Raw genomic sequence first — 55,073 nt, 5'->3', positions numbered from 1 at the left:
TATAAAGTCAGCTACCCGGACGGCAAGAAGACCATCACCCCGGCCATCGAGTACCCGTATGGCGAAGCGCCAATCGCGGTGAACGAAGCCGGCGGTGCGCTGGAGCACGTCAGCCTCAACGCCAACGATTCGACCCTGATGCTGGTGGGTTCCACCGGTTCGCAACTCAATGTTCTGTCGCTGACCAGCGAAGAGAACATGATGACCGGCGAAGTCACCAACGAGCAGAAGCGCATCGAACTGCCGCAAATGACCGAGCCGGTGAAGAATATTTTCGTCGACCCGCGTCAGCAGTGGCTGTACGTGATCAACGGGCGTGCCCAGGCCGACGTGTTCAGCCTTCGCGACAAAAGTCTCAACGGTCGCTACAAACTGGCGGAAAACGGCGAAACCGAAGTCACCGCCAGCACCCAGTTGGTGGGCGGTATCTCGCTGATCATCGGTGACTCCAAAGGTGGTCTGGCCCAGTGGTTCATGGCGCGCGACCCCGATGGCGAGCAACGCCTGAAGCAGATCCGCACCTTCCAGATGGGCACCACGCCTATCGTTGAAATCACTGCCGAAGAGCGCCGCAAGGGCTTCGTTGCCCTCGACGCTTCCGGCAAGCTCGGCGTGTTCCACAGTACCGCCCACCGTACCTTGCTGGTGGAGTCGGTCGCTGAAGGCCAGGGCATCTTCGGTCTGTCGCCGCGTGCCAACCGCTTGATCGTGGAAGCCGGCGGCAAGTTGCATCCGCTGCTGCTCGACAACCCGCACCCGGAAGTCTCGTGGAGCGCACTGTGGAGCAAGGTCTGGTACGAGAACTACGACGAGCCTAAATACGTCTGGCAATCGACCGCCGCCAACACTGACTTCGAACCCAAGCTGAGCCTGTCGCCGCTGACCTTCGGTACCCTGAAAGCCGCGTTCTACGCCATGCTGCTGGCCGCTCCACTGGCCGTTGCCGCGGCGATCTACACCGCGTACTTCATGGCTCCGGGCATGCGCCGCAAGGTCAAGCCGGTGATCGAGTTGATGGAAGCGATGCCGACGGTGATTCTTGGTTTCTTCGCCGGTCTGTTCCTCGCGCCATATGTGGAAGGGCATTTGCCGGGCATCTTCAGCCTGCTGATGTTGCTGCCGATCGGCATCCTGGTCGCCGGATTCACCTTCAGCCGCCTGCCTGAGTCGATTCGCCTGAAAGTCCCGGATGGCTGGGAAAGTGCGCTGCTGATTCCGGTGATCCTGTTTGTGGGTTGGCTGTCGTTGTACATGAGCCCGTTCATGGAAAACTGGTTCTTCGGCGGCGACATGCGCATGTGGATCTCCCACGACCTGGGCATCACCTACGACCAGCGCAACGCCCTGGTGGTCGGCCTGGCCATGGGCTTCGCGGTCATCCCGAACATCTACTCCATCGCCGAAGACGCCGTGTTCAGCGTGCCTCGCGGCCTGACCCTGGGCTCCCTGGCCCTCGGTGCCACGCCGTGGCAGACCATGACCCGCGTGGTGATCCTCACCGCGAGCCCGGGTATCTTCTCGGCGCTGATGATCGGCATGGGCCGTGCGGTCGGCGAAACCATGATCGTGTTGATGGCCACCGGTAACACCCCTGTCATGGAAATGAACCTGTTCGAAGGCCTGCGCACCCTGGCGGCCAACGTCGCGGTGGAAATGCCCGAATCGGAAGTCGGCGGCAGCCACTACCGCGTGCTGTTCCTCTCGGCGCTGGTGCTGCTGTTGTTCACCTTCGTCATGAACACCCTCGCGGAACTGATTCGTCAGCGTCTGCGCAAGAAATACTCGTCGCTTTAAGCAAAGGTAGAAGTCTGTGAAACAGAACTCCCTGAAAGGATGGTTCAAGAGCGGCGCCCCCGGCGTCTGGATCAGCGGTGGCGCGGTGTCCATCGCGGTCATCATGACCATTGGCCTGCTGGCAGTGATTGCCGTGCGTGGTCTTGGTCACTTCTGGCCGGCTGACCTGGTGCATGCCAGTTACGACGTACCGGGCCAGGCCAATCACTTGGTGATCGGCGAAATCGTACAGAAGGAAGAAGTGCCACGTGCCCGCCTGAAGAGCGCCGGCCTGCCGGTGCCTGACGAAGGCCCGGAGTTCATGACCCGCGAGCTGATCAAGGTCGGCAACCGTGACCTGAACGGCAACGACTTCACCTGGATCGTCGGCGAGTGGCTGACCAGGCAGGCGACGCCGCCGGAGCTGATGGCCATCGAGCGTCGCGAGTGGGGCAACTTCTACGGTTACCTGGTCAACGTCAAACAGGATGGCAAGGTTGTCGCTGAAGGCGAAGCCGCATGGCCTGAGTTGCAGGCCCGTGTTGACCGGGTCAACAAGCTGGCTGCACAACTCAAGAACCTGGAAAAAACCGACATCGGCGCGATCAACGCCGGTCTCGAACGCATCCGCCTGCACGGTCGCAAGCTTGAGCTGGATGGCAAACTCGACGCCACCGCACAAGCGGACATGGAATCCGAGCGCGCCGAACTCAACGCCCGCTATCAGGATGTTGAAGCGCGCCTGAGCGATCTGCATGCGCAGTTCAACCGCGACAGCCTGACCGCCCGCGATGCGAACGGTAAGGAAATCGAAATCGGCATCGGCAAAGTGGTTCACGCCTACCAGCCGAACGCCATGAGCACGACCACCAAGATCGGTTTCTACTTCAGCAAGGTCTGGGAGTTCCTGAGCGACGACCCGCGTGAAGCGAACACCGAAGGCGGGATCTTCCCGGCCATCTTCGGCACCGTGATGATGACCCTGATCATGGCAATGATCGTGACCCCGTTCGGCGTACTGGCGGCGGTGTACCTGCGTGAATACGCCAAGCAGAACGCACTGACCCGGATTATCCGCATCGCAGTGAACAACCTGGCGGGCGTTCCGGCCATCGTTTACGGCGTGTTCGGCCTGGGCTTCTTCGTCTACGTGCTGGGCGGCTCGCTCGACCGTCTGTTCTTCCCGGAAGCACTGCCGGCACCGACCTTCGGTACACCGGGTCTGCTCTGGGCTTCGCTCACCTTGGCTCTGCTGGCGGTGCCGGTGGTGATCGTGGCCACCGAAGAAGGTCTGGCGCGGATTCCTCGCACCGTGCGTGAAGGCTCGTTGGCCCTCGGCGCAACCAAGGCTGAAACCCTGTGGAAGATCGTGCTGCCGATGGCCAGCCCGGCGATGATGACCGGCATGATCCTCGCGGTGGCCCGCGCCGCGGGTGAAGTGGCGCCGCTGATGCTGGTGGGTGTGGTCAAACTGGCGCCGTCGCTGCCGGTGGACGGTAACTACCCGTACCTGCACCTGGACCAGAAGATCATGCACTTGGGCTTCCACATCTATGACGTCGGCTTCCAGAGCCCGAACGTCGAAGCCGCGCGACCGCTGGTGTACGCCACGGCGCTGCTGCTGGTGCTGGTGATCGCGACATTGAACCTGTCGGCGGTGTACATCCGTAACCACCTGCGCGAGAAGTACAAGGCGCTGGATAGCTGATTTCCAATGTGGGAGCGGGCTTGCTCGCGAAAGCGGTGGGTCAGGCAACATTGATGTTGAATGTGCCGGCCTCTTCGCGAGCAAGCCCGCTCCCACACTGGACCGCGTCCACCGGAATATTGATGGGAACTGCAATAAGCAGCGTTCCGAACCGAATTTGTTAGCACAGGGAGCCTCCCATGCAGCACGAAGCACATACCCACGGCATCAACATGTCGGCGCTGGGTCGCGACAAACAGAGCCTGAACCTCGAGCAGGAAACCGTAGCTATCGAAGTACCGGGCCTGAGCCTGTTCTACGGCGAAAAACAAGCGCTGTACGACGTCAGCATGAACATCCCGAAACAGCGCGTGACCGCTTTCATCGGTCCGTCCGGCTGTGGCAAGTCCACGCTGCTGCGTACCTTCAACCGGATGAACGACCTGGTTGACGGCTGCCGCGTTGAAGGCGAGATCAACCTGTACGGCAACAACATCTACCGCAAGGGCGAGGACGTGGCCGAGCTGCGTCGTCGCGTCGGCATGGTGTTCCAGAAGCCCAACCCGTTCCCGAAAACCATCTACGAAAACGTGGTCTACGGCCTGCGCATCCAGGGCATTAACAAGAAGCGCGTGCTCGACGAAGCCGTTGAGTGGGCGTTGAAAGGCGCGGCGCTGTGGGACGAGGTCAAGGACCGTCTGCACGAGTCGGCACTGGGCCTGTCCGGTGGTCAGCAGCAGCGTCTGGTGATCGCTCGCACCATCGCCGTTGAGCCGGAAGTGCTGCTGCTCGACGAACCGTGCTCGGCACTCGACCCGATCTCCACGCTGAAAGTCGAAGAGCTGATCTACGAACTGAAATCCAAGTTCACCATCGTCATCGTGACCCACAACATGCAACAGGCGGCGCGGGTGTCCGACTACACCGCGTTCATGTACATGGGCAAGCTGGTCGAGTTTGGCGACACCGATACCCTGTTCACCAATCCGGCGAAGAAGCAGACCGAAGACTACATCACCGGTCGCTACGGCTAGCAGCAGCCACGAGCCGCGAGCTTCAAGCGGCAAGTCAGGGCGGTTCGGGTACAACACATCAGCTTGCAGCTTGTAGCTTGCAGCTCACAGCTTTTGCGGAGCAGACAACATGATTTCTAAGGAAGGCCTTACACACCACATCTCCCAGCAGTTCAACGCCGAACTGGAGGAAGTGCGCAGCCACCTCCTGGCCATGGGCGGGCTGGTCGAGAAGCAGGTCAACGACGCGGTGACCGCGCTGATCGAGGCCGACTCCGGCCTGGCCCAGCAAGTGCGCGAGATCGATGACCAGATCAACCAGATGGAACGCAACATCGACGAGGAATGCCTGCGCATTCTGGCCCGTCGCCAGCCGGCGGCTTCCGACCTGCGCCTGATCATCAGCATTTCCAAGTCGGTGATCGACCTGGAGCGCATCGGTGACGAAGCGACCAAGATCGCCCGCCGCGCCATCCAGCTGTGCGAAGAAGGCGAAGCGCCGCGCGGATACGTGGAAGTGCGCCACATCGGTGACCAGGTGCGCAACATGGTGCGCGACGCACTGGACGCCTTTGCCCGTTTCGACGCCGAGTTGGCCTTGTCGGTGGCGCAGTACGACAAGATCATCGACCGCGAATACAAGACCGCCCTGCGTGAGCTGGCAACCTACATGATGGAAGATCCGCGTTCCATTTCGCGGGTTCTGAGCATTATCTGGGTGCTGCGTTCGCTGGAACGTATCGGCGACCACGCGCGCAATATCTCCGAGCTGGTGATCTACCTGGTACGCGGCACCGACGTGCGGCACCTGGGTCTCAAGCGCATGAAGGAAGAAGTCGAAGGAACCAGCGGCGAAACAGCTAATGTTCCGGGCAAAACTGACGATAAGTAAGGTTGCCCAAGTAAAGCGCCCGGCCTTTTGGCCGGGCGTTTTTGTTTGCGGCTTACGAATTCGAAAAGCAGCACCCGCGAACGAAAAGTCCGGCGTGACTGAAGATTTTTTGGCAATGTGCCATCAGCAAGGCGGTATGCTGGCCGGGATTTTTTAAAGGGGTTTTGGATGAGTAAGGTCAGTGTGTTGGTCGTGGACGACGCGTCGTTCATTCGTGATCTGGTGAAAAAGTGCCTGCGCAATTATTTCCCGGGCATGCGGATCGAAGATGCGATCAACGGCAGAAAGGCCCAGGCCATGCTGGCCAAGGAAGCCTTCGACCTGGTCCTGTGCGACTGGGAAATGCCGGAAATGTCCGGCCTGGAACTGCTGACCTGGTGCCGCGAGCAAGACAACCTCAGAGCCATGCCTTTCGTGATGGTGACCAGCCGTGGCGACAAAGAGAACGTTGTCCAGGCGATTCAGGCCGGGGTATCCGGCTACGTCAGCAAACCGTTCACCAACGAGCAACTGATCACCAAGGTCAAGCAGGCGCTGCACAAGGTCGGCAAACTCGACGCCTTGATCAACGTCGCCGCGACCAAAACCAGCCCTGCCTTCGCTAACGACTCCCTCGCTGCCCTGACCGGTGGCAAGGCCCCCGTCGCCACGCCAACGGCCGCACCCGCACCGTCCAAAGGCTTGCTCAACAGCCCGCCGATCAAGGCGCCAGCAGCCTCTTCGGCACCCGCCAGTGGCCGTGGCCAGGGTCAACTGCGGTTGCCCAACGGTATCCAGCAATGCGTGATCAAGGCCCTGAGCCTCAAGGAAGCGCTGCTGGTGGTGAAGCGCTCCGAGATCCTGCCGCAGATCCTCGACAGCGCCGTGCTGGACCTGGAGCAGGGCGACAATGCCGAAATCGCCCGCCTCAACGGCTATCTGCACGCCGTCGTGGCCCACGAACCGAAGCCCGACAGTGACTGGCTGCAACTGACCTTCCGCTTTGTCGACCAGGATGCGCAGAAGCTCGATTACATCTCGCGCCTGATTGCGCGGGGTACGGCGCAGAAGCACTTCATTCCTGGTGCTTGATCCAGCGTCGTCTGCGAGTTCGAAGGGTCCATTGGCCTTGCCGAAAATCTTCTGAACGGCCCATTTTGAAACATCTGCCGACTACCCGGGTCCATTGCAGCTGCTAGGCTCAATCCCAGATCTCACTCGACAGAATTCTTGCTCATGTTCTCGCGCCTGCTGCTTATATGTGGCCTGTTCATGGTCGCCAACTCGGCCATGGCCATGACCATCTACAAATCCAAAGATGCCTATGGTGTGGTTTCCTACAGCGACCGCCCTAGCAAAGGCGCCCATGTGTTCGTTTTTCGCGATGGCATGGTCGAGCACCTTGAGCGCCAGGTGCGCCTTATCATCATGAAGAAGAATGGCGTGCACAGCGTGTACGTGCGCAATGACCTGTATGCGCCGGTCGAAGTCGAATTGAGCTTTGCAGGGGTGAAGAACGCCAGCGGTGTGCCGGGCGGGACGATTCGGCGGGTGATCCCGCTACGCAGCAGCGTTCGCCTGGCGCAGCTCACGGCGACTAAAGGTGGGAAGCCCATCGCGTACGTCCCGAAGTTCAACTACTCCCTGGGCGACCCCTCAGGGCCCATGGTTGGCTATCGGTACCCGTTGCCCTGGCGTGGCGGACCGTTCCGGATAAGCCAGGGCGCCAATGGCCCCTACAGCCACTTCGGGCCCAAGAGCCGATACGCCATGGATATCGCGATGCCTGAGGGCACGCCGATCATTGCCGCGCGAGGCGGTGTGGTAGTGAAAACCGAGAACAGACAGAGTGGGCGCGGCACCGACGCATCCGGCAATTTCGTGCGGGTGCTGCACGATGACGGGACCATGGGCGTTTATCTGCACCTGAAGAAAGGCTCGGTCTGCGTTCGGGAAGGTCAGCGGGTAACGGTAGGGAGTGCGCTGGCGTTGTCCGGCAACACCGGCAACAGCACCGGGCCGCATTTGCACTTCGTGGTGCAGCGCAATACCGGGCTGGGGCTGGTCTCGATTCCGTATCAGTTCAGCCAGCCGGTGGGTGCGCTGCCCAACTTTGCGTTGGGCAAGCAGTAAAGCCTTGGGATCAATGCGGTTTAACGAATCGCATCAATCCAGCATCAACACCTTGGCCAGAACGATCTTCGGCCCTTTCATCTTCTTGATGATGATCCGCAGGCCTTCGACTTCCAGCACTTCTTCCTCTTCGGGTACGCGCTTGAGGCTCTCGTAGACCAGTCCGGCAAGGGTTTCGGCTTCGACGTGGTCGAGGTCGATACCCAGCAGTCGTTCAACCTTGAACAGCGGCGTATCGCCCCGCACCAACAGCTTGCCCGGCTGATACGCGAGGATCCCGCGTTCGGCCTTGCGGTGTTCGTCCTGGATGTCGCCCACCAGCACTTCCAGCACATCTTCCATGGTCAGGTAGCCGATGATGTTGCCGTCGGCCTCTTCGACCACGGCGAAGTGCGAGCCGCCCTTGCGGAACTGTTCCAGCAACTGCGACAGCGGCATGTGCCGCGACACCCGCTCCAGTGGGCGGGTCAGTTCGGCCAGGTTGAACGACTCGGGAATGTGGTCCAGTGCCGCCAGTTCCAGCAGCAGATCCTTGATGTGCAGCAGGCCGACGAACTCCTGGCGCTCGCTGTCGTACACCGGGTAACGGCTGAACTTGTGGCGACGGAACATCGCCAGGATCTGCTTGAGCGGCGCGTTGAACTCCAGGGTCACCAGGTCTTCGCGGGAATTGGCCCAGTCGACCACTTCCAGTTCACCCATTTCCACCGCCGAGGCCAGGACGCGCATGCCTTGGTCGCTCGGGTCCTGGCCACGGCTGGAGTGCAGGATCAGTTTCAGTTCTTCACGGCTGTAGTGATGCTCGTGATGCGGGCCGGGCTCACCTTGCCCCGCAATGCGCAGGATGGTGTTGGCGCTGGCGTTGAGCAGGTAGATGGCCGGGTACATGGCCCAATAGAACAGGTACAGCGGCACGGCGGTCCACAGCGACAGCAACTCGGGTTTGCGGATGGCCCAGGATTTGGGGGCCAGTTCGCCGACCACGATGTGCAGGTACGAAATGATGAAGAAGGCGGTGAAGAACGAGATGCCTTTGACCACTTCGGCCGACTCGACGCCGACTGCGCTCAACACCGGCTCAAGAATGTGGGCAAACGCGGGTTCACCGACCCAACCCAGGCCCAGGGAGGCGAGGGTGATACCCAATTGGCAAGCCGACAGGTAAGCATCGAGTTGACTGTGCACGGTGCGCAGGATGTGCCCGCGCCAGCCGTTTTTGTCAGCGATGGCCTCGACCCGGGTCGAGCGCAATTTGACCATGGCAAATTCCGCCGCAACGAAAAATCCGTTGAGCAAAACCAGGATCAGAGCAAAAAGAATCATGCCGAAGTCGGCGAAAATGGTAGCGAGGGTCAAGCCAGGGGAAGGGTCCATGATGGAGTTTTGCGGGTTCCGTATATTCGAGAGGGAAGTAAAAAACCGCGCCTGAAAGGCAGGCACAAGTCAGCCAATGTAGCGGCTGACCGGCCAGTTGCCTAGTGGCGCGTGCTGGCCGGTATCAGTCAGTGGTGCTGATAACCCGTGATTTGGTGACTTGAGCCGGGGCAAAGTGGCAGGTAAAGGTACTGCCGTGGCCCGGTACGCTGCTGATTTCCATCCGTGCCCGATGTCGTAACAAGACGTGTTTGACGATCGCCAGTCCCAGGCCGGTGCCCCCGGTGTTGGAGTTGCGGCTGGAGTCGACGCGATAGAAGCGTTCGGTCAGGCGCGGCAGGTGTTTGGCATCGATGCCGATCCCGGAATCCTGCACGCTCAGGTGCGCCCCCTGGTCATCGCCCCACCAGCGAATGCGGATATTGCCTTCGGCCGGGGTGTATTTCACCGCGTTGAACACCAGGTTGGAAAACGCGCTGCGCAACTCCGCTTCGCTGCCCTTGAGCAGAATCGTCGGGTCGGCTTCCAGGGTGATTTTCTGGTTTTTCTGGCCGGACAACTGCTGCGCATCGCTCTTGATCGATTGCAGCAAGCCGTCGATCGGCACCGGCTGGTTGTCCGACGGATAATCGGTGGCTTCCAGCTTGGCCAGCAACAACAGGTCGTTGAGCAAGGTCTGCATGCGTCCGCCTTGTTGCTGCATCTGCTGCAAGGCGCGGCCCCAGCGCGGGTTCACCTCGTCGACGTTGTCGAGCAAGGTTTCCAGGTAACCGCAGATCACCGTCAACGGTGTACGCAGTTCATGGGAAACGTTGGCGATGAAGTCTTTGCGCATTTGCTCAAGCTGATGGATGCGCGTGACATCGCGCACCAGCATCAAGTGTTCGTTATTGCCGTAGCGGGTGATGTACAGCTGAATGCGCACGCGGTCGTTGGTCGGCGAGGGGATTTCCAGTGGCTCGGCATAACTGTCTTGCTCGAAGTATTCCTTGAAGCGCGGATGGCGCACCAGGTTGGTCACCGGTTGGCCACTGTCCTGTGGCGTCTTGAGGCCCAGCAGGGTTTCGGCGGCGCGGTTCCACCATTCCAGGTTGCCGTCGGTATCGAGCATGATCACCGCATCCTTGAGCGCGGCGGTGGATTCCTGAACCCGGTCGATCACCGCTTGCAGGCGTCCGCGTACCCGTTGGTCGCGGCGTTGCAGGTGGTAGATGCTGTCGAACACCTCGCCCCACAGGCCGTAGCCGTCGGGTGGCGCTTCATCGGGTTTGTGCAGGCGCAGCCACTCGTGCAGACGCAGTAATTGCTTGAGGGTCCAGGCCAGGTAAAGACCCAGGCCTGCAGCGAGGCTCCAGCCGTAATAGCCGGTGATCAGGCCGATCACCAGGCAGGCGGTGACCAGCAGCAGCATGTGGCGAATCAGGGTGCCATGCCAGTTTTGGTTCACGAAAAAAATACGTCCTTGAAAGTGGAACCGCTGCGATCATCAGGCCTTGGTTGAGAACCGGTAGCCAGTGCCGCGCACGGTTTGTACCAGATTTTCGTAAGCATCGCCGAGGGCTTTGCGCAGGCGTCGAATGTGCACGTCGACCGTACGCTCTTCGACGTAGACGTTGCCGCCCCAGACCTGATCCAGCAACTGGCCACGCGTGTAGGCGCGCTCCTGGTGGGTCATGAAGAATTGCAGCAGGCGGTATTCAGTCGGTCCCATCTCGGCAGGACGGCCGTCGATGGTCACGCGGTGGCTGATCGGGTCCAGCAGCAGGCCGCCGACTTCGATTGGCGCCTCGCCATCAGTCGGACCGGCACGGCGCAGCACGGCCTTCAGGCGCGCTACCAGCTCACGGGGGGAAAACGGCTTGGTGATGTAGTCGTCGGCGCCGACTTCCAGGCCCTGGATCTTGTTGTCCTCTTCACCCTTGGCGGTGAGCATGATGATCGGGATGTCCCCGGTCAGTTCATCACGCTTGAGGCGACGGGCCAGTTCGATGCCGGACGTGCCGGGCAGCATCCAGTCGAGCAGGATCAGGTCCGGTTTGCGGTCGACGATAATGGCGTGGGCCTGCTGGGAGTTTTCAGCCTCCAGGCAGTCATAGCCGGCCATTTCCAATGCAACGGCGATCATTTCGCGAATAGGCGCTTCGTCGTCGACGATCAGAATGCTCCTGCCAACCATGCCCTTAATCCTCTTGTCATTTAACTGTCTTGCGCCGCATTAGATAACGGAATTATTGCAGTCGTGTGACAGTATTTTAGTCGGCCGGCGATTGGCTGGATCCTGGGCTAAGCTTTAAGTCCGAATCCTGACAACCACAAAGGAAGGCTTCAAATGAATCTACACTCGCAATCCCTCAAGGCCCTGCTGCTGGCCGCTGCCCTGGCATTGCCTTCGATGGCCTTCGCCGCCGAACCGGGCATGATGAAAGACGGCATGATGACTGACCACAAAGGGATGACCCTGTACACCTTCGACAAGGACGCGGACGGCAAGTCGATGTGCAACGGCGACTGCGCCAAATACTGGCCGCCAATGATGGCGCCGGCGGGTGCCAAGGCCGAAGGTAAATGGACAGTCGTCAAGCGTGACGATGGCAAGATGCAATGGGCTTATGACGGCAAGCCGCTGTACTACTACGAGGACGACAAAAAACCTGGAGACATGACGGGTGACAAGAAAAAAGACGTCTGGCATGTCGTTCGCGAGCATATGTAACAACGCAAAAAGATCGCAGCCTTCGGTAGGAGCTGCCGCAGGCTGCGATCTTTTCAAAGGTCAACGTAGCGCGTAGTCCAGCACAATCCCGACGAAAATCGCCAAACCTGCCCAGTGATTGTGCAAAAACGCCTTGAAGCAACGCATCCGGTCCTTGTCGCGGGTGTACCAGAATTCCCACGCAAAGCAGCCCGCCGCCACCAGTAATCCGAGGTGGAACCAGCCACCAAGGTCGAACTTCGAACCCGCCAGCAACAGGCAACCCAACGCCAGCCCTTGCAAGGTCAGGATGATCGCCCGGTCCGCGTCGCCGAACAGGATTGCCGTGGATTTCACGCCGATCTTCAGGTCGTCATCTCGGTCGGTCATCGCGTAGTACGTGTCGTAACCCACTGTCCACATCAGGTTGGCGATCCATAGCAACCACGCGACGGCCGGCAATTCACCGGTTTCCGCGGTGAACGCCATCGGCATCCCCCACGAAAATGCGGCGCCCAGCACCACTTGCGGGTAATAGGTGTAGCGCTTCATGAACGGGTAACTGAACGCCAGCGCCAGGCCGCCCAACGACAGCCAGATGGTCGCGGCATTGGTGCACAGCACCAGCAGGAAGCTCGCGCCCATCAGCAATGCGAAGAACACCAGCGCCTCTTTGGAGCTGATCTTGCCGCTCACCAGCGGCCGCTGCTCGGTACGCTTCACATGGCCATCGACCTTGCGGTCCGCCCAGTCGTTGATCACACAGCCACCGGCGCGGGTCAGCACCACGCCGAGGACGAAAATCACAATGTTGGCCAGGGACGGCGACCCCTTGCCGGCAATCCACAGCGCCCACAGCGTTGGCCAGAGCAGCAGGTAAATGCCGATCGGCTTGTCCATGCGGGTCAGCTGAATGAAATCCCAGGCCCGAGGATTCAAGCGGTTCAAGGACTTGAGCAGGCTTTGGTACATCAACGGTTCTCCGATCGGGCGCAGGCGGCGTCCCACAGGGAAGGCAGGAAAATTTCGGCCACCAAAACGCTCAAGGCACCGCGGTCGAAGCGCGAGCGGCGGCCCCACAGCCCAGGGGATTGCACCTCGGCGGGCAACCACGATTGCGGATAATGGCAAACCTCGATGGCCCGGCGCTGAAAAGCCTGATCGCAAAACAGCAATTCGCCCAGCGAGCGGCTGCCCAGTTCGTCCATGTGCAGGCCGTCGCCTTGCAATGCACTGCGTGAGGCCACGCTGCGCGCAAACACCCACGCCTGGCCATGACCGCGCAAATACACCTCGCGCACCCAACCCTCACTGCCATCGGCCAGGTCCAGCGCTGTGCACTCGTCGGCACGCAGGGGTTGCCAGCCTTCGAACATCGGCGAGACGCTGAACGCATCATTCGACAGATGAATCAGGCGTCGAGTCAGTGAGCCTTCGTCGAACAGCCAGTCGAGAGTAGAGGCATCGGGGAGTGACGCCAGTTCGCTGCGCGAGAGCCAGAGAGGAGCTGGAGAGGGGGATTCTGTGTGATGCACAATGAGTCATTATTGGCAGCAAATGAGGCGGCGAGCTTAACATGTCAGCCGCCGATATCGATTGAATTGGCCTGCCGTTGCGCCGAACAGGCTTGCATCCGGCGGCTCCGATCAGTACAAAACGCGCTGAGTTGGACGGCAGTGCTGCAACCATCGACCGTCCGGCCGGCAAAACGCCTGAACCTTGAGGAAGTACCTGATGAAAAAGTGGCAATGTATCGTCTGCGGCCTGATCTACAACGAAGCCGACGGTTGGCCGGATGACGGCATTGCGCCGGGCACCCGTTGGGAAGACGTCCCGGCAGACTGGCTGTGCCCGGACTGCGGTGTGGGCAAAATGGATTTTGAAATGATCGAAATCGCTGCCTGAATAATTGAGGAGTAAGGAATGAACGCACCTGTCGTCATCATTGGCACCGGCCTGGCGGGCTACAACGTGGCCCGCGAGTTTCGCAAACTCGATAGCGAAACCCCGCTGCTGCTGATTACCGCCGATGACGGGCGCTCCTACTCCAAGCCGATGCTCTCCACCGGCTTCGGCAAAAACAAGGATGCCGACGGCCTGAGCATGGCCGAACCCGGCGCCATGGCCGAGCAGCTCAAGGCCGAAATACGCACCCACACGCGTATCAGTGGCATCGACCCGGGCCACAAGCGCCTGTGGATCGGTGAAGAAGCGGTGATCTACCGCGGCCTGATCCTGGCCTGGGGCGCCGAAACCGTGCGCGTGCCCATTGAGGGTGATGCGGCGGATTGCGTATTCCCGATCAACGACCTGGAAGACTACGCACGCTTCCGTGCGGCGGCGGCCGGCAAGCGCCGCGTGCTGCTGCTCGGCGCCGGCCTGATCGGCTGCGAATTCGCCAACGACCTGACCCTGGGCGGCTACGAAGTGCAGCTGGTTGCGCCGTGCGAACATGTCATGCCGACCCTGCTGCACCCGGCGGCTGCCGCTGCGGTGCAGGCTGGCCTCGAAAGTCTCGGCGCGCGTTTCCACCTCGGCCCCGTGCTCAATCGCCTGCAACGCGTGGCTGACGGCCTGGAAGCGCACCTGTCCGATGGCCAGGTGATCCCGTGCGACGTGGTGGTCTCGGCCATTGGCCTGCGCCCGCGCGTCGACCTGGCGGCTGCGGCCGGTTTGCAGGTCAACCGCGGCATCATGGTCGATCGGCACTTGAAGACCTCTCATGCCAACATCTACGCCTTGGGCGACTGCGCCGAGGTCGACGGGCTGAACCTGCTGTACGTGATGCCCCTGATGAGCTGTGCGAGGGCGCTGGCGCAAACCCTGGCCGGCAACCCGACCGCCGTCACCTATGGCCCGATGCCAATCACCGTCAAAACTCCGGTCTGCCCGCTGGTGGTGTCCCCGCCGCCACGGGGCGCAGAGGGCATCTGGACAGTCGAAGGGCAGGGCGCCGACATCAAGGTTTTGTGTCGCGATGCCGCGGGCAAGCTGCTCGGTTACGCCCTCACCGGTGCCGCCGTGATGGAAAAACTGGCCCTGAACAAAGAGCTTCCGGCCCTGTTGGCATAAATAGCGGTCGTTCTGTCGGAATCACCCCCCTTTTGCCCCAACAATGGCCGCGCCGATACTGGCGCGGGGCCTCACTGCGTGCCATCCTCACTCCCGTCTGCCGCAGAGTAGAGCACCTGCGGCGCTTTTGGCGCTGCTCCGCGAGAGCAGCACGGACATAACAACAACAAACCGTCAAAGGGGCTTCACTCACATGCGTAAACCAGACCTCGCCGCAGCCATTGCTGAAAAAGCAGACCTCACCAAAGAACAAGCCAACCGCGTTCTCAACGCCGTTCTTGAAGAAATCACCGGTGCCCTGCACCGCAAAGACAGCGTGACGCTGGTGGGTTTCGGCACCTTCCTGCAACGCCATCGCGGTGCCCGCACCGGCAAAAACCCGCAAACCGGTGAACCCGTCAAAATTAAGGCCAGCAACACCGTTGCGTTCAAGCCAGGCAAATCATTGAAAGACAGCGTTAATCCGTAATCCGTTTTCACCTCCCGCGCAGCGGGGGAGTGGAATAAAAAATGGGCACGCCAACCAGGGTTGGGTGCCCATTTTTTGTGGGTGGCGAATCAGCCGAACCCGCTTTGTTGCTTGGCGAGAATCGCCGCCATTTGCGGCTCATCCAGATGATCCAGCGCCCGCTCTACCAGCAAATGCGCCCCCTCAGCCACGCGACTGATCGCCAGGGCTACTGAGCGGCGTGATCCGTCTACATCGTCGGCCAGGTCAGCGGCGATGGCGCTGATGGACAGCAAATCTTCCGAGGCGTTGGCCAGGAGTGCTTCGGTATTGATGTCTGGGCAGACACTGAAGAGTTGGCCGCTGCGTTTCGTTGTTGTTTGTTTTGGTGGGGCGAGATAGTGATCGAGGGCGCGTTCGGCGGCTTCGTGGAGTTTTTTGGAATCGAGGGATTCGTAGGGGGATGTGGCTTCGTTTTCGGATGCGTCGGGTGGCGGAGTCATTGGTGTAAATCCTTGGTTAAGAAGTTTTGCTCCCGATTTCGGACTTGCACATCCGGTCGCCGTTTTTGGCGGTGACGGTCAGAGGTTATCGATGAATCCAAAATTCGCCTAGTTCATGCATAGCGCAGCATTTTGAAGGAAGTTTCCGATAGGTTTGCAGGGTGGGGGGATCAAAAGTTCGCAGCCTTCGGCAGCTCCTACAGAATGTGTTTCTTCAGGTGCAGAAGTGGCGTGTGGAGTGGCCGGAGTGATGTGCTGATAATTGTGACTTAGTAGTCATCGTGCAGGTAATGGTAATGATCTTCTCCTAATGCAGCTGGATACTGGTGTTATCCTCTGAAGCCGTTAAACTGCCCCAGCCGTTCATTTTTCTCTTGAGGCTGTGCGCATGAAATTTCGTTTTCTGCTGTGGATGCTGGGTTTGTTGATGGGTAAGGCCAGTCGGACCAATCCGGCGTTTCAGCAGCAGTTGGGTGACAAGGACCTGGTGTTTCAGCTGCAGACCCTGGACGGGAAAGTGGCGCGGCATTTCCGCGTGAAGGACCAGCGCATCACCAGCCAATCGGGTGTGCATGCCGAGCCTGCGTTTGCGATTGCCTTTAAAGACGCCGCGTACGGCTTTGCCACGATGCAGGCGAAGAACAAGCAGCTGGCGTTCATGACGGGGATTCAGGACAAGTCGATTCAGATCAAGGGCAACCCGGCGCTGGTGATCTGGTTCCAGGGGTTGACCAAGTATTTGAAGCCGAAGAAGGCCAAGCCCAAGGCTTGAGGTCTTTCAGGTAGACCGAGTGATATTCATCGCGGGCAAGCCCGCTCCCACAGGATTCAGGTGATCCATGTGGGAGCGAGGCTGCTCGCGATTGGTTTTCAGCCTTGGGTGAACTGCGAAGCCAGTTCGCGCAGCAGCACTTCGGCCTCGAGGACTTTGCTGACCACGTCGTTGGCTTTTTCGCGGCTCAGGCCAAGGCGTTCGAGCAGGGCGTCGGGGATGTCTTCGTCGGGGCCGGAGCCGATGCCACGGCTGCGCAGCAGGCGCACCGACAGGCACACCAGGTTCGGGTACTCAGCGAATTCGCCGTCGTAATGCGGGTCGTGTTGGAAGCGCAGGGCGGTGGCCAGTTCTTCAGGCATGTCCCAGTAGCGCATCAGCCACGAGCCGATCTGTTCCCGGCTGATGCCCAGCAGGTGCTGTTCCACGAAGCTATGGCACAGGTGCGGGTTGACCTCCAGGTGGCGGCAGATCAGTGAGAAGTGCGGTGGGAACACGTGGGCCAGCAGCAGGTAGCCGAAGTTGTGCAGCAGGCCGGCCAGGTAGGTCAGGCCGGCTTCCGGACGCTGGGCGCGGGGCATGGCGCGGGTCAGGCCTTCGATGACGGCGGCGGTGTAGATCGATTGCTGCCAGTACGGGGTGGAGTGTTGCGGGTGGTCCTTGGGCAGGCTCAGGGTTTTGCCCAGGGCCAGGCCCAGCGCCAGGTTGATCACCAGATCGAAGCCCAGCACGCGCACGATGGCGTCTTCCACCGAACGGATCTTGCCCGGCGAGGCGTAGTACGGCGATGCCGCCCAGCTCACCACTTGTGCGGCCAGCGCCGGGTCGGTTTCGACCACGCCGGTGATGTCGTCGATGGTGGCGTTGGGGTCGACGCGCAGCTTGATGATTTTTTGTGCGGTTTCGGCCAGTGGCGGAATCTCGATGGTCGCTTCCAGACGCTGCTGGATGCGCCGCGCGGTGAACGCCTGGACGGCCTGGGTGATTTCCTCGCGGTCGTCATCGGGACGGTCGAGGTTGGGACGGATGCTGGTCAGGTTTTCGCCGAAGTTGGCGGCGCTGGCCTTGGTCAGCATGGTCGCCTTGAAGTCTTCGCTGGTGATTTCCAGCAGCACGCCCGGCTCACCGGAGTTGATCAGCAACTTCGGCTCGCGCAGCAGGCTTTCGTCGTACAGGCACGGTGAACTGGTCAGCGCCGGCAGGCCCGGCAGCAAGCTGAGGTTGTGCTTGCCGAGCATTTTTGTCAGGCGTTCGGTGGGTACGGCGGCGAGGCGGCGACCGGTGAGTTCGGTCAGGCGATTGAGGTCCAGCAATTGGCTCTGCGGGAACAGCACCATCAGTACGCCTACGCTGTCATCCAGCAGAACGGCCTGCACTTTGCGCGCGGCATTGAGGCCGTGACGGTCAAGCACCTCTTCGTAGGCAATGCCCAACTTGCCCAGCATCAGCCGAATAACCGACGGAGCGTGCGGGGTGTCGGGTGCGAAGGCAACTTCGGTCATGGTCTGTATCCATACTTAAACAATTGCAGGAGTATAACCAGCTTGCTTGGGACCACGCCTCAGAAACCGTGACGGTTGTCACACTTGACCGTATTGTTGGCCATGACGCAGCCATCGGTCGAGCAGCGGGCTGACGTGGGTCGGCCAGCGCTCGAGCAATGCCTGAGCGGCATCTCGCACGGCGGGCAGCAAATCGGCGTCGCGCATCAGGTCGGCGACCTTGAACTGAAGCAAGCCAGTCTGCCGGGTGCCGAGCATTTCGCCGGGGCCGCGCAGTTCCAGATCCTTTTCGGCGATGACGAAACCATCGTTGGTTTCACGCATGATGCCCAGGCGCTGGCGGCCGATCTGCGACAGCGGCGGATGGTAGAGCAGCACGCAATGGCTGACGGCGCTGCCCCGGCCGACGCGGCCGCGCAACTGGTGCAATTGCGCCAGACCCAGGCGCTCGGGGTTCTCGATGATCATCAGGCTGGCGTTGGGCACGTCCACGCCGACTTCGATCACCGTGGTCGCGACCAGCAATTGCAGGTTACCAGCCTTGAACTCGGCCATCACCGCAGCTTTTTCCGCAGGCTTCATGCGGCCGTGGATCAGCCCGACTTTCAACTCGCCGAGGGCGGCGGTGAGATCTTCGTACGTGGTTTCCGCGGCCTGGCAGGTCAGCTCTTCCGACTCTTCGATCAGCGTGCACACCCAATAGGCCTGACGCCCTTCGGCGCAAGCGCTGCGCACCCGCTCGATGACTTCGACCCGCCGGGTGTCGGTGATCAGCACGGTGTTGACCGGGGTTCGGCCGGGCGGCAATTCGTCGAGGATCGAGGTGTCGAGGTCGGCGTAGGCGCTCATGGCCAGCGTGCGCGGAATCGGCGTGGCAGTCATGATCAACTGGTGCGGGCACATGCGTCCGCCGACGCCTTTCTGCCGCAAGGCCAGACGCTGCTGCACGCCGAAACGGTGCTGTTCGTCGATGATCACCAGCGCCAGGTTCTTGAATTGCACTTCGTCCTGGAACAGCGCGTGGGTGCCGACCACCATCGGCGTGCCGCTGGCGATTTGCTCCAGCGCGGCTGCGCGGTTCTTGCCCTTGAGCTTGCCGGCCAGCCAGGCGACTTCAATGCCCAGCGGCTCAAGCCAGCGCTTGAAGGTGATGAAGTGCTGCTCGGCGAGAATTTCGGTGGGTGCCATCAGCGCGACCTGATAACCGGCCTCCAGAGCCTGGAGCGCGGCGAGGGCGGCGACCACGGTTTTGCCTGCGCCTACGTCACCCTGAATCAGCCGCAGCATCGGTTCGTGCTGGCTGAGGTCGTAGGCAATTTCGTTGCCGACCCGTTGTTGGGCGCCGGTCGGGCTGAAGCCGAGGTTGGCCAGGTACTTGGCCGGCAGTTGCGTGGCTTTGGGCATCGCGGGTGCACGCAGGGAGCGCATGCTTTCGCGCAGGCGTTGTTGCGACAGCTGATGGGTCAGCAGTTCTTCGAAAGCCAGACGGTGCTGCGCCCAGTGGTGACCGAGGGCCAGTTCATCGACGTCGGCATCGGCGGGCGGGTTGTGCAGGTAGCGGATCGCATCGGCCAGCGGCGCCAATTGGTAATCGCGGGCCAGTTCGTTCGGCAGCCAGTCGGGCAGGCTGCTGGGGCCGAGCAGGGTGAGGGTCTGCATGCACAACTGGCGCAAGCGCTGTTGGGTCAGGCCTTCGGTGAGCGGGTAGACCGGGGTCAGGGTTTCATCCACCGGCGGCGGTTCGTCGCCGGTGATGGCGCGGTATTCCGGGTGGTAGATCTCCAGCCCCGAAGCGCCGGGCCGCGCCTCGCCGTAGCAGCGAATCCGCGTGCCGCGTTTCAGGCCTTCTTTTTGCGCGTTACTGAAATGATAGAAACGCAGGCTCAAGCCCCCGGTGCCATCCTGCAACCGGACCACCAGGCTGCGTCGCCGGCCCATGACCACATCGGCACCGCTGACGGTGCCTTCGATGACCGCATCTTGCCCGGGCCGCAGTGCGCCGATCGGCACGACACGGGTGCGATCCTGATAGCGTAACGGCAGGTGAAACAACACGTCCTGGAGGTTTTCCAGGCCGACCTTGGCCAGTTTCTCGGCCATGGCTTCACCGACACCCTTGAGTGCCGTCACCGACACTTGCGACAACTCGCTCATGACCGTTGCTTAGCCCGCGGCGACTTGCGCCGCTGGCTTGGCCACCGAGCACAGGCGAATGGAGTCAGCGAGGATTTCAATCGCTTTCGGGCGCGGGAAGCTGGCGCGCCAGGCAATGGCCACGGTGCGGAACGGTACGGGTGCCGACAACGGACGCACCTCGATCACGCCGGGGGCGTAGTGATGACTGTCGACTGCCGACAACGGCAGGATCGAAATCCCGAGACCCGAGGCGACCATGTGGCGAATGGTTTCCAGGGAGCTGGATTCCACCGTGGTGTGCTTGGCGCCGTCGTTGCCTTTGGTCAGGGTCGGGCAGGCTTCCAGCACCTGGTCGCGGAAGCAGTGGCCTTCGCCGAGCAGCAGCAGGCTCTTGTCGTTGAGTAGGCTGGCGTCGATGGATTCCTTTTGTGTCCACGGGTGCTGCGCCGGCATCAGCACGTAGAACGGCTCGTCGTAGAGCTGCAGGGTCAGCACGTCGGCTTCATTGAACGGCAGGGCGATGATGATCGCGTCGAGCTCGCCGTTGCGCAGTTTGTCGCGCAGCACGTGGGTGAAGTTTTCTTCAATGTACAACGGCATCTGCGGGGCGACCCGGTGCAGTTGTGGAATCAGGTGCGGAAACAGGTACGGACCGACGGTGTAGATCGCGCCGACCTTGAGTGGGGCGGTCAGCTGGTTCTTGCCGGCCTGGGCCAGTTCGCGGATGCCTTGGGCCTGTTCCAATACCTTTTGGGCCTGGGCCACGATGCCTTCGCCGACCGGCGTCAGGCGCACGGCGCTTTTGCTGCGCTCGAAAATCAGCACACCGAGTTCGTCTTCAAGCTTTTTCACGCCTACCGACAGGGTCGGCTGGCTGACGTGGCAACGCTCGGCCGCGTGGCCGAAGTGCTGCTCTTGGGCGAGGGTAACGATGTAGCGCAATTCTGTGAGGGTCATAGCAAGCGTCCATGTAGTTGCGGGCCAAGCATACCGGCTGCAATCGATAGACGCACGTTATCAGACTGAGTGCGTCGAGTGACACCGGGCAATGCGAAAGGCAAAAAAAGATCGCAGCCTGCGGCAACTCCTACACGGGTTAATGTGATCCCTGTAGGAGCTGCCGCAGGCTGCGATCTTTTGATCTGCTGCTTTCTACCGCCGGCGTTTTTCCAGCGAATACACAAAGGGTGCAACGATTTCGATGGAGCCATTGGTCAACATGTCGGGCGGTGGCTTGGGCAGCGGTTGAGCGCGGCGGATCATTTCCAGGGTGGCCCGGTCCAGATCGGCAGTGCCCGAGGCGCCTACCAGCTCGAACGACAACACATTGCCTTCGGCATCCACGACGAAACGCAGACGGTTCATGCCTTCCTTGCCCCGCGCCTGGGCACTTGCAGGGTACTTCTTGTACTTCTGCAGGTGTGCCAACAGCGTGCCTTGCCAGCTGGCCTTGGCCGCCATTTGAGCAGGCGACGGACCCGGCGCAGGCTGGGCTGATTTCTCCGTCGGTGCCTGGGTTTGCTGGGTTTCGGCCGGTTTTTCTTCGGCCGGTTTTTCCTTCGGCGGCTCGGGTTTCTTCTCTACCGGCTTGGGCGGTTGCGGCTTCGGCTTGGGTTTGACCGGTTTGGGCACGGCAATTTCAGCTTTCGGTGCTTCAGCGAGCTTGGGTATCGGCAATTCTTCAACCGGAGCCGGTGGCTGCGGCGGAGTGACGACTTTCGGCGGAGCAGGCGGTGGCGGGGCAGGAACCGGCGCCAGTTCGACCATCATTGCCTGAGGGGGCAATTCAATGGGCGGGCGGGCGGACCAGTTCAGCGCCAGCGCGATGGCCAGCGCGTGAACGCCCAGCACCACGGCCAGGCTACCGCTGTAACGCGTCAGCTTATGGCGCGTCGTGATCATTTCTTGGCTGCCGTCTCGAGTCCGACCAGACCTACCTTCAGGTAACCGGCAGAGCGCAGGTTGTCCATCACGCTCATCAGGTCGCCGTAATCCACGCCTTTGTCGGCCTGGAAGAAGATTGTCGTGTCTTTCTTGCCCTGGGTCCTGGCGTCGAGGGTGGCACCGAGTGCTTCGGCCTTCACTTCGTCTTCACCGAGGAACAGGCGCTGGTCAGCCTTGACGCTGAGGAACACCGGTTTCTCTGGCCGCGGCGCCGGTTTGGCGGTGGACGCAGGCAGGTCGACCTTGATGTCCACGGTGGCCAGCGGGGCCGCCACCATGAAGATGATCAACAGCACCAACATCACGTCGATGAACGGCGTTACGTTGATTTCGTGGTTTTCGGACAGATCGTCGTCTGCCCCTTCTTTCAAATGCAGGCCCATGGCCGATTACCCCACTTTCACCATGTGCGGTTGCGAGCTGCGCTCAGGCTGGTGGTCGAGGTCGCGGCTGACCAACAGCAGGACCTGTGCCGACGCGTCGGACACCTGAGCCTTGTAACCGGCGATGGAGCGGGCAAAGACGTTGTAGATCACGACCGCCGGGATCGCTGCAACCAGGCCCAGCGCGGTAGCCAGCAGGGCTTCGGCGATGCCGGGGGCGACGACGGCAAGGTTGGTGGTCTGGGTCTTGGCGATGCCGATGAAGCTGTTCATGATGCCCCATACGGTGCCGAACAGGCCGACGAACGGCGCGGTGGACCCGATGGTGGCCAGCACGCCGGTGCCGCTGCTCATGTTGCGACCGCAGGCCGCGACCAGGCGCTCAAGACGGAAGCTGACGCGTTCCTTGATGCCTTCTTTCTCACGGCTGTTGACCGACAGGCGCATCTCTTCGAGAGCATCATGTACCAGCAGGTTGGCCAGGGTGCCTTCCTTCGCCGCGGTAGCGCTGGCTTCCTTGAGGGAGGCGGATTTTTTCAGTTGGGCGATTTCACCGCGCAGACGACGCTTGGCGCCCATCAGCTCAAGCCCCTTGGCGATCCAGATAGTCCAGGTGATGATCGAGGCGATGGCCAGGCCGATCATCACGATTTTCACGATGATGTCGGCATTCTTGTACATGCCCCATGGCGACAGGTCGTGGGCCATGCCCAGGGTGTTGTCGGCTTCGAGGACTTCAGGGACGTCTTCACCCAGTGTTTCTGCCGGTGCGGCCAGGGCCGGATCGGTCGCAACCGGAGCTACGGCCGGGGCGGCGTGATCGGCCGGAGCCGGCGCGGTGGTGGCAGGTGTGGCTGGCGCCTGGGCATCGGCGAAAGCGGCGACTGGCGCGAGCATCAGGCTGAGGAGCAGGGCGGCCACTGCGCTCCAGGCGCGAGGTCGTTTGGTTGGCGAAGCGGAGAATTGATTGCGTGTCATGCTGGCCGGACCTGAGAGAAAAAACGGGTGATGTTCTTCCAGGCCTCGAAGGCCGAGAACAAAAGTGGGGAGGCATTATTGCAATTAATTCTTGTTAACAAAAGTAATAGCGTCTCTTTTTTTCCTGCATTGCTAGCCGCCTGTCTATTGCCGGCGCTAGTCTGTGGCTTTGCGATGGGAGTTTTCTGATGTCTGCGCCTACTGTTTTGATCGCCGGCTGCGGTGATGTCGGCAGCCGCCTGGCCACACAATTGCTGGCGGCGGGGTGGGAGGTCCATGGCCTGCGACGCGACGTTTCACGCCTGCCCAAGGGCGTCATCGGCGTGGCCGGTGACCTGTTCAACAAAGACTGCCCGGACACTTGGCCAATCGGCGCCGTGGATTACCTGGTGTATTGCGCGGCGGCCACCGATCACGACGAAGCCGGTTACCGCGCTGCGTATGTCCAGGGCCTGGAGCATGTGCTGGAGTGGCTGGACGACTACGGGCAGGTGCCCAACCGCCTGCTGTTCGTGTCCAGCAGCAGTGTCTACGGTCAGCAGAACGGCGAATGGGTCGACGAGGCCTCACCGGCCGTGGCGGCGGGCTATTCCGGGCGTGTGATGCTCGAAGCCGAGCAACTTGCCCTCAAAAGCGGCATTCCGGCGAGCATCGTGCGTCTGACCGGCATTTATGGTCCGGGCCGTGAGTGGCTGCTGACACAGGTTCGTCGGGGGTATCGCGTGGTAACCGATCCGCCGTTGTATGCCAATCGGATTCATGCCGACGACGCCGCGGGATTGATGGCATGCCTGCTTGAGGCGGATCGGCGTGGCGTAGCGCTGGATGATGTCTACATCGGCGTCGATGACGCGCCGGCAGCGCTGGCGGATGTGGTGGGCTGGTTGCGTGAGTATCTGGGTGTGACCGAGTGGGCCGATGACGACAGCGTGCGTCGCACCGGCAGCAAACGCTGCAGCAATGCACGGGCAAAAGCGTTGGGCTGGACGCCGAAGTACCCGAGTTTCCGCGAGGGGTATGCGGCGATTCTTGAGGGGCGCTGCTGATAGCAAAAGATCGCAGCCTGCAGCAGCTCCTACAGGTGTACATATAACCTTTGTAGGAGCTGCCGAAGGCTGCGATCTTTTCAGGGATTTATTGCTTTTCCAGCAGCCACTTGCGCTCACCCGGGGTGAACGAGGGCATCTCGTCCGCCTGCGCCGTGTTCACGGTCTGGAAAATCTCCAGCTCCTTGCCCTTGCGCGCAAAGATCCAGGCGTTGCCCTGGCCATTGAGTTGCAGCCACATGTTGTCATTGCCGCCACTCATGGATGCGCAATCGCCGGCCAGGCACAACGCATAGCGGTCGCTGCCTGGCAGGCCGGTTACCTGGCCGTCGGCCTGGAATTGAACCGTGTTGCCTTCGCCCGGGCCGTTCACGATTGTCCAGCCGCCGCCCATGTAGGCGGAATACAGCGCACGTTCGAAGCTGGCGCCCATGGGTGCGCCATCCGGTACCTGGATCTGTACGCGGTCGAAGACTTGCTCGGGCTCGTTGTCGCTGGCGGACTGGCTCAGTTGCTTGCCGTCACGCTTGAGCTCACTGGCCGAGCTGCCATAAAAGTCGACTTTCCAGGCGCCGGACTGTTCACCCAGCAGCTTGCCGTCGACATTTTCAAAACCGTTGGTGTAGCGGGCCTGACCGGCCTTGGTGTTGATGTCCCATTCCAGGTTCGGGCCATAGGCCTGGAGCGCTTCACGCAGGGGGACGCCTTTGGCGGCAGCATCGATCGCCACCTGGTTGATCCAGGTGCCGCTGATGTCGCGGTCGGCAGGGTTGCTGGCACATCCGCCCAGGAACAGGGCGAGCAGCGAGAGAGCAAGCGCGTTGCGCATGGGTGGAATCCTTTCAAGCATTCTTTTACAGCAGAGCAGTCGGCGCAGCCCGTGGCTGCGCCGTACGCTTTACTCGATGACCAGGATGGCATCCATTTCAACCTGCGAACCCTTTGGCAGGGCTGCTACGCCGATGGCGGCGCGGGCAGGGTAAGGCTGGTCGAAGTACTTGCCCATGATCTCGTTGACCTTGGCGAAGTGGCTCAGGTCGGTGAGGAAGATGTTCAGCTTGACGATGTCCTTGAACGAACCGCCAGCAGCTTCAGCCACGGCCTTGAGGTTCTCGAACACCTGGACGGTCTGGGCTTCGAAGCCTTCGACCAGCTCCATGGTTTTTGGGTCCAGGGGAATCTGACCCGACATGTAAACGGTGTTGCCAGCCTTGATCGCCTGGGAGTAAGTACCGATGGCGGCCGGGGCCTTGTCGCTGGTGATAACAGTCTTGGTCATTGATGACTCCTTGTAATGAGGTGGCTACGTTTGCGAGCTATGCACGCATGCGGGTGATGCGAATCACCCCGGTCAGGGCGCGCAGTTTCTTGATCACGCGGGCCAGGTGCACACGGTCGTGTACGCTGACCACCAACTGGACCACGCTGATGCGACCATCGCGTTCGTCCATGCTGATTTTCTCGATGTTGCCGTCGGCGGCGTTGACGCTGCTGGCCAACAGGGCGATCAGGCCGCGCTGGTGTTCCAGCTCGACGCGCAGTTCGACGTTGAATTCGCCGGTGACATCCTTGGCCCACGAGAGCTGGATGCATTTTTCCGGGTTGTGGCGGATTTCGCTGATGTTGCGGCAGTTGTCCAGGTGCACGACCATGCCTTTGCCGGCGGACAGGTGGCCGACGATCGGGTCGCCCGGGATCGGCGTGCAACACTTGGCGTAGCTGAGCACCAGGCCTTCGGTGCCGCGAATCGCCAGCGGGCCTTCAGGGCTGGGTAGCTGCTCGCCTTCGCCCAGCAACCGGCGGGCCACCACATAGGCCATGCGATTGCCCAGGCCGATGTCTTCGAGCAAATCTTCGATCAGCTCCAGGCGGTACTCGACGAGCATGGCCTTGACGCGCTCGGCCGGGATTTTCTCCAGCGAGCTGTCGAAGCCGTTGAGGACCTTGTTCAGCAGGCGCTCGCCCAGGCTGATGGATTCGGAGCGGCGCTGCAGTTTCAGGGCATGGCGAATGTGCGTGCGCGCCTTGCCGGTGACCACGAAGTTGAGCCAGGCCGGGTTCGGCCGCGCGCCGGGAGCGCTGACGATCTCGACCGTGGAGCCGCTTTGCAGCGGTTCGGACAGCGGCGCGAGACGACGATTGATCCGGCAGGCAATGCAGCTGTTGCCCACGTCGGTGTGAACCGCGTAAGCGAAGTCGACCGCCGTGGAGCCCTTGGGCAGTTCCATGATCCGGCCTTTGGGCGTGAACACGTAGACCTCGTCCGGGAACAGGTCGATCTTCACGCTTTCGATGAATTCCAGCGAGTTGCCGGCGCGTTGCTGCATCTCCAGCACGCCCTTGACCCACTGGCGGGCGCGGGCATGGGTGCCTTTGGGCTGCTCGTCGCCGCTGGATTTGTACAGCCAATGGGCGGCGATGCCGTTGTTGGCCATCTCTTCCATTTCACGGGTGCGGATCTGGATCTCGATCGGAACACCGTGCATGCCGAACAGCGTGGTGTGCAGCGACTGATAGCCGTTGGCCTTGGGGATCGCGATGTAATCCTTGAAACGCCCTGGCAGTGGTTTATATAAGTTATGTACAGCACCCAGCACGCGGTAGCAGGTATCGACCTTGTCTACGATGATCCGGAACGCGTAGACGTCCATGATCTCGTTGAAGGCCCGACGCTTGCCGCGCATTTTCTTGTAGATGCCGTAGAGGTGTTTCTGGCGACCGCTGACCTCGCCCTGGATGCCATCGATGGCCAGGCAGTGGCTTAAGGATTCTTCGATCTTGTTGACGATTTCCTTGCGGTTGCCCCGGGCGCGTTTGACCGCCTGGTAGATCCGCGCGGAACGCATCGGGTGCATGGCCTTGAAGCCAAGGTCTTCGAACTCTATGCGGATGGCGTGCATGCCCAGCCGGTTGGCGATGGGTGCATAGATTTCCAGGGTTTCCTTGGCGATGCGCCGGCGTTTTTCGCCGGACAGCACTTCCAGCGTGCGCATGTTGTGCAGGCGGTCGGCCAGCTTGACCAGGATCACGCGAATGTCGCGGGCCATGGCCATGGCCATTTTCTGGAAGTTTTCGGCTTGGGCTTCGGCCTTGGTCTCGAAGTTCATCTGGGTCAGTTTGCTGACCCCGTCGACCAGTTCGGCCACGGTTTCACCGAACTGCGCTTGCAGCGCTTCCTTGGCAATACCGGTGTCTTCGATCACGTCATGCAGCATCGCGGCCATCAGGCTCTGATGGTCCATGTGCATGTCGGCAAGAATATTCGCAACCGCGAGTGGGTGCGTGACGTACGCCTCGCCGCTACGGCGGCGTTGGCCGTCGTGGGCTTGCTCGGCGTAGAAATACGCTCGGCGGACCAGGTTTACCTGGTCCTTGCCGAGGTAGGCCGATAAGCGATCGGCGAGGGCGTCTATGCTCGGCATGATGTCTCCTGCCGTAAGCTTTTATCCCGCGCCGTGCTACGTCGACCAGGCATAGGCTTAGACGGCCTCGTTGGACTCGTCCTCGAATGCAGCAAAAAGCGGTTCATCTTCAACGATTTCGGCTTCGGCGATAGCTGCGTAGTCGATCAGGCCTTCAGCGATTTCACGCAGGGCGACGACGGTAGGCTTGTCGTTTTCCCATGCTACTTTCGGCTCTTTGCCGCCGGTGGCCAGTTGACGGGCACGCTTGGTAGAGAGCATGACCAGCTCAAAGCGGTTATCCACGTGTTCTAGGCAGTCTTCAACGGTTACGCGGGCCATGGTCTTCCTCGTAGCAAATGCAATATGCGCGCTGCCCGGATGGGCGAGCGGACTCGACAGTTTAAAAAATCACCAGCGTTTAGGGAAGCGCTGATTTTTTGACCAAGCCCTTCAACGCGCTGCAAGTGCCAATGTAAAGCCCTTGCAGCGGTTTTGGGAAGAGCTGATTAACCGAGCAATTCGGCCAGCAATTTGCCGTGACGCTGCTGCTGACGCTTCTGAATCAGCTGATTGGCGCGGAAAATCGCCTTCAGGTCGTGCAGTGCGTGGGCGAAATCGTCGTTGATGATCAGGTAATCGTAGTCGACGTAATGGCTCATTTCGCTGACGGCTTCGCGCATCCGGCCGTCAATGACTTCGTCACTGTCCTGGCCGCGATTGGTCAGGCGCTGGTGCAGGGCCTGCAATGACGGCGGCAGAATGAAGATCGAACGGGCCTGAGGCATCAGCTTGCGCACTTGCTCGGCACCTTGCCAGTCAATTTCCAGAATCAGGTCGTGGCCTTCGTCCAGGGTCTGCTGCAGGTGGCTTTGCGAAGTACCGTAGAGATTGCCGAACACTTCAGCGCGCTCGAGGAAATCCCCGTGTTCGATCATCTTCACGAACTCGCTGCGGTCGACGAAGTGATAGTTCACGCCATTCACTTCACCGGGGCGCATGGCGCGGGTAGTGTGGGAGACCGAGACGCGGATCTCCGGGTTTGCATCGGTCAGGGCCTTGACCAGGCTGCTCTTGCCCGCACCCGAAGGGGCGGAAATGATGTACAGGGTGCCGGTGCTGTGTGTCATGTCGGGGGTAGCCTTACTCAATGTTCTGCACTTGTTCGCGCATCTGCTCGATCAACACCTTGAGGTTGACCGCAGCCTGGGTGCTGCGCGGGTCGAAGGCTTTGGAGCCCAGTGTATTGGCTTCGCGGTTGAGTTCCTGCATCAGGAAGTCCAGGCGCCGACCGGCGGCACCGCCGGATTTGAGCACCCGGCGAACTTCGATGATGTGAGTGCTCAGGCGATCCAGTTCTTCGGCGACGTCGCTTTTTTGCGCGAGCATGACCATTTCCTGCTCCAGGCGCTGCGGATCCATCTCGGCCTTCATGTCGGCGAAGCGGTCGAGGACTTTCTGGCGCTGGGTGGCGAGCATTTGCGGGACCAGTTCGCGCAAGGTCACCACGTCTTCCTCGATGGAGCTCAGGCGCTCGTTGATCAGCCGCGCCAGCTCCGCGCCTTCGCGTTCGCGGCCGGCTTTCAGTTCCTTGAGGCCCTGGTTGAACAGTGCCAACGCTTCGGCGTTCAAGGCTTGCGGGTCGGTGGCGTCGCCTACCAGGACGCCGGGCCAGGCCAGGACTTCCAGCGGGTTCAGCGCTGCCGGGTTCTTGATCAGGCTGGCGATGGTCTCGGCGGCGGCGACCAGTTGCGCGGCGCGCTCCTGATCGATTTGCAGCGCCTTGCCGGTATTTTCTTCGGTGAAGCGCAGGGTGCATTCGAGCTTGCCCCGCGATACTCCCTGGCGCAGGGCTTCACGAACAGCGCCCTCGAGGTCGCGAAAGGATTCCGGCAGGCGCAGGTGGGGTTCCAGGTAGCGGCTGTTGACCGAGCGCAGTTCCCAGCTCAGGGTGCCCTGTACGCCGGCTTTCTCGACGCGGGCGAAGGCGGTCATGCTGTGCACCATGGAGGTACCTCGCAGGCAGATCGGCACAGAACCGAGGTTCCGGGAATCCGATATCAATGAATTAAAGCCGACTGGCAGCAAAGGCGCAGGATTGTAGCGCAGTGGCGCGGATGCGCCCAAACACACAGTGTGACAAAGAGCGGCAGGCCTGCACCGACGCGCGGTGCAGAGCCCTCGGTCGTCGGCGGATTTTTTTAGAAGTGCCCAGTGGCGGCCGTCGGCTCTATAATGCTCCGCAGTTTTCCGTCCCCAGTACAGGTACTCCCTATGATACGTCCAAGTGGTCGCGCTGCCGATCAGCTCCGCTCGATCCGCATCACCCGCAACTACACCAAACACGCCGAGGGTTCTGTGCTGGTCGAGTTCGGCGATACCAAGGTCATTTGCACCGTCAGCGTTGAACCGGGCGTACCGCGTTTCCTGAAGGGCCAGGGCCAGGGCTGGCTGACCGCCGAGTACGGCATGCTGCCGCGCGCTACCGGCGAGCGTAACCAGCGTGAAGCCAGCCGTGGCAAGCAAGGCGGCCGCACCCTGGAAATCCAGCGTCTGATCGGCCGCTCCCTGCGCGCTGCGCTGGACATGTCCAAGCTCGGTGACGTCACCCTGTACGTCGACTGTGACGTGATCCAGGCTGATGGCGGCACCCGCACCGCGTCGATCACCGGTTCCATGGTTGCGCTGATCGATGCCTTGAAAGTGATCAAGAAGCGTGGCGGCCTGAAGGGCGGTGACCCGATCAAGCAGATGATCGCTGCGGTTTCCGTGGGCATGTACAAGGGTGAGCCTGTGCTTGACCTCGATTATCTGGAAGACTCGGCCGCCGAGACCGACCTGAACGTGGTGATGACCAGCGCTGGCGGTTTCATCGAAGTCCAGGGCACTGCCGAAGGCGCGCCGTTCCAGCCTGAAGAGCTGAACGCGATGCTTGAGTTGGCGAAGAAAGGCATGAACGAGATCTTCGAATTGCAAAAGGCCGCACTGGCCGACTGACTGGAATGCCCCAGACAAGGAGGACACCATGAGTGACGAGCAACTGCCGCTGCCTACGCCGAGCCAAGAGGTGCGTCAGTGGGCCATGTTTTGCCACTTGTCCGCCTTGCTGGGGATCTGGATTCCGTTCGGCACGATCATAGGCCCGCTGATTCTCTGGCAGATGAAGCGCGAGATGGACCCGTTCATCGACGCTCAGGGCAAGGAAGCTCTGAACTTTCAGTTAACCGTGGCGATCGCCTCGGCTATCTGCTTCCTGCTGATGCTGGTGATTATCGGGTTCTTCCTGTTTGGCCTGATCGCGATCGGTGCGCTGGTGCTGACGATCATTGCCGGGGTGAAGGCCAATGAGGGGCAGCCTTATCGGTACCCGTTCACATGGCGGTTGATCAAGTAAGCCCAGGACGCTGATGCTGCTTTAAGCGCAGTTCAATACAAATGCCCTGACATGTTGGGGCATTTGTTTTTTGCAATCAGATTAATCTCTAATGTTGCGAAATTGTTCGATCGCTATTCAATCGACGTCCACTAGTGTAAGTAATATTTCTTACACGTTTAGTCACAAACTGTAAGCCTCAGTACGGCTTGCAGGCTTGGCAATGGGACTTGGCGGTTGATAAGGTTGCTCCAAGTAATATTCATCAAGAAATATTTCGATATATTCGGACCATTGACGGCTTCTGAATCCAATACCAATCAGTGTTGAGATCCTCAACCTGTTCAAAAGGCGTGCCCAGGTAAAAAGTTCGCCACTGAATATATAAACAAGAATACCCAGAATGCTTCAGCTTGATTTTTACGGAACACTTGTCGCTGCCTCTTTAGTGCTTTTGCTGGGGCGCGCGCTTGTCTCTCGTGTCGGTTTTTTACGCACTTATAATATCCCTGAACCTGTAGCCGGCGGCCTGGTGGTTGCCTTGGCTCTTCTCGCCTTGAGAACCCTCGATATTGAAGTTCGCTTTGATACTTCGCTCCAAACGCCCTTGATGCTGGCGTTTTTTGCCACCATCGGTTTGAGTGCAGACTTCGCCAGCCTGAAGAAGGGCGGGCGCGTCGTGGGGATCTTTCTGCTGGCGGTTGTCGGACTTCTGGTGCTCCAGAATGCGATGGGCATCGGGCTTGCCACGGCGTTGGGACTCGATCCCTTGATGGGCTTGCTGACAGGCTCGATCACCTTGGCAGGCGGCCACGGTACAGGTGCTGCATGGGGGGCGACGTTCAGCGAGAAGTTCGGTCTGGCCTCTGCCTCTGAACTGGCCATGGCCTCTGCAACGTTTGGCCTGGTGCTGGGCGGCTTGATTGGTGGGCCTGTTGCCCGCCTGCTCATCAGTCGTGTCCAGACACCCGGCTGCGAGCAGGAAAAGCCACGGCTGCCCAAGGGCTTTGAACAACCGAACAAAGAACGCTCGATCACGTCGTTTTCGCTAGTCGAGACACTGGCTTTGATTGCTGTCAGCCTGCTGGCGGGCTCACTCCTGAATGGGTGGCTTCAGGGAACCGCATTTGAGTTGCCGACGTTTGTTTGCGTGTTGTTCGTGGGCGTGCTTTTACGGAATGGGCTTTCGGCGCTTGGCGTGTATCAGGTGTTTGAGCGAGAAGTTTCCGTGCTGGGGAATGTCAGCTTGTCGCTGTTTTTGGCAATCGCTCTGATGTCGCTCAAGTTGTGGGATCTGGCTGCACTGGCGTTGCCGATCTTTATCATCCTGGCTGCGCAAACGTTGGTCATGGCTCTGTTTGCGATTGTTGTGACATTCAGGATGATGGGCAGTAACTACGACGCGGCTGTATTGGCGGCAGGGCATTGCGGTTTTGGACTGGGTGCCACGCCAACGGCCATCGCCAATATGCAAGCGGTGACACAGCGCTATGGGCCTTCTCAGATAGCGTTCCTGGTGGTGCCAATGGTGGGCGCTTTCTTCATCGACATCATTAATGTCATCGTGATCAAGTTGTACCTTGCACTGCCGTTTTTCGCCGCGGTTTGAGGTTCGGGTCGCTGGGAACCCTCTGAATGGAGCGCATAAAAATGCCCGTATCTTGCGATACGGGCATTTTTTCGACCGTCTATCAGACTGCTCAGTGAAAAATCACTTAGATCGTCAGCGTCCAGTCGTAGTCCACGATCAGCGGCGCGTGTTGTGAGAACCGCGGCTGGCGTGGCAGGCGTGCGCTGCGTACAAAGCGGCGCAGGCCCGGCGTCAGCAGCTGGTAGTCGAAGCGCCAACCGAGGTTGAGCATCTCCGCCTGTTCGTTGTCCGGCCACCAGCTGTACTGGTCGCCTTCACGGCTGACTTCACGCAGGGCGTCGACATAACCCATGTTGCCGACAATCTCGTCCATCCAGGCACGTTCAGGTGCCAGGAAGCCCGGAGATTGCTGGCTGTCACGCCAGTTCTTGATATCCAGCTTCTGTTGCGCCACGTACAGCGAGCCACAATAAATGTACTCGCGGCGTTTGCGTCGCTGTTTATCCAGATAACGGGCGAAGTCGTCCATTAGCTTGAACTTCTGGTTCAAGTCTTCATCGCCGTTCTGCCCCGAAGGGAGCAGCAAGGTCGCGATGCTGACCTTGTCGAAATCGGCTTGCAGGTAGCGCCCGTAGCGGTCGGCCGTCTCGAAACCGAGACCGCTGATGACAGCCTTCGGTTGCAGCCGCGAATACAAAGCCACGCCACCTTGGGCGGGAACTTCGGCATCGCAGGCATAAAGGAAGTATCCATCCAGTTGGAAGGCTGGATCGTCCAGTTCAAAGGCGGAGGCGCGGGTGTCCTGCAGGCAGATGACGTCGGCATTCTGTGCCTGCAGCCAACTGAGCAAACCACGCTCGACTGCAGCCTGAATACCATTGACGTTCACACTGATGATCCGCATAAATGGCCCCAAAAATCGCGTGCGTGTATGATACACGGCGTCAAGCTAATTAGCTAAATCCGTGGTATTTGGGGTTTTTCATGCAAGCGTATCAGCGCGATTTCATCCGTTTTGCCATCGATCGCGGCGTTTTGCGCTTCGGTGAGTTCACCCTGAAGTCCGGGCGCACCAGTCCTTACTTCTTCAATGCGGGCCTGTTCAACTCGGGTTCGGCCCTGGCGCAGTTGGGACGTTTCTACGCTGCTGCCATTGCCGAGAGCGGCATTCCCTTCGACGTGCTGTTTGGCCCGGCCTACAAGGGCATCCCGTTGGCGGCGACCACCGCCGTGGCCCTGGCCGAGCATCACAACCGTGACCTGCCATGGTGCTTCAACCGCAAGGAAGCCAAGGCCCACGGCGAAGGTGGCAGCCTGGTTGGCGCACCGCTGACCGGCGACGTTCTGATCATCGACGACGTGATCACCGCTGGCACCGCGATTCGTGAAGTGATGCAGATCATTGCCTCCCAGGACGGCGCCAAGGCCGCCGGCGTGTTGATCGCCCTGAACCGTCAGGAGCGTGGCAATGGCGAGTTGTCGGCGATCCAGGAAGTCGAGCGTGACTTCGGTATCCCGGTCATCAGCATCGTCTCGCTGAACCAGGTGCTGGAATTCCTGGCGGACGACCCGCAACTCAAGCAGCATTTGCCAGCCGTGGAAGCCTATCGCGCGCAGTTCGGCGTTTAGCGAGCTCGTCGCAATTCCCGCGTAGGAGCTGCCATAGGCTGCGATCTTTTGATTTTTATTCAAGATCAAAGGATCGCAGCCTTCGGCAGCTCCTACACAGGTGGTGTGCAATGTTCGGGGATCGCAGGCAAAAAAAGACCCCGCTCAGCCAGGCCGAGCGGGGTCTTTTTGTTTGCGCTATCGCTTAAGGACGCTTGCGATTGCTGATCAGGGTGCCCACGCCGGTATCGGTGAAGATTTCCAGCAGGATCGCGTTCGGCACACGCCCGTCGATGATCAGCGAGCTGCCAACGCCGCCCTGGACCGCCTCCAGTGCGCAACGGATCTTCGGCAGCATGCCGCCGTAGATAGTGCCGTCGGCGATCAGGTCGTCGACTTGCTGGGTTGTCAGGCCGGTCAGGACCGTGCCCGACTTGTCCATCAGGCCGGCGATGTTGGTCAGCAGCATCAGCTTCTCGGCTTTCAGCGCTTCGGCGACTTTACCGGCCACCAGGTCAGCGTTGATGTTGTACGACTCGCCGTTGGCACCGACGCCGATGGGCGCGATCACCGGGATGAAATCGCCCTTGACCAGCAGGTTCAGCAGGTCGGTGTTGATGCCGACCACTTCGCCCACGTGGCCGATGTCGATGATCTCCGGGGTGGTCATTTCCGGGGTCTGACGGGTAACGGTGAGCTTCTTCGCGCGAATCAGCTCGGCATCTTTACCGGTCAGGCCGATGGCGCTGCCGCCATGACGGTTGATCAGGTTGACGATGTCTTTGTTGACCTGGCCGCCGAGGACCATTTCCACCACGTCCATGGTCGCGGCGTCGGTGACGCGCATGCCGTCGACGAAATGGCTCTCGATCGACAGGCGCTTGAGCAGGTCACCGATTTGCGGGCCGCCACCGTGAACCACCACCGGGTTGATGCCCACGGCCTTCATCAGCACGATGTCGCGGGCGAAGCCGGTTTTCAGCTCCTCGCTTTCCATCGCGTTGCCGCCGTATTTGATCACCAGTGTCTTGCCGACATAACGGCGGATGTAAGGCAACGCTTCGGACAGGACCTTGGCGGTGTTGGCGGCGGCTTCGCGTTCGAGGGTCATTCAGGGCTCCGGGTGAATCAGAACGGTAGTTGGAGATCAGGTGCAACACGCTTCAACTGGACTTTGAATACGTCCTTGATGCGCTGCAATTCAGCCTCGTCATCGGCCTCGAAACGCAGCACCAGCACCGGAGTGGTGTTGGAGGCGCGTACCAGGCCCCAGCCTTTGGCATAGTCGACTCGCACGCCGTCAATGGTGGTCAGGTCAGCGCCTTCGCCCCACTGCGCATCGTGCAATGCATCAATGATGCTGAATTTGCTCTCTTCGGTCACATGGATATTGATTTCCGGCGTAGAAATATCGTTCGGGAAGGTCGCGAACAGCTCTTCGGCCGATGATTTTTCCTTGCTGAGGATCTCCAGCAGCCGCGCGGCGCTGTAGATGCCGTCGTCGAAACCGAACCAGCGCTCCTTGAAGAAGATGTGCCCGCTCATTTCGCCAGCCAGCAGGGCGCCGGATTGTTTCATTTTCTTTTTGATCAACGAGTGACCGGTCTTCCACATTAACGACCGGCCGCCGTATTCCTTGATCAACGGAATCAGGCGACGGGTGCATTTCACGTCGAAGATGATTTCGGCGCCCGGATTGCGCGCAACGACGTCGCGGGCGAACAGCATCAGCAGGCGGTCCGGGTAGACGATGCTGCCGGTGTTGGTCACCACGCCGACGCGGTCGCCATCGCCGTCGAAGGCCAGGCCGATGTCAGCGTTGGTTTCCTTGACCTTGGCGATCAGGTCCACGAGGTTTTCAGGCTTGCCCGGGTCCGGATGGTGGTTCGGGAAGTTGCCGTCCACTTCGCAGAACAGCGGGATGACTTCGCAGTTCAGCGCTTCGATCAGTTGCGGGGCGATCACGCCGGCCGCGCCGTTACCGCAGTCGACGACCACTTTCAGGCGCCGGGCCAGCTTGATGTCCTGGACGATTTCGGTGGTGTAGCGGTCGAGGATCTCGACCTGGGTGATGCTGCCCTGGCCGCTGCTCAGGTTGTTGGTCTTGAGGCGGTCGTGCAGGGCCTGGATCTGTTCGTTGGCCAGGGTGTCGCCAGCGATGACGATCTTGAAGCCGTTGTAGTTCGACGGATTGTGGCTGCCGGTGAGCATCACGCCGGATTTTCCGGCCAGTACGTTGGCGGCGTAGTAGAGCGCCGGAGTCGGGACCAGGCCGACATCACTGACGTGGCAGCCGCTGTCGGCGATGCCTTTGATCAGTTGTGCGACCAGTTCCGGGCCGGACAGACGGCCATCGCGACCGACGGACACGTTTGGCTCGCCCTGGGCCAGGCTTTGGGAGCCGACGGCGCGGCCGATCCAGTAAGCGGTTTCGGCGTTCAGGAATTCCGGGACTGTGCCGCGGATGTCGTAGGCGCGGAAGATGCTGTCAGGGAACTTGGGTGCGACTTTGGCCGGGGTGTTCATCTGTGGAAATGCTCCATCTCGAAAGTGGCTGGACAGGCCGCCAATTCATTCGGCGGCAGGTTCAAACTGAAGGGTATGACGGCGTTTTCCACAGAGAGTTCGTGGTATGAAAGGGCCATGACGCCCCGACGGCAGGGGGTTGACCGGGCAATGCCTTGATTTTCGGAGCTAAACCTTGCAGATGGCAATTTGAATTTTGTGGTGAGGGAGCCAGATCCCCCACCACAGAAGAGGGCGTCCGGATCAGCGGGTACCGGTATGGCCGAAACCGCCAGTGCCGCGCTCGGTTTCAACAAACTCTTCAACCATCTCGAAGTGAGCCTGCACCACCGGCACCAGCACCAGTTGCGCCAGGCGCTCGCCGACCGGCATGGTGAATTCGGTCTGACCACGGTTCCAGCAGGAAACCTGCAACTGGCCCTGGTAATCGGAATCGATCAGGCCAACCAGATTGCCCAGTACGATGCCGTGCTTATGACCCATTCCCGAGCGTGGCAGGATCAGCGCCGCGAGGTTCGGATCGCCGATGTAGATCGACAGGCCGGTGGGAATCAGCACGGTTTCACCCGGCTTGATCACGGTGTCCTGTTCCAGCATGGCGCGCAGGTCGAGGCCGGCGGAGCCCGGTGTGGCGTATTGCGGCAGCGGGAATTCGGTACCGATGCGGGGGTCGAGGATCTTGGCTTGCAAAGCGTGCATGTAAATTAAACCTGGTTCAGACGTTCGGCGATAAAGGTGACCAGCTGGCGAGCAATCTTGCTCTTGCTGGTCTGGGCGAAAAGTGTGGCGTGAAGCTCGCGGTCGATGACGCTGCAGGCATTTTCTTCGCTGTTGAAGCCAATGCTTGGGTTGGCGACGTCGTTGGCGACGATCAGATCGAGATTCTTGTCTTTCAACTTGCGTGCAGCGTAATCGAGCAGGTGTTCGGTCTCGGCGGCGAAACCGACGCTGAACGGGCGGTCGGGGCGGGTGGCGATGGTGGCCAGGATGTCCGGGTTACGCACCATCTGTAGCAACAAGCCGTCGCCGTTCGTAGGATCTTTCTTGAGTTTCTGCGGGGCAACAACCTCCGGACGGTAATCCGCGACCGCTGCCGAGGCGATGAACAGGTCGCAAGGGATCGCCGCTTCACACGCTGCCAGCATGTCGCGGGCGCTGACCACGTCGATGCGGGTGACTCGATCCGGAGTCGGCAGGTTCACGGGGCCAGTGATCAGTGTTACGCGGGCACCGGCCTCCACAGCGGCTTCGGCCAGGGCAAAGCCCATTTTTCCGGAGCTGTGGTTGGTGATATAGCGCACCGGGTCGATGTTTTCCTGGGTCGGGCCGGCGGTAATCAGCACGTGTTTGCCGGTCAGTGCCTGACGCTGGAAGCAGTCGGCGGCGCACTGGGCCAGTTCAAGGGCTTCGAGCATGCGCCCCAGGCCGACATCGCCGCAGGCCTGGCTGCCGGAGGCCGGGCCGAAAGCCTTGATGTCGCGGCTTTCGAGGGTTTGCAGGTTGGCCTGGGTCGCCGGATCGCGCCACATCGCCTGGTTCATTGCCGGTGCAACGGCGACCACGGCGTCGGTGGCCAGCACCAGCGTGGTCAGCAGATCGTCGGCAATGCCTTGGGCCAGGCGGGCGATCAGGTCTGCCGTGGCGGGGGCGATCAGCACCAGGTCGGCCCATTTGGCCAGTTCGATGTGGCCCATGGCCGCTTCGGCCGCCGGGTCCAGCAGGTCCAGGTGGACCGGGTGCCCGGACAGGGCCTGCATGGTCAGCGGGGTGATGAACTCTGCGCCGCCACGGGTCATGACCACGCGCACTTCGGCGCCCTGATCGATCAGGCGGCGAACCAGGTCGGCGCTCTTGTAGGCAGCGATACCGCCGCCTACGCCCAGAACAATGCGTTTCCGATACAGCCGCTGCATAGGCCTGCCTTTCAATTCGTTGGTGACATACGTGGCGAAACCCCCTCCCCAGGATGAATTCGCCCGCAAAAAAGATGGGCTACGATATCACAGCGACCGCTACGGAACAGCGGTGCCCACAGACAGGGAGGTGCTATGAGTATTCGCGATTGGCCGGCGGCGGAACGGCCGCGGGAGAAGTTGCTTGAGCAGGGTTCGGAGAGTCTTTCCGATGCCGAGTTGCTGGCTATCTTTCTACGAACCGGCGTGGCCGGAAAAAGTGCGGTGGACCTGGCGCGACATCTACTGAGTCAATTTGGCGGTCTGCGTTCGTTGTTGGAAGCCGATCTCAAAACGTTCAGTAAGCACTTGGGGCTGGGGCCGGCAAAATTCGCGCAGTTACAGGCAGTACTGGAAATGGGCCGGCGCCATCTGGCCGAACGTTTGCGTCATAGATCGGTGCTGGAAAATCCGCATGCAGTACGTGAGTACCTCAAATCGATGCTGCGCCATGAGCCTCATGAAGTATTCGGTTGCCTGTTTCTGGATTCCAGGCATCAGGTGCTCACGTTTGAGGTGCTGTTCCGCGGTTCTATCGACAACACCAGCGTTCACCCTCGTCAGGTCGTCAAGCGGGCCTTGGCCCACAACGCAGCGGCATTGATCCTCTGCCACAACCATCCTTCGGGCAACACCGACCCCAGTCAGTCCGACCGGGTGCTGACCAAGCGCCTGCAAAAGGCGCTGGAGTTGATTGACGTGCGGGTGCTTGACCATTTCATCATCGGCGACGGCGATCCGTTGTCGATGGCGGAGTATGGGTGGATGTAGGGGTTGTGAAGTTAGCGAAACCCATGTGGGAGCGGGCTTGCTCCGGGCGGCGTTCCGACGAAAGCGGTGTATCAGTCGGCATTGATGGCGACTGACACTCCCTCTTCGCGAGCAAGCCCGCTCCCACAGGGTTTTGTGTGTGGCGGGTTATTTGATGTTGACCTTGGAATAGTCCTGTCGGCCGAACGGGCTGACCGAATACCCCTCGACATCCTTGCGCGTCAGCGCGAACGCAGTCGGATGGGCCAGGGGCAACCACAGCGCCTGCTGCTGGATCTGCGCCTGGGCCTGTTCGTAGAGTTTGCTGCGCACACCTTGCTCGCCGGTGGTCTTGCCGGCGCTGATCAGCTTGTCCAGGTCCTGATTGCAGTAGCGGGCGAAGTTGGTGCCGGACTTGACCGCGGCGCAGGAAAACTGCGGTGTGAGGAAGTTGTCCGGGTCACCGTTGTCACCGGCCCAACCCATGAACAGCAAGTCGTGCTCACCGGCCTTGGCACGGCGGATCAGTTCGCCCCATTCGATCACGCGGATTTCGGCCTGGATGCCGATTTCCGCGAGATCAGACTGAAGCAGTTGAGCGCCCAGGCTTGGGTTGGGGTTAAGCAGGCTGCCGGAAGGGCGAGTCCAGATGGTGGTCTGGAAGCCGTCCTTGAGTCCGGCCTTGGCCATCAAGGCTTTGGCCTTGGCGATGTCGTGAGGGTAACCCGGCAGGCCTTTCGCGTAGCTCCAGGTGTTGGGCGGATACGGACCGTTGGCCGCCTCGGCGGTGTCTTCGAACACGGCTTTGACATAGTTGGCCTTGTCGAAGGCAAGGTTGATGGCTTGGCGGACTTCAGGTTTGTCCAGTGGCGGATGCTGACTGTTGATGCCGACGAATGCGGTCATGAACGCGTCAGTCTTTTCGACTTTCAGCGTCGGCTCTTTCAGCGCTTCCTGTACGTCCAGAGGCTTGGGCGACAGGGCGATCTGGCATTCGTTGCGGCGCAATTTCTGCAGGCGCACGTTGGCGTCCGGGGTGATGGCGAAGATCAGCGGATCTACAGAGGGTTTGCCACCGAAGTATTCGGGGTTGGCTTTGTAGCGAACCGAAGCGTCCTTCTGGAAGCGGGTGAAAACGAACGGACCTGTGCCGATCGGCTGGCTGTTGAGCTTCTCGGGTGTGCCTGCCTTCATCAGTTTGTCGGCGTATTCGGCCGAATAGATCGAGGCGAAGCCCATGCTCAGGGTCGCCAGGAAGGTCGAATCCGGGTGGTCGAGGGTGAAGCGCACGGTCTGCGGATCAAGGGCGTCGATCTTCTTGATCAATGCAGGCAACTGCATCGATTGCGCATGAGGGAATCCGCTCTGGGCGACTTTGTGCCACTCATTGGCCGGGTCGAGCATGCGGTCGAAGCTGAAAATCACGTCTTCGGCGCTCAGGTCGCGCGTTGGGTTGAAATACTCGGTGCGATGGAATTTCACCTGCGGGTGCAACTTGAAGACATACGTCAGGCCGTCGGGGCTGACTTCCCAGCTATCGGCGAGGCTGGCGACCACTTTGCCACTGGCCGTGTCAAAGTCCACCAGGCGGTTCATCAACACATCGGCCGAGGCGTTGGTGGTGGTCAGCGAGTTGTACTGCACCACGTCGAAGCCTTCAGGGCTGGCCTCGGTGCAGACGCTCAGGGCGGCGGCAAAGGCGTGTGGGCTCAGCAGAAGCGGGGCGAGCAACAGCGGTAGGGCAGCGAGGCGCATGGTCGGCTTCCTTTACAGATCGAAGGCCCATCTGCAAGTGCAGTCTGGAAAAGTCTTACCCTAGTGGGCTCTTTTGCAAATGACTATCCCCTTTTTCATTTTGAGGGGACTATAGCGCCTCAATTTGCTGTGAGGCGGGCGAGCAAAATCCTGATTTGGCCGGTTGGCCGATTCTCTGCGACGAGCGGTCGCCATCGACGATAGCCTTTGTCCAAGGCGCTCGGAGCCCGGAAAATGGGGTTTTTGTGAATTCAACGCACACTGAATGTTGTTGCTCTTCAGTCTTTCTGGTATAAAGCAGCGCTCTTTTCTAGGGGCCCGGTTCCTTCACTGTAGGTGTAGCCGGTAAGACCTCTAAAGAAACGCGGCGCCTGGCGCCAAATGACTGAGAGATTAAGCGGCCAACCCATGCCGGGTTGGGCATGTGGTTTTAGAGGGCTGAGGCATGTCTAGAGTATGTCAAGTTACCGGTAAGGGTCCGGTGACTGGGAATAACATTTCCCACGCAAACAACAAAACCCGTCGTCGTTTCCTGCCGAACCTGCAGCATCACCGCTTCTGGGTTGAAGAAGAGAAACGTTTTGTGCGTCTGCGCGTATCTGCCAAAGGCATGCGTATCATCGACAAGCGTGGCATCACTGTCGTGCTGGCCGAACTTCGCCGCGATGGCAAGGTTTAAGGGAGCTAATCATGCGTGAATTGATTCGTTTGATTTCGAGCGCCGGTACTGGTCACTTCTACACTACCGACAAGAACAAGCGTACTACTCCGGACAAAATCGAGATCAAGAAATATGATCCGGTTGTTCGCAAGCACGTGATCTACAAAGAAGGCAAAATCAAGTAATTGATTTTTCCCTCTTACGAAAAAGGCCCGTATCGCGAGATACGGGCCTTTTTTGTTGTGCTTGAAAAACGGACAGCTTTTCAGCCTGATCAAGTCACAGCGTTTCAGTGCTGAGTAGTGCGATGCATGGTTGAGCGCAAATCAATTGCCCATGGTGACATGGGTGATGATTTCGTTTTCAACCAGCAGATTGATCCGTGCGGGATTGTAGTCTTTGGTCATGATGAACCCGATGCCCCTCGGACGTACCGCCAGCCCGGTCTTGTTGGCGAGCTCTCCACGCAGCTCTTCGGAGTATTGCCGGCCGATGTACTGAATGGCTGTATCCAGGTGTTGTTTCAAGTCAATGGTCATTTACCGCTTCCTTGCAATTGGTGAGTGAGCGAAATTGCTCCCGTCATCCGTCTTGGATGCCGTGAAGAAATACTGGAGCAGCTCCGGTCATTTATCACCTGTTGTACTGTGTCGCGATGTATGCCGGGGCCCGCCCATGAAAAAGCCCGTCACCAGGGACGGGCTTTGGGGTATTTCGATGATCTTGCTTCAAGCCTTCTGTTCAAACGCCACGTAGATCTTGCGGCACGGCTCCAGCACCTCCCAGGTGCCTTTGAACCCGGCCGGAATCACGAAGCGGTCGCCTGCGCGCAGGGTCTTGGCATTGCCGTCGCTGTCACGCAGCACCGAAACCCCCTGCACGATCTCGCAGTATTCGTGCTCGGTGAAGTTCACTGTCCACTGCCCGACTGCACCTTCCCACACACCGGCGTTCAACTGGCCACAAGGGCTGTTGTAGTGGTTGTAGACCGCTTGTTCGGGGTCGCCCTTGAGCACTTTGGCTGCGTCCGGGCGGTAGCGTTCGGCGGCGGTGGTGGCTTGGCTGAAGTCGACGACGTTCTGGATGTTCATTGTTGTTATCCCCCGTGATTACGGCGCGAGTGGTAGATGAACTCAAAGTCTATGTTTATTAAAATGAACATCGCAAGGCCGTTTGCCAGCGTTTTGTCAAATATATTGAAACTTCATATGCGGCTGGTTTAGGGTGGTGGATGCCTTGGGCCGAAAAGCAGGCTGGCCGGGCAGAATTCCTGACAGCGCCCGCGAAGAACGCGGGTGTCGTATCAATAAGAGGAGGACACTCGCATGACCACCCTGACCCGTGCCGACTGGGAACAACGTGCCCGCGACCTGAAAATCGAAGGCCGTGCCTATATCAATGGCGAATACACCGACGCCGTCTCTGGCGAGACCTTCGAGTGCATCAGCCCGGTCGATGGCCGTCTGCTGGGCAAGATTGCCAGCTGTGACGCCGCCGATGCCCAGCGCGCCGTGGAAAACGCTCGCGCCACCTTCAATTCCGGTGTCTGGTCGCGCCTGGCGCCGACCAAGCGCAAGTCCACCATGATTCGTTTCGCCGGCCTGCTGAAGCAGCACGCCGAGGAGCTGGCCCTGCTTGAAACCCTGGACATGGGCAAGCCGATCAGCGATTCCCTGTACATCGACGTTCCCGGCGCGGCGCAAGCCCTGAGCTGGAGCGGCGAAGCCATCGACAAGATCTACGACGAAGTGGCAGCCACTCCGCACGATCAACTGGGTCTTGTGACCCGTGAACCGGTGGGTGTTGTTGGCGCCATCGTGCCGTGGAACTTCCCGCTGATGATGGCGTGCTGGAAACTCGGTCCTGCGCTGTCCACCGGTAACTCGGTGATCCTCAAGCCGTCCGAAAAATCGCCGCTGACGGCGATTCGCATCGCCGAGCTGGCTGTCGAAGCCGGCATCCCGAAAGGCGTGCTGAACGTGCTGCCAGGTTATGGCCACACCGTCGGCAAGGCCCTGGCCCTGCATAACGATGTCGACACTCTGGTGTTCACCGGTTCGACCAAGATCGCCAAGCAACTGCTGATCTACTCGGGCGAATCGAACATGAAACGCGTCTGGCTCGAAGCCGGCGGCAAGAGCCCGAACATCGTGTTCGCCGATGCGCCGAACCTGCAAGACGCTGCCGAAGCCGCAGCCGGTGCCATCGCCTTCAACCAGGGCGAGGTTTGCACCGCCGGTTCGCGCCTGCTGGTGGAGCGTTCGATCAAGGACAAATTTCTGCCGCTGGTGATCGAAGCACTGAAAACCTGGAAGCCGGGCAACCCGCTGGACCCGGCGACCAACGTCGGTGCGCTGGTGGATACCCAGCAGATGAACACTGTGCTGTCTTACATCGAGTCGGGTCACACCGACGGCGCCAAACTGGTAGCCGGTGGCAAGCGCATCCTCCAGGAAACCGGCGGCACGTATGTTGAGCCGACGATTTTCGACGGTGTGAGCAACGCGATGAAAATCGCTCAGGAAGAAATCTTCGGGCCAGTGTTGTCGGTCATCACGTTCGATAGCGCTGAAGAAGCCATCGCCATCGCCAACGACACGCCTTACGGCCTGGCCGCGGCGGTGTGGACTGCCGATATTTCCAAGGCTCACCTCACCGCCCGTGCGCTGCGCGCCGGTAGCGTGTGGGTCAACCAGTACGATGGCGGCGACATGACGGCACCGTTCGGTGGATTCAAACAGTCCGGCAACGGTCGCGACAAATCGCTGCACGCGTTCGACAAGTACACCGAGCTGAAGGCGACCTGGATCAAGTTGTAAGCCTGTGAAGGAAGCCTGTTGAGAAGCAGGCTTCCCTATCGACGCAAACCCCTTGTGGGAGCGGGCTTGCTCGCGAATGCGGTGTATCAGCCAACATTGATGTTGGATGTGATGGCCTCTTCGCGAGCAAGCCCGCTCCCACATTTGTTTGTATGGCCTGAAAAATAATTATCCACAGGAGCGTGGAGCATGCGTTGGGCGACTTATTTCGCCGTTTTGGCATCTGTCCTGAGTGTCGGCCTGGCCCTGGGGGTCAGCATGCCGCTGGTGTCGTTTCGCCTGGAAAGCTGGGGCTACGGCTCGTTTGCCATTGGCGTGATGGCGGCGATGCCGGCCATCGGCGTTCTGTTGGGGGCGAAAATCTCCAGCCATCTTGCGGCACGATTCGGCACGGCCAACCTGATGCGCCTGTGCCTGTGGGCCGGGGCGGTTTCGATCGGTTTGCTGGCGCTGTTGCCGAGCTATCCGGTCTGGTTGGTGCTGCGGCTGATGATCGGGGTGATCCTGACCCTCGTATTCATCATCGGTGAAAGCTGGATCAATCAACTGGTGGTCGAGCAATGGCGCGGGCGGCTGGTGGCGCTGTATGGCAGCAGCTACGCCTTGAGTCAGCTGGCAGGACCGGTGTTGCTGGGCTTGCTCGGTACCGAGCATGACTATGGCTTTTGGGTGGGCGTCGGTTTGCTGATGGCTGCTCCGTTCCTGTTGCTGGGCCGCAGTGGCGCGCCGAGCAGTGAAGCCAGTAGCGTGACCCTGCGTGATTTGCTTGAGTTCTGTCGTGGCCTGCCGGCGATTGCCTGGGCGGTGTCGCTGTTTGCCGCGTTCGAGGCGATGATCCTGACGCTGTTGCCGGTTTATTGCTTGCGCCAGGGCTTCACCGCGGAGATCGCCCTGGCGATGGTCAGTACGGTGGTGGTCGGTGATGCGGTGCTGCAATTGCCGATTGGTGCGTTGGCCGATCGCTTGTCGCGACGGGCGTTGTTCACCGGCTGTGCGGTGGTCCTGCTGATATCGAGCCTGGCCATTCCGCTGCTGATCGACACGCTGCTGATCTGGCCGTTGTGGGTGCTGTTCGGCGCCAGCGCTGGCGGGTTGTTCACCTTGTCGTTGATCCTGATCGGCGAGCGTTATCGCGATGATGCGCTGGTACGGGCTAACGCGCACATTGCCCAGCTATGGGGGGTCGGTTGTCTGATCGGGCCGCTGCTGGCGGGTGCTGGCAGCCAGTGGATCAGCGGCCATGCGTTGCCGTTGCTGATGGCGGTAGGGGCCTTGGGCGTGTTGATTGTGGTGTCGCGGCAAGGGGCGTTTGGTACCGCTCAGCCAGCCTGATGAGCACCGGAGAGCTATGGCGGTCGAGTCTTACAGCATCTTCTCCAGCCCAACCGTATTGCTCAGCCAGGCATTGAAGCGCCGCCACCAACTCCCTGGCTCCTTGCTCAGTGTGTGCATTTTTCCGTCGTCTTCGGTGGTCCAGACGATCTGATCGTTTTCCAGTTCCACCTGATAACTCAGGGCCGGTTCCATACCCTGCAGCGCCAGTTCGCGGACCCGTGCGGCCAATTCCGGGCTGTCCACCAGCACGCCGACTTCGGTGTTCCAGAGCACCGAGCGCGGATCGAAATTGAACGAGCCGATAAAGGATTTCTGCTGGTCGAAGATCATCGCCTTGCTGTGCAGGCTGGAGTCAGAGCTGTGATAGGCGCTGCCGGAAAACAGATGTGGCCCGCTACCGCTACCGCTGCCGCCTCCCTCGCCGGGCTGGCTACGCAACTCGTACAGCTTCACGCCGTGCTCCAGCAGCGCCCTGCGATAGGGCGAGTAGCCACCGTGTACGGCGGGAACGTCCGTGGCTTCCAGTGAGTTGGTCAGCAAACTCACGGAAACGCCGGCATCGGCACGCCCGGTCAGGTACACCAGTCCCGGCTGGCCGGGCACAAAGTAGGCCGAGATCATGATCAGCTCTTTGCTGACGCTGTTGAGTTCAGGTGCCAGTTGCGTGGTCAGCAGCAACTGCGGATCGGGCTCACCCTTGGCCAGTACCTTGCTCGGCGCATCCCACAATGCCTGGTTCCAGGCCCAGATCAGTTCACTGCGCCAGATGTCCAGTCGTGGGTGGGTGGTGAAGGTCATCAGGTGTTTGTAAAGTGTGTGATTCTGTTTGCGCGTTTCCGCCAGGGACTCTTCCAGTCGGGTGCGGGTGTTTTCCAGGTCTTGGGGTGTGGGTTTGCTCGACAGGAATTCGTCGATCGGTTTGCTCAGGGCGCTGTTCCAGTACTGGTCGAAACTGTGCCCGAGTTGCTCGGCGACCGGGCCGACACCGAGCATGTCGATGTCGGTGAAATTCATGTTGGGCTTGGCATCGAAATACTCGTCCCCGAGATTGCGGCCGCCGACAATGGCCATGCAGTTGTCCGCCAGCCACAGCTTATTGTGCATGCGTCGATGCTGTTGCGACAGGTTGAACAGCCGGCCCACGGTGCGCGTCACCCCTGTGCTGCGGCCCAGATTCAGCGGGTTGAACACACGGATCTGGATGTTCGGGTGTGCGGCGAGAGTCGCGATGACCCGGTCCAGGCCATCGCTGGCAGTATCGTCGAGCAGTACCCGCACCCGCACGCCCCGGTCGGCGGCCTTGAGCAACTCCTCGATCAACATGCGCGTGCTGATGCCGTCGTGCACGATGTAGTACTGCAAGTCGAGGCTGCTTTGGGCGTTACGGATCAGTTCGGCGCGGGCGGTGAAGGCCTCGGTGCTGTCCGATAACAGGCGAAAGCCCGATTGTCCCTTGTAGGGAGCGGCTTGCGCCTGGACCGAGCGACCGAATGCGGAGTCTGAGGCCGGCAACGCCTGACTCGGTACGCGCTGTACGTCGAGGTTGGCGCAACCGCTCAGGAACGCGGCGAGTAGCAGAAGAGCAAGCAGGGGCTGTCTGACTCTCACGTAGGATCGTTCCGTTTGGCGGCGCAGATAGGCATATGGACGCTGATTCCCGAAGAAAAGTCAGTCGCTGAGCTGATCGGTTTCCGCCAACAGTTTGATCGCTGTCGCACCGACCTTGCGCACCGCGTCTTCGATCTGCGGTGTTGGCTTGGCAGCGTAGTTCATGCGCAGGCAATTGCGGTACTTGCCCGAGGCGGAAAAAATACTGCCCACGGCAATCTGTACGCCCTGGTCGTGCAATGCACGATTCAGTTTCAGGGTGTCGAAAGCTTCCGGCAGTTCAACCCACAGCATGAAGCTGCCTTGTGGGCGACTGGCGCGGGTGCCGGCCGGAAAGTAGCGGGTCACCCAATCAATCATCGCGTCGCGATTGCGTTGGTATTGCGTGCGCATCCGCCGCAAATGCGGTTCGAAGTGGCCGCCCTTGAGAAATTCGGCGATGGCGATCTGCGGTTGTGGCGCGGTGGATCCGGTGCTGATGTACTTCATGTGCAGCACCCGCTCCAGATAGCGGCCGGGCGCGACCCAGCCGATACGCAGTCCCGGCGCCAGGGTCTTGGAAAACGAGCTGCACAACAGGACGCGACCGTCCTCGTCGAAGGACTTGATCGTGCGCGGACGCGGGTAGGTGTAGGCCAGTTCACCATACACATCGTCCTCGATGATCGCCACGTCATAGCGCTGCGCAAGCGTCAACAGCGCGCGTTTGCGCGACTCGGGCATGATGTAGCCCAGCGGGTTGTTGCAGTTGGGGGTCAACTGTATGACCTTGATCGGCCACTGTTCCAGGGCCAGTTCCAGCGCTTCGAGGCTGATGCCGGTCAGCGGGTCGGTGGGGATTTCCAGGGCTTTCATGCCCAGGCCCTTGAGGGTCTGCATCGCGCCGTGAAAACTCGGCGAGTCCACTGCGACAATGTCGCCGGGTTCGCAGATCGCGCGAATGCTGGTGGACAGCGCTTCGTGGCAACCGGTGGTGACCACCAGTTCGCTGGCGCTCAGCTGGCAGCCGGAATCGAGCATCAGGCGAGCGATCTGTTCGCGCAGTTCGAGGTTGCCGTGGATGTTGTCGTAATACAGGCCGGGCATGTCCTGCCGCCGGCTGATTCGCGCCAGGTCACGCAGCAGCGGTTTCATGGTCGGACTGTTGATATCCGGCATGCCGCGGCCCAGTTGCACCACGTCTTTGCGCGGTACGGCGCGAATCAGCTCCAGCACTTGATCCCATTGGGAAATGTCCACCGGCCGTTGGGCCGGGCGGCCGACTGCCGGCAAGTCCGGCAGTTCGCGGCTGGCCGGGACGAAGTACCCGGATTTCGGCCGTGGCATGGCCAGCCCGCTGTCTTCCAGCACCCGATAGGCCTGTTGCACTGTGCTCAGGCTGACGCCGTGCTCGACGCTCAGCGCCCGTACCGAAGGCAGCCGGTCACCGGGGCGATAGAAGCCCTGTTCGATACGTGTGCCGAGCAATTCGGCGAGGTTGACGTAAAGGGTCATGGTGCAGCCTCGATAGGGGTGATTCGGTTAACCAGTACAGATCGGGCAAAAAATCGGGATTCAGTGGCGGAATCGGCAGAACTGTATGGGGTTAATACAGTTGCTTTGAATCTGTAATGCTTTTGCGCGCACACGCATCATGGAACCTCTGGCTACCCAAGTAAACAGGAGCATCCAAGATGAACGGTTTGAGCGATGTGCGGCTGACGTTACACAGTCAGGAACTGGCGACCGGACAGAACAACGGCACGCGGGAGGCGGGCATGGGCAATGCGTCGTCCGACCTGAGTCGCTGGGACCGGTTCTGGCGTCGCCTGCACACGCGCAAGGCCTTGCTGGCCCTGACGGCTGACCAGCTCAAGGATATCGGGCTGACACGGGAGCAGGCGCGGGAGGAGGGGCTGAAGCCTTTCTGGCGGATCTGAAATCCATGGTGATTTTCAGGCTCATTCGCGAGCAGGCTCGCTCTCACAGGGGATTTGCGTATGACCACAAATCCAATGTGGGAGCGAGCCTGCTCGCGATGGCGTCAGAACTGCCACAAACAATCCTTCAGACCAACTCTTTAAGCCGATGCCACAACATCCCCAGCGCCAGCAACGGCGAGCGCAAATGCTTGCCGCCGGGGAAAGTGATGTGCGGCACCCTGGCAAACAAATCAAAGCCACCACTGTGCTGCCCGCTGATGGCTTCGGCCAGCAGCTTGCCGGCCAGGTGCGTGGCATTCACGCCATGACCGGAATAGGCCTGGGCGTAGTACACGTTTGGCTGGTCCTTGAGTCGTCCGATCTGCGGCAGGCGATTGGCGCCGATGCCGATCATTCCGCCCCATTGGTAATCGATCTTCACTGCGCTCAGTTGCGGGAAAACCTCGAGCATTTTCGGGCGCATGTACGCGCAGATGTCTTTCGGATCGCGGCCCGAGTAATGGCAGGCACCGCCAAACAGCAGGCGCCGGTCCGCCGAGAGTCGGTAGTAGTCCAGTGCCACCCGTTGGTCACAGACCGCCATGTTCTGCGGCAGCAGGGCGTGAGCCAGTTCTTCGCTCAACGGTTCGGTGGCGATGATGTAGCTGCCGGCGGGCAGGACTTTGCCGCTGAGCTCCAGGTTGAGGTTATTGAGGTAGGCATTGCAACCCAGTACCAGGGTCTTGGCGCGCACCGAGCCCTCGGCGGTATGGACCTTGACCTCTGGGCCATAGTCGATGCGGGTCACGGCCGAGTGCTCGAACAGCCGGACCCCCAGTCGTTGTGCCGCTGCGGCTTCGCCCAAGGCCAGGTTCAGTGGATGCAGGTGCCCCGAGCCCATGTCGATCAGGCCGCCGACGTAACGCGTTGAGCCGACCACGGTGTGCATCTCGTTGGCTTGCAGCAAACGGGTTTCGTAGCGATAGCCGAGGCTGCGCAGTTCTTCGGCATCCTCGGCGAAGCCTTCAAGGTCACGGGGCTTGTTGGCGAGGTCGCAGTAACCCCAGGTCAGGTCGCAGGGGATCTGGAAGCGCTCGACCCGTTGCCGGACGATTTCCACGGCTTCCAGGCCCATGAGTTTCATTTGCCGAACGCCTTCGGCACCGATGACGCTGGTGAACTGATCGAGGCCGTGGCCGACGCCACGAATCAGCTGCCCGCCATTGCGTCCACTGGCACCCCAGCCTATTTTGTGGGCCTCAAGCAGCACCACGCTGAGGCCGCGTTCGGCCAGCTCAAGCGCCGTGTTCAACCCCGAAAACCCGCCGCCAACCACACAGACATCGGCCAGCACTTCGCCTTTGAGCGCCGCAAGTTCGGGCTGCGGCAGGCTGCTGGCGGCGTAGTAGGACGCGGTGTGGTTCAGGGCAGGCTGTTGAGCACGGGCATTCATGTGCGTGTTCCTGGTTCTTGCGTTTGGAAAACCTGACGGAGCATAAGCCGGACCTTCCCGGGCGGGCAACATTGGTCGGCTGGTGCTGTCTGGATCGGTGCTTTTGCGTCAGAATCGCGCTCTATTCCGCTATTGGTCACCGCTTCAATGAGCTGCAACAGCCAGACAATCCGCACATTGCGACAGCAGATTCCCTCGTTCGAGTGCGTTCCCGGCTGCCATGATTGCTGCGGGCCGGTGACCACCTCGCCGGAAGAAATGTCGCGCCTGCCGCGCAAGTCCCGCGCCGAACAGGATGCCGCCATGGAAGAGCTCAACTGTGTGCATCTGGGGCCGAATGGTTGCACGGTGTATGACGAGCGGCCGCTGATCTGCCGGTTGTTCGGCACCACCAAGACCTTGCCGTGTCCCAATGGACGCGGGCCGGTGGAGCTGATTCATCCGCGGGTGGAGAAGCAGGTATTCGAGTACATGGCCAGCACTCGGCAGGTGTTGGTTTAAGAGATCGCAGCCTGCGGCAGCTCCTACAAAAAGCGTGTGTACACCTGTAGGAGCTGCCGCAGGCTGCGATATTTTGATTTTCAATCCGGAATCGGCAAAGTCAGGCTCTCCTTCACCTCTTCCATCACGATATAGCTCTTGGATTCCCGTACATGAGGAAGTTTGAGCAGGATGTCGCCCAGCAACTTGCGGTACGAGGCCATCTCGGAAATCCGCGCTTTCACCAGGTAGTCGAAATCCCCTGACACCAGATGACACTCCAGCACATGGGGCAATTTCAGCACCGCGCGTCGGAACTCTTCAAAAGTATCGCCGGATTTGTAGTCCAGGCTGATTTCGACGAACACCAGCAGACTACCCTTCAGGTGCTGCGGATTGAGCCTGGCGTTGTAGCCCATGATGATCCCTTCGCGCTCCAGACGCCGGACCCGCTCAGTACAGGGCGTGGTCGAGAGCCCGACCTTTTCTCCAAGCTCCGTAAAGGAAATCCGCCCGTCCGCTTGCAGGATCCGCAGGATGTTGCGGTCGATCTTGTCCAGCTCACGTTTGGTCTGAGTGTTGGTACGCATAGGGGATGCGCCTCCGTGAAAAGGGTTTTTGCCGAGAATTGTCGCCAAATATAGGCGCTTATATAGTGAAAAGCACTGGCAAATCTTTTTTACACTGCGCGCATCTAAAGCTCTGAATAACAAACGTCAGCGGTTAGCCGCGATGAGGGATATGAAAATGCGCGTCATGGTCTTGGGTAGCGGCGTCATCGGTACCACCAGTGCTTATTATCTGGCCCGTGCCGGGTTTGAAGTGGTGGTTGTGGACCGGCAGCCAGCTGCTGCCATGGAGACCAGTTTCGCCAACGCCGGGCAGGTTTCGCCGGGTTATGCCTCGCCGTGGGCCGCGCCGGGTGTGCCGCTCAAGGCCATCAAGTGGCTGTTGCAGCGCCACGCCCCCCTGGCGATCAAGGCCACTGCCGACATCGACCAGTACCTGTGGATGGCACAGATGCTGCGCAACTGCACCGCCAGCCGTTATGCGGTGAACAAGGAACGCATGGTCCGTCTGTCCGAGTACAGCCGCGACTGCCTCGATGAACTGCGGGCCGAAACCGGCATCGCCTACGAAGGCCGCAGCCTGGGCACCACCCAACTGTTCCGCACCCAGGCTCAACTCGACGGCGCCGCGAAAGACATCGCCGTGCTGAAAGAGTCCGGCGTGCCGTTCGAACTGCTCGACCGCGACGGCATTGCCCGCGTTGAGCCGGCGCTGGCCAGTGTCACCGACATCCTCGCCGGTGCCCTGCGCCTGCCGAACGACCAGACTGGCGACTGCCAGATGTTCACCACCAAGCTCGCCGAGATGGCCGCGAGCCTCGGTGTGCAGTTCCGTTTCGGCCAGGACATCCAGCGCCTCGACTTCGCCGGTGATCGCATCAACGGTGTATGGATCGACGGCAAGCTGGAAACCGCCGACCGCTACGTGCTGGCCCTCGGCAGCTACTCGCCGCAACTGCTCAAGCCACTGGGGATCAAGGCGCCGGTGTACCCGCTCAAGGGCTACTCTCTGACCGTGCCGATCACCAACCCGGCGATGGCCCCGACTTCGACCATTCTCGACGAGACCTACAAAGTCGCGATCACCCGTTTCGACAACCGCATCCGCGTTGGCGGCATGGCTGAAATCGCCGGTTTTGACCTGTCGCTGAACCCGCGTCGCCGGGAAACCCTGGAGATGATCGTCAACGACCTTTATCCTCAGGGCGGTGATCTGGCCCAGGCCAGTTTCTGGACCGGCCTGCGTCCGACCACCCCGGACGGTACCCCGATCGTCGGTGCCACACCATTCAAGAACCTGTTCCTGAACACCGGTCACGGCACGCTCGGCTGGACCATGGCCTGTGGCTCCGGTCGCTTGCTGGCAGACCTGATGGCGAAGAAAAAGCCGCAGATCAGCGCCGAAGGCCTCGATATTTCCCGTTATGGCAAAAAAACCCAGGAGTCTGCAAAGCATGTCAGTCCAGCGCCAGCTCACCAATGAGCGCATGAGTCAGATCGTCACCCATAACGGTACGGTTTACCTGGCCGGACAGGTCGGCGATGACATGAATGCCGGGATTGAACAGCAGACCCGCGAAACACTGGCCAACATCGAGCGTTTGCTCGACCTGGCCGGTACCGACAAGCATCATCTGCTGTCGGTGACGATTTACCTGAAAGACATCGACGCGCATTTCGAAGGCATGAACGCGGTATGGGATCAGTGGCTGCCAAAAGGCGTCGCCCCGGCCCGTGCCACCGTTGAATCGAAATTGTGCGAACCGGAAATCCTGGTCGAGCTGTCGGTTGTAGCCGCTCTGCCATAAAGCTTGTCAGAAAGATCCCTCTCCCGGTGCTGTTGGCGGTTCACGCTACCAGCCAGCGCCGGTTTTTCTTCCCGAAAACCCGACCAGAAGTCTGCCGCCATGCGTCCTGCCCGTGCCCTGATCGACCTTCAAGCCTTGCGCAACAACTACCGAATCGCCCGTGAACTCACGGGGGCCAAGGCCCTCGCTGTGATCAAGGCCGATGCCTATGGCCATGGCGCGGTGCGTTGCGCCCAGGCGCTGGAAGCCGAGGCGGACGGGTTTGCAGTAGCCTGCATCGAAGAGGCGTTGGAGCTGCGGGCGGCGGGCATTCGCGCGCCGATCCTGCTGCTGGAAGGTTTTTTCGAAGCCGATGAGCTGGCGCTGATTGTCGAGCATGATTTCTGGTGCGTGGTGCATTCGTTGTGGCAACTCGAAGCCATCGAGAAAGCGGCGTTGAGCAAACCGATCACCGTGTGGCTGAAGCTCGATTCGGGCATGCACCGCGTGGGGCTGCACCCGGCGGATTATCAGGCGGCCTACCAGCGACTGTTGGCCAGCGGCAAGGTCGCGAAAGTGGTGCTGATGAGCCACTTTGCGCGTGCCGATGAACTGCACGAGCAAGCCAGTGCCGATCAGGTGGCGGTATTTGAAGCCGCGCGCAAGGGCTTGTCCGCCGAGGTCAGCCTGCGCAACTCGCCGGCGGTGCTCGGTTGGCCGCAGATTCCGAGCGATTGGGTGCGCCCAGGCATCATGCTTTATGGCGCGACGCCCTTCGAAGAGGCCAACGAAGCAGCATCGCGGCTGCAACCGGTCATGACCCTGGAATCGAAAGTGATCAGTGTGCGCGAGTTGCCGGCTGGCGAGCCCGTCGGTTACGGCGCCAAATTCATCACCCCTAAACCGATGCGCATTGGTGTCGTGGCCATGGGTTACGCCGATGGCTACCCGCGTTTGGCACCGACCGGCACGCCAGTGCTGGTTGCCGGGCAGCGCAGCCAGTTGATCGGCCGGGTATCGATGGACATGCTCTGCATCGACCTGACCGATGTCCCGCAGGCCGGCCTCGGTTCGACCGTCGAGTTGTGGGGCAAAAACATCCTCGCCAGTGATGTGGCCATGGCTGCCGGCACGATTCCTTACCAGATCTTTTGCAACCTGCGCCGGGTGCCACTGC

Annotated in this window: 55 protein-coding genes and 1 pseudogene (2 of these 56 running past the window's edge); 26 read left to right on the top strand and 30 right to left on the bottom strand. The window is 60.4% G+C overall.

Annotation, left to right across the window (positions count from 1 at the left end; all coding sequences use genetic code 11):
- From ACM6G4_RS09610 to ACM6G4_RS09585, 6 genes are all read left to right on the top strand, one after another.
- Positions 1–1,794: the 3' portion of an ABC transporter permease subunit gene (locus ACM6G4_RS09610; protein ID WP_414913632.1), read on the top strand. 240 nt of this gene lie to the left of the window's left edge; the window shows 1,794 of its 2,034 coding nt (coding positions 241–2,034); its start codon lies off the left edge, out of view; its stop codon occupies positions 1,792–1,794.
- 16 nt (positions 1,795–1,810) lie between these two features.
- Positions 1,811–3,481, top strand: coding sequence for a phosphate ABC transporter permease PstA (gene pstA, locus ACM6G4_RS09605; protein WP_414913555.1), 1,671 nt, complete (start codon positions 1,811–1,813; stop codon positions 3,479–3,481).
- A gap of 179 nt (positions 3,482–3,660) precedes the next feature.
- Positions 3,661–4,494, top strand: coding sequence for a phosphate ABC transporter ATP-binding protein PstB (gene pstB, locus ACM6G4_RS09600; protein ID WP_007971742.1), 834 nt, complete (start codon positions 3,661–3,663; stop codon positions 4,492–4,494).
- Positions 4,495–4,603: 109 nt separating this feature from the next.
- On the top strand, positions 4,604–5,365 hold the full coding sequence (gene phoU / locus ACM6G4_RS09595) for a phosphate signaling complex protein PhoU (protein WP_007992846.1): 762 nt from the start codon (positions 4,604–4,606) through the stop codon (positions 5,363–5,365).
- 168 nt (positions 5,366–5,533) lie between these two features.
- Entirely contained in the window at positions 5,534–6,436 is a 903-nt protein-coding gene (locus tag ACM6G4_RS09590) for a response regulator (protein ID WP_056726835.1), read from the top strand.
- A 144-nt stretch (positions 6,437–6,580) separates the two neighbouring features.
- Positions 6,581–7,477 carry a peptidoglycan DD-metalloendopeptidase family protein gene (locus ACM6G4_RS09585; RefSeq protein ID WP_414913554.1) on the top strand — a complete coding sequence of 299 codons (897 nt, stop codon included), beginning with the start codon at positions 6,581–6,583 and terminating at the stop codon, positions 7,475–7,477.
- A gap of 33 nt (positions 7,478–7,510) precedes the next feature.
- Here ACM6G4_RS09585 and ACM6G4_RS09580 read toward each other — a convergent pair whose 3' ends face one another.
- The 3 genes from ACM6G4_RS09580 to phoB form a co-directional block, all read right to left on the bottom strand.
- Entirely contained in the window at positions 7,511–8,851 is a 1,341-nt protein-coding gene (locus tag ACM6G4_RS09580) for a hemolysin family protein (RefSeq protein ID WP_007975205.1), read from the bottom strand.
- A 124-nt stretch (positions 8,852–8,975) separates the two neighbouring features.
- The gene (phoR, locus tag ACM6G4_RS09575; protein WP_414913631.1) at positions 8,976–10,262 is read right to left on the bottom strand and encodes a phosphate regulon sensor histidine kinase PhoR; all 1,287 of its coding nucleotides are present in this window, start codon (positions 10,260–10,262) and stop codon (positions 8,976–8,978) included.
- Positions 10,263–10,337: 75 nt separating this feature from the next.
- On the bottom strand, positions 10,338–11,027 hold the full coding sequence (gene phoB, locus ACM6G4_RS09570) for a phosphate regulon transcriptional regulator PhoB (protein ID WP_003229608.1): 690 nt from the start codon (positions 11,025–11,027) through the stop codon (positions 10,338–10,340).
- Between the two features lie 153 nt (positions 11,028–11,180).
- Here phoB and ACM6G4_RS09565 point away from each other — a divergent pair, with 153 nt between their 5' ends.
- Positions 11,181–11,564, top strand: a complete 384-nt coding sequence (locus tag ACM6G4_RS09565) for a hypothetical protein (RefSeq protein ID WP_223542658.1) — start codon at positions 11,181–11,183, stop codon at positions 11,562–11,564.
- 60 nt (positions 11,565–11,624) lie between these two features.
- Here the strand turns inward: ACM6G4_RS09565 and ubiA are convergent, their stop codons facing one another.
- Together ubiA and ACM6G4_RS09555 are read right to left on the bottom strand one after the other, a co-directional pair.
- The gene (gene ubiA / locus ACM6G4_RS09560) at positions 11,625–12,515 is read right to left on the bottom strand and encodes a 4-hydroxybenzoate octaprenyltransferase (RefSeq protein ID WP_414913553.1); all 891 of its coding nucleotides are present in this window, start codon (positions 12,513–12,515) and stop codon (positions 11,625–11,627) included.
- On the bottom strand, positions 12,515–13,078 hold the full coding sequence (locus ACM6G4_RS09555; RefSeq protein WP_414913552.1) for a chorismate--pyruvate lyase family protein: 564 nt from the start codon (positions 13,076–13,078) through the stop codon (positions 12,515–12,517). The genes ubiA and ACM6G4_RS09555 overlap by 1 nt, the downstream gene beginning before the upstream one ends.
- Before the next feature lie 199 nt (positions 13,079–13,277).
- Between ACM6G4_RS09555 and ACM6G4_RS09550 the strand changes: the two genes are divergently transcribed.
- From ACM6G4_RS09550 to ACM6G4_RS09540, 3 genes are all read left to right on the top strand, one after another.
- Positions 13,278–13,448, top strand: a complete 171-nt coding sequence (locus ACM6G4_RS09550) for a rubredoxin (protein WP_007995385.1) — start codon at positions 13,278–13,280, stop codon at positions 13,446–13,448.
- 18 nt (positions 13,449–13,466) lie between these two features.
- Positions 13,467–14,615 (top strand): NAD(P)/FAD-dependent oxidoreductase, encoded by a 1,149-nt coding sequence (locus tag ACM6G4_RS09545; RefSeq protein WP_414913551.1) that lies wholly within the window; start codon positions 13,467–13,469, stop codon positions 14,613–14,615.
- Between the two features lie 193 nt (positions 14,616–14,808).
- Positions 14,809–15,084 (top strand): HU family DNA-binding protein, encoded by a 276-nt coding sequence (locus ACM6G4_RS09540; RefSeq protein ID WP_003195589.1) that lies wholly within the window; start codon positions 14,809–14,811, stop codon positions 15,082–15,084.
- Positions 15,085–15,173: 89 nt separating this feature from the next.
- Here ACM6G4_RS09540 and ACM6G4_RS09535 read toward each other — a convergent pair whose 3' ends face one another.
- On the bottom strand, positions 15,174–15,566 hold the full coding sequence (locus tag ACM6G4_RS09535) for a DUF6124 family protein (RefSeq protein ID WP_414913550.1): 393 nt from the start codon (positions 15,564–15,566) through the stop codon (positions 15,174–15,176).
- Between the two features lie 388 nt (positions 15,567–15,954).
- Between ACM6G4_RS09535 and ACM6G4_RS09530 the strand changes: the two genes are divergently transcribed.
- Positions 15,955–16,338, top strand: coding sequence for a hypothetical protein (locus ACM6G4_RS09530; RefSeq protein WP_008018281.1), 384 nt, complete (start codon positions 15,955–15,957; stop codon positions 16,336–16,338).
- 98 nt (positions 16,339–16,436) lie between these two features.
- On the opposite strand, the gene ACM6G4_RS09525 is transcribed toward ACM6G4_RS09530, so the two are convergent.
- The 6 genes from ACM6G4_RS09525 to exbB form a co-directional block, all read right to left on the bottom strand.
- Positions 16,437–17,840 (bottom strand): aminoacyl-tRNA deacylase and HDOD domain-containing protein, encoded by a 1,404-nt coding sequence (locus ACM6G4_RS09525; protein ID WP_414913549.1) that lies wholly within the window; start codon positions 17,838–17,840, stop codon positions 16,437–16,439.
- Positions 17,841–17,918: 78 nt separating this feature from the next.
- Positions 17,919–19,994, bottom strand: a complete 2,076-nt coding sequence (gene recG, locus ACM6G4_RS09520) for an ATP-dependent DNA helicase RecG (protein WP_414913548.1) — start codon at positions 19,992–19,994, stop codon at positions 17,919–17,921.
- A gap of 9 nt (positions 19,995–20,003) precedes the next feature.
- On the bottom strand, positions 20,004–20,933 hold the full coding sequence (locus ACM6G4_RS09515; RefSeq protein ID WP_008047093.1) for a hydrogen peroxide-inducible genes activator: 930 nt from the start codon (positions 20,931–20,933) through the stop codon (positions 20,004–20,006).
- A gap of 195 nt (positions 20,934–21,128) precedes the next feature.
- A complete protein-coding gene (locus ACM6G4_RS09510; RefSeq protein WP_056726845.1) occupies positions 21,129–21,878 on the bottom strand; it encodes an energy transducer TonB in 750 nt (249 codons plus the stop codon).
- Entirely contained in the window at positions 21,875–22,303 is a 429-nt protein-coding gene (exbD, locus tag ACM6G4_RS09505) for a TonB system transport protein ExbD (RefSeq protein ID WP_007975187.1), read from the bottom strand. Before exbD ends, ACM6G4_RS09510 begins: the two co-directional genes overlap by 4 nt.
- Positions 22,304–22,309: 6 nt before the next feature.
- Positions 22,310–23,281: a tonB-system energizer ExbB gene (exbB, locus tag ACM6G4_RS09500; protein WP_056726846.1), complete on the bottom strand. Its 972-nt coding sequence runs from the start codon at positions 23,279–23,281 to the stop codon at positions 22,310–22,312.
- A 188-nt stretch (positions 23,282–23,469) separates the two neighbouring features.
- On the opposite strand from exbB, the gene ACM6G4_RS09495 reads away from it, so the two are divergent.
- Complete coding sequence (locus ACM6G4_RS09495) at positions 23,470–24,327, top strand: SDR family oxidoreductase (RefSeq protein WP_056726847.1); 858 nt, start codon at positions 23,470–23,472, stop codon at positions 24,325–24,327.
- Positions 24,328–24,415: 88 nt separating this feature from the next.
- On the opposite strand, the gene ACM6G4_RS09490 is transcribed toward ACM6G4_RS09495, so the two are convergent.
- The 6 genes from ACM6G4_RS09490 to ACM6G4_RS09465 all read right to left on the bottom strand — a co-directional run bounded on the left by ACM6G4_RS09490 (position 24,416) and on the right by ACM6G4_RS09465 (position 29,735).
- Positions 24,416–25,156, bottom strand: a complete 741-nt coding sequence (locus tag ACM6G4_RS09490) for a hypothetical protein (RefSeq protein ID WP_056726848.1) — start codon at positions 25,154–25,156, stop codon at positions 24,416–24,418.
- A gap of 69 nt (positions 25,157–25,225) precedes the next feature.
- Positions 25,226–25,606 carry a RidA family protein gene (locus ACM6G4_RS09485; protein ID WP_003229509.1) on the bottom strand — a complete coding sequence of 127 codons (381 nt, stop codon included), beginning with the start codon at positions 25,604–25,606 and terminating at the stop codon, positions 25,226–25,228.
- 37 nt (positions 25,607–25,643) lie between these two features.
- Positions 25,644–27,749: a bifunctional GTP diphosphokinase/guanosine-3',5'-bis pyrophosphate 3'-pyrophosphohydrolase gene (gene spoT, locus ACM6G4_RS09480; RefSeq protein WP_223541286.1), complete on the bottom strand. Its 2,106-nt coding sequence runs from the start codon at positions 27,747–27,749 to the stop codon at positions 25,644–25,646.
- Between the two features lie 57 nt (positions 27,750–27,806).
- Positions 27,807–28,070 (bottom strand): DNA-directed RNA polymerase subunit omega, encoded by a 264-nt coding sequence (gene rpoZ / locus ACM6G4_RS09475; RefSeq protein WP_007921129.1) that lies wholly within the window; start codon positions 28,068–28,070, stop codon positions 27,807–27,809.
- Between the two features lie 167 nt (positions 28,071–28,237).
- Positions 28,238–28,858 carry a guanylate kinase gene (gene gmk / locus ACM6G4_RS09470; RefSeq protein WP_046038947.1) on the bottom strand — a complete coding sequence of 207 codons (621 nt, stop codon included), beginning with the start codon at positions 28,856–28,858 and terminating at the stop codon, positions 28,238–28,240.
- A gap of 13 nt (positions 28,859–28,871) precedes the next feature.
- The gene (locus tag ACM6G4_RS09465) at positions 28,872–29,735 is read right to left on the bottom strand and encodes a YicC/YloC family endoribonuclease (protein WP_008047081.1); all 864 of its coding nucleotides are present in this window, start codon (positions 29,733–29,735) and stop codon (positions 28,872–28,874) included.
- A 267-nt stretch (positions 29,736–30,002) separates the two neighbouring features.
- Here ACM6G4_RS09465 and rph point away from each other — a divergent pair, with 267 nt between their 5' ends.
- The 3 genes from rph to gltS all read left to right on the top strand — a co-directional run bounded on the left by rph (position 30,003) and on the right by gltS (position 32,710).
- Complete coding sequence (gene rph / locus ACM6G4_RS09460; RefSeq protein WP_056726850.1) at positions 30,003–30,725, top strand: ribonuclease PH; 723 nt, start codon at positions 30,003–30,005, stop codon at positions 30,723–30,725.
- A 28-nt stretch (positions 30,726–30,753) separates the two neighbouring features.
- Positions 30,754–31,122 (top strand): DUF4870 domain-containing protein, encoded by a 369-nt coding sequence (locus ACM6G4_RS09455; protein ID WP_056726851.1) that lies wholly within the window; start codon positions 30,754–30,756, stop codon positions 31,120–31,122.
- A 382-nt stretch (positions 31,123–31,504) separates the two neighbouring features.
- Positions 31,505–32,710, top strand: a complete 1,206-nt coding sequence (gene gltS, locus ACM6G4_RS09450; protein WP_414913547.1) for a sodium/glutamate symporter — start codon at positions 31,505–31,507, stop codon at positions 32,708–32,710.
- Positions 32,711–32,816: 106 nt separating this feature from the next.
- On the opposite strand, the gene ACM6G4_RS09445 is transcribed toward gltS, so the two are convergent.
- Positions 32,817–33,596: an exodeoxyribonuclease III gene (locus ACM6G4_RS09445; RefSeq protein WP_003176915.1), complete on the bottom strand. Its 780-nt coding sequence runs from the start codon at positions 33,594–33,596 to the stop codon at positions 32,817–32,819.
- 80 nt (positions 33,597–33,676) lie between these two features.
- On the opposite strand from ACM6G4_RS09445, the gene pyrE reads away from it, so the two are divergent.
- The gene (pyrE, locus tag ACM6G4_RS09440; protein WP_011336558.1) at positions 33,677–34,321 is read left to right on the top strand and encodes an orotate phosphoribosyltransferase; all 645 of its coding nucleotides are present in this window, start codon (positions 33,677–33,679) and stop codon (positions 34,319–34,321) included.
- A 184-nt stretch (positions 34,322–34,505) separates the two neighbouring features.
- Here pyrE and argB read toward each other — a convergent pair whose 3' ends face one another.
- The 4 genes and pseudogenes from argB to coaBC all read right to left on the bottom strand — a co-directional run bounded on the left by argB (position 34,506) and on the right by coaBC (position 38,739).
- Positions 34,506–35,411 carry an acetylglutamate kinase gene (gene argB, locus ACM6G4_RS09435; protein ID WP_008047078.1) on the bottom strand — a complete coding sequence of 302 codons (906 nt, stop codon included), beginning with the start codon at positions 35,409–35,411 and terminating at the stop codon, positions 34,506–34,508.
- 17 nt (positions 35,412–35,428) lie between these two features.
- Positions 35,429–36,805: pseudogene (locus tag ACM6G4_RS09430) on the bottom strand (phosphomannomutase/phosphoglucomutase); the annotation flags it as partial.
- 264 nt (positions 36,806–37,069) lie between these two features.
- Positions 37,070–37,525 carry a dUTP diphosphatase gene (dut, locus tag ACM6G4_RS09425; protein ID WP_414913546.1) on the bottom strand — a complete coding sequence of 152 codons (456 nt, stop codon included), beginning with the start codon at positions 37,523–37,525 and terminating at the stop codon, positions 37,070–37,072.
- Between the two features lie 5 nt (positions 37,526–37,530).
- Complete coding sequence (gene coaBC / locus ACM6G4_RS09420) at positions 37,531–38,739, bottom strand: bifunctional phosphopantothenoylcysteine decarboxylase/phosphopantothenate--cysteine ligase CoaBC (RefSeq protein WP_056726854.1); 1,209 nt, start codon at positions 38,737–38,739, stop codon at positions 37,531–37,533.
- Positions 38,740–38,874: 135 nt separating this feature from the next.
- Between coaBC and radC the strand changes: the two genes are divergently transcribed.
- Entirely contained in the window at positions 38,875–39,549 is a 675-nt protein-coding gene (gene radC, locus ACM6G4_RS09415) for a RadC family protein (protein ID WP_414913545.1), read from the top strand.
- A 147-nt stretch (positions 39,550–39,696) separates the two neighbouring features.
- On the opposite strand, the gene ACM6G4_RS09410 is transcribed toward radC, so the two are convergent.
- Entirely contained in the window at positions 39,697–41,283 is a 1,587-nt protein-coding gene (locus ACM6G4_RS09410) for an ABC transporter substrate-binding protein (protein ID WP_414913544.1), read from the bottom strand.
- 445 nt (positions 41,284–41,728) lie between these two features.
- Between ACM6G4_RS09410 and rpmB the strand changes: the two genes are divergently transcribed.
- The gene (gene rpmB, locus ACM6G4_RS09405; RefSeq protein ID WP_007975166.1) at positions 41,729–41,962 is read left to right on the top strand and encodes a 50S ribosomal protein L28; all 234 of its coding nucleotides are present in this window, start codon (positions 41,729–41,731) and stop codon (positions 41,960–41,962) included.
- 11 nt (positions 41,963–41,973) lie between these two features.
- Entirely contained in the window at positions 41,974–42,129 is a 156-nt protein-coding gene (rpmG, locus tag ACM6G4_RS09400) for a 50S ribosomal protein L33 (protein ID WP_003177274.1), read from the top strand.
- Between the two features lie 141 nt (positions 42,130–42,270).
- Here rpmG and ACM6G4_RS09395 read toward each other — a convergent pair whose 3' ends face one another.
- Positions 42,271–42,483 carry a hypothetical protein gene (locus ACM6G4_RS09395; RefSeq protein ID WP_057712749.1) on the bottom strand — a complete coding sequence of 71 codons (213 nt, stop codon included), beginning with the start codon at positions 42,481–42,483 and terminating at the stop codon, positions 42,271–42,273.
- Between the two features lie 189 nt (positions 42,484–42,672).
- The gene (locus ACM6G4_RS09390; RefSeq protein WP_414913543.1) at positions 42,673–43,035 is read right to left on the bottom strand and encodes a cupin domain-containing protein; all 363 of its coding nucleotides are present in this window, start codon (positions 43,033–43,035) and stop codon (positions 42,673–42,675) included.
- Positions 43,036–43,269: 234 nt separating this feature from the next.
- Here ACM6G4_RS09390 and ACM6G4_RS09385 point away from each other — a divergent pair, with 234 nt between their 5' ends.
- Entirely contained in the window at positions 43,270–44,763 is a 1,494-nt protein-coding gene (locus tag ACM6G4_RS09385; RefSeq protein WP_056726858.1) for an aldehyde dehydrogenase, read from the top strand.
- A 189-nt stretch (positions 44,764–44,952) separates the two neighbouring features.
- Positions 44,953–46,095: an MFS transporter gene (locus ACM6G4_RS09380; protein ID WP_414913542.1), complete on the top strand. Its 1,143-nt coding sequence runs from the start codon at positions 44,953–44,955 to the stop codon at positions 46,093–46,095.
- 30 nt (positions 46,096–46,125) lie between these two features.
- Here ACM6G4_RS09380 and ACM6G4_RS09375 read toward each other — a convergent pair whose 3' ends face one another.
- A complete protein-coding gene (locus ACM6G4_RS09375; RefSeq protein WP_414913541.1) occupies positions 46,126–47,706 on the bottom strand; it encodes a phospholipase D family protein in 1,581 nt (526 codons plus the stop codon).
- A gap of 60 nt (positions 47,707–47,766) precedes the next feature.
- Positions 47,767–49,200, bottom strand: a complete 1,434-nt coding sequence (locus ACM6G4_RS09370; RefSeq protein ID WP_414913540.1) for a PLP-dependent aminotransferase family protein — start codon at positions 49,198–49,200, stop codon at positions 47,767–47,769.
- A gap of 179 nt (positions 49,201–49,379) precedes the next feature.
- On the opposite strand from ACM6G4_RS09370, the gene ACM6G4_RS09365 reads away from it, so the two are divergent.
- Entirely contained in the window at positions 49,380–49,625 is a 246-nt protein-coding gene (locus ACM6G4_RS09365; protein WP_056726862.1) for a DUF1127 domain-containing protein, read from the top strand.
- 127 nt (positions 49,626–49,752) lie between these two features.
- On the opposite strand, the gene ACM6G4_RS09360 is transcribed toward ACM6G4_RS09365, so the two are convergent.
- Complete coding sequence (locus ACM6G4_RS09360) at positions 49,753–51,060, bottom strand: NAD(P)/FAD-dependent oxidoreductase (RefSeq protein ID WP_414913539.1); 1,308 nt, start codon at positions 51,058–51,060, stop codon at positions 49,753–49,755.
- 147 nt (positions 51,061–51,207) lie between these two features.
- Between ACM6G4_RS09360 and ACM6G4_RS09355 the strand changes: the two genes are divergently transcribed.
- Complete coding sequence (locus tag ACM6G4_RS09355; RefSeq protein WP_056726864.1) at positions 51,208–51,561, top strand: YkgJ family cysteine cluster protein; 354 nt, start codon at positions 51,208–51,210, stop codon at positions 51,559–51,561.
- Between the two features lie 80 nt (positions 51,562–51,641).
- On the opposite strand, the gene ACM6G4_RS09350 is transcribed toward ACM6G4_RS09355, so the two are convergent.
- Entirely contained in the window at positions 51,642–52,130 is a 489-nt protein-coding gene (locus ACM6G4_RS09350) for an Lrp/AsnC ligand binding domain-containing protein (protein ID WP_007975155.1), read from the bottom strand.
- A 157-nt stretch (positions 52,131–52,287) separates the two neighbouring features.
- Here ACM6G4_RS09350 and dadA point away from each other — a divergent pair, with 157 nt between their 5' ends.
- From dadA to alr, 3 genes are all read left to right on the top strand, one after another.
- Positions 52,288–53,592, top strand: coding sequence for a D-amino acid dehydrogenase (dadA, locus tag ACM6G4_RS09345; RefSeq protein ID WP_223541288.1), 1,305 nt, complete (start codon positions 52,288–52,290; stop codon positions 53,590–53,592).
- On the top strand, positions 53,564–53,917 hold the full coding sequence (locus tag ACM6G4_RS09340; protein WP_056726340.1) for a RidA family protein: 354 nt from the start codon (positions 53,564–53,566) through the stop codon (positions 53,915–53,917). The genes dadA and ACM6G4_RS09340 overlap by 29 nt, the downstream gene beginning before the upstream one ends.
- 99 nt (positions 53,918–54,016) lie before the next feature.
- Positions 54,017–55,073 carry the 5' portion of an alanine racemase gene (gene alr / locus ACM6G4_RS09335; RefSeq protein ID WP_056726341.1) on the top strand. Its footprint extends 17 nt past the window's final position, so the window shows 1,057 of its 1,074 coding nt (coding positions 1–1,057); its start codon is at positions 54,017–54,019; the stop codon falls past the right edge of the window.

This window comes from Pseudomonas sp. IT-P258 (assembly GCF_949767825.1).
In the GTDB taxonomy this organism is placed as follows: Bacteria; Pseudomonadota; Gammaproteobacteria; order Pseudomonadales; family Pseudomonadaceae; genus Aquipseudomonas; species Aquipseudomonas monachiensis.
This window is presented reverse-complemented; position numbering and strand designations above follow the sequence as displayed.

Excerpts from the sequence above, each read along its gene's own strand:
- rpmB (WP_007975166.1), top strand. The coding sequence starts at position 41,729 with ATGTCTAGAGTATGTCAAGTTACCGGTAAGGGTCCGGTGACTGGGAAT.
- rpmG (WP_003177274.1), top strand. The coding sequence starts at position 41,974 with ATGCGTGAATTGATTCGTTTGATTTCGAGCGCCGGTACTGGTCACTTC.
- argB (WP_008047078.1), bottom strand. The coding sequence starts at position 35,411 with ATGACCCTCGAACGCGAAGCCGCCGCCAACACCGCCAAGGTCCTGTCC.
- phoU (WP_007992846.1), top strand. The coding sequence starts at position 4,604 with ATGATTTCTAAGGAAGGCCTTACACACCACATCTCCCAGCAGTTCAAC.
- spoT (WP_223541286.1), bottom strand. The coding sequence starts at position 27,749 with ATGCCGAGCATAGACGCCCTCGCCGATCGCTTATCGGCCTACCTCGGC.
- ACM6G4_RS09525 (WP_414913549.1), bottom strand. The coding sequence starts at position 17,840 with ATGACCGAAGTTGCCTTCGCACCCGACACCCCGCACGCTCCGTCGGTT.
- ACM6G4_RS09590 (WP_056726835.1), top strand. The coding sequence starts at position 5,534 with ATGAGTAAGGTCAGTGTGTTGGTCGTGGACGACGCGTCGTTCATTCGT.
- gmk (WP_046038947.1), bottom strand. The coding sequence starts at position 28,858 with ATGACACACAGCACCGGCACCCTGTACATCATTTCCGCCCCTTCGGGT.
- ACM6G4_RS09455 (WP_056726851.1), top strand. The coding sequence starts at position 30,754 with ATGAGTGACGAGCAACTGCCGCTGCCTACGCCGAGCCAAGAGGTGCGT.
- ACM6G4_RS09350 (WP_007975155.1), bottom strand. The coding sequence starts at position 52,130 with ATGCGTACCAACACTCAGACCAAACGTGAGCTGGACAAGATCGACCGC.
- pyrE (WP_011336558.1), top strand. The coding sequence starts at position 33,677 with ATGCAAGCGTATCAGCGCGATTTCATCCGTTTTGCCATCGATCGCGGC.
- ACM6G4_RS09490 (WP_056726848.1), bottom strand. The coding sequence starts at position 25,156 with ATGCGCAACGCGCTTGCTCTCTCGCTGCTCGCCCTGTTCCTGGGCGGA.
- gltS (WP_414913547.1), top strand. The coding sequence starts at position 31,505 with ATGCTTCAGCTTGATTTTTACGGAACACTTGTCGCTGCCTCTTTAGTG.
- ACM6G4_RS09535 (WP_414913550.1), bottom strand. The coding sequence starts at position 15,566 with ATGACTCCGCCACCCGACGCATCCGAAAACGAAGCCACATCCCCCTAC.
- coaBC (WP_056726854.1), bottom strand. The coding sequence starts at position 38,739 with ATGCAGCGGCTGTATCGGAAACGCATTGTTCTGGGCGTAGGCGGCGGT.
- ACM6G4_RS09530 (WP_008018281.1), top strand. The coding sequence starts at position 15,955 with ATGAAATTTCGTTTTCTGCTGTGGATGCTGGGTTTGTTGATGGGTAAG.
- ACM6G4_RS09410 (WP_414913544.1), bottom strand. The coding sequence starts at position 41,283 with ATGCGCCTCGCTGCCCTACCGCTGTTGCTCGCCCCGCTTCTGCTGAGC.
- ACM6G4_RS09495 (WP_056726847.1), top strand. The coding sequence starts at position 23,470 with ATGTCTGCGCCTACTGTTTTGATCGCCGGCTGCGGTGATGTCGGCAGC.
- recG (WP_414913548.1), bottom strand. The coding sequence starts at position 19,994 with ATGAGCGAGTTGTCGCAAGTGTCGGTGACGGCACTCAAGGGTGTCGGT.
- ACM6G4_RS09360 (WP_414913539.1), bottom strand. The coding sequence starts at position 51,060 with ATGAATGCCCGTGCTCAACAGCCTGCCCTGAACCACACCGCGTCCTAC.
- pstB (WP_007971742.1), top strand. The coding sequence starts at position 3,661 with ATGCAGCACGAAGCACATACCCACGGCATCAACATGTCGGCGCTGGGT.
- ACM6G4_RS09540 (WP_003195589.1), top strand. The coding sequence starts at position 14,809 with ATGCGTAAACCAGACCTCGCCGCAGCCATTGCTGAAAAAGCAGACCTC.
- ACM6G4_RS09465 (WP_008047081.1), bottom strand. The coding sequence starts at position 29,735 with ATGGTGCACAGCATGACCGCCTTCGCCCGCGTCGAGAAAGCCGGCGTA.
- ACM6G4_RS09390 (WP_414913543.1), bottom strand. The coding sequence starts at position 43,035 with ATGAACATCCAGAACGTCGTCGACTTCAGCCAAGCCACCACCGCCGCC.
- phoR (WP_414913631.1), bottom strand. The coding sequence starts at position 10,262 with ATGCTGCTGCTGGTCACCGCCTGCCTGGTGATCGGCCTGATCACCGGC.
- ACM6G4_RS09485 (WP_003229509.1), bottom strand. The coding sequence starts at position 25,606 with ATGACCAAGACTGTTATCACCAGCGACAAGGCCCCGGCCGCCATCGGT.
- ACM6G4_RS09355 (WP_056726864.1), top strand. The coding sequence starts at position 51,208 with ATGAGCTGCAACAGCCAGACAATCCGCACATTGCGACAGCAGATTCCC.
- exbB (WP_056726846.1), bottom strand. The coding sequence starts at position 23,281 with ATGACACGCAATCAATTCTCCGCTTCGCCAACCAAACGACCTCGCGCC.
- ACM6G4_RS09385 (WP_056726858.1), top strand. The coding sequence starts at position 43,270 with ATGACCACCCTGACCCGTGCCGACTGGGAACAACGTGCCCGCGACCTG.
- ACM6G4_RS09370 (WP_414913540.1), bottom strand. The coding sequence starts at position 49,200 with ATGACCCTTTACGTCAACCTCGCCGAATTGCTCGGCACACGTATCGAA.
- dut (WP_414913546.1), bottom strand. The coding sequence starts at position 37,525 with ATGCACGCTTTGCAAGCCAAGATCCTCGACCCCCGCATCGGTACCGAA.
- exbD (WP_007975187.1), bottom strand. The coding sequence starts at position 22,303 with ATGGGCCTGCATTTGAAAGAAGGGGCAGACGACGATCTGTCCGAAAAC.
- ACM6G4_RS09380 (WP_414913542.1), top strand. The coding sequence starts at position 44,953 with ATGCGTTGGGCGACTTATTTCGCCGTTTTGGCATCTGTCCTGAGTGTC.
- ACM6G4_RS09580 (WP_007975205.1), bottom strand. The coding sequence starts at position 8,851 with ATGGACCCTTCCCCTGGCTTGACCCTCGCTACCATTTTCGCCGACTTC.
- ACM6G4_RS09585 (WP_414913554.1), top strand. The coding sequence starts at position 6,581 with ATGTTCTCGCGCCTGCTGCTTATATGTGGCCTGTTCATGGTCGCCAAC.
- ACM6G4_RS09545 (WP_414913551.1), top strand. The coding sequence starts at position 13,467 with ATGAACGCACCTGTCGTCATCATTGGCACCGGCCTGGCGGGCTACAAC.
- ACM6G4_RS09550 (WP_007995385.1), top strand. The coding sequence starts at position 13,278 with ATGAAAAAGTGGCAATGTATCGTCTGCGGCCTGATCTACAACGAAGCC.
- phoB (WP_003229608.1), bottom strand. The coding sequence starts at position 11,027 with ATGGTTGGCAGGAGCATTCTGATCGTCGACGACGAAGCGCCTATTCGC.
- dadA (WP_223541288.1), top strand. The coding sequence starts at position 52,288 with ATGCGCGTCATGGTCTTGGGTAGCGGCGTCATCGGTACCACCAGTGCT.
- rpoZ (WP_007921129.1), bottom strand. The coding sequence starts at position 28,070 with ATGGCCCGCGTAACCGTTGAAGACTGCCTAGAACACGTGGATAACCGC.
- ACM6G4_RS09340 (WP_056726340.1), top strand. The coding sequence starts at position 53,564 with ATGTCAGTCCAGCGCCAGCTCACCAATGAGCGCATGAGTCAGATCGTC.
- ACM6G4_RS09510 (WP_056726845.1), bottom strand. The coding sequence starts at position 21,878 with ATGATCACGACGCGCCATAAGCTGACGCGTTACAGCGGTAGCCTGGCC.
- radC (WP_414913545.1), top strand. The coding sequence starts at position 38,875 with ATGAGTATTCGCGATTGGCCGGCGGCGGAACGGCCGCGGGAGAAGTTG.
- ACM6G4_RS09515 (WP_008047093.1), bottom strand. The coding sequence starts at position 20,933 with ATGACCCTCACAGAATTGCGCTACATCGTTACCCTCGCCCAAGAGCAG.
- rph (WP_056726850.1), top strand. The coding sequence starts at position 30,003 with ATGATACGTCCAAGTGGTCGCGCTGCCGATCAGCTCCGCTCGATCCGC.
- ACM6G4_RS09565 (WP_223542658.1), top strand. The coding sequence starts at position 11,181 with ATGAATCTACACTCGCAATCCCTCAAGGCCCTGCTGCTGGCCGCTGCC.
- ACM6G4_RS09365 (WP_056726862.1), top strand. The coding sequence starts at position 49,380 with ATGAACGGTTTGAGCGATGTGCGGCTGACGTTACACAGTCAGGAACTG.
- ACM6G4_RS09445 (WP_003176915.1), bottom strand. The coding sequence starts at position 33,596 with ATGCGGATCATCAGTGTGAACGTCAATGGTATTCAGGCTGCAGTCGAG.
- ubiA (WP_414913553.1), bottom strand. The coding sequence starts at position 12,515 with ATGTACCAAAGCCTGCTCAAGTCCTTGAACCGCTTGAATCCTCGGGCC.
- ACM6G4_RS09395 (WP_057712749.1), bottom strand. The coding sequence starts at position 42,483 with ATGACCATTGACTTGAAACAACACCTGGATACAGCCATTCAGTACATC.